The following is a 50472-nucleotide window of genomic DNA, read 5'->3' on the forward strand; positions in this document are numbered from 1 at the left end:
CGAACTTCATACAGAACCATACGAAGACCACAAATGCGATTAATTCACCTATTAGAGTGGCGTTTAAGTTCACGACCGCTCCTCCTTACTTGACAGTTGTTCGTTTCAGGTATTTTCTAAAAAATTAAAGAGCGAACAACATGTACATAGCGATACCTACACCGATCATTGCTACGGCATCGATAAGACCAGCTAGGATGAACATTTTAACTTGTAGTTGAGGCGCAAGCTCAGGCTGACGAGCACATGCTTCTAGGAACTTACCACCCATGTTACCGAAGCCTAGTGCAGTACCGATAGCACCAAAACCGATTAGTAGTGCAACAGCGATAAGTTTAATAGCAACTGCGATTTCCATTTTTATCTCCAAAGTTTTAATAGTAAATTAAAGTTAAAGTTTAAGTATAAAAAATCTTTATTATTCAGCTTATTAGTGGCCTTTCGAGCTGGCCATGCTGAGGTATACAATGGTAAGCATCATAAATACAAATGCTTGCAATACGATTACCATGATGTGGAATACGGCCCACACAAAGTGCAGTGGTAATTGCATTAGTCCAACTGCACCGATCAAGATGAAAATCATCTCACCAGCGTACAAGTTACCGAACAAACGCAGTGCTAGCGAGAATGGCTTAGCAACCAAAGCAATTGTTTCAAGTATCAAGTTACACGGGATCAACACTAACATCATTAGTTTATTTTTCGAGCTAAATGGATGAAGTGTTAATTCTGCGATGAAACCACCAACGCCTTTGATGCGGATTGAGTAACCGATCATCAAAATAAACACACCCAGCGCAAGCGCTGCAGTCATGTTCACGTCTGTGGTTGGTACGATTTTCATGTAGACATCGTGTGGGTCCATACCAAACGCTTGCTCACCAACGAAGCCGGCGAAAGCAGGTAGGAAATCTACTGGTACCAAGTCCATCAAGTTCATTAAGAACACCCAAACGAAAATCGTTAGGGCCAACGGCGCGATTAGCTTGCTGTTACCGTGATAAGTGTCGCGTACGTTGCTAGCAACGAGCTCAACAATCATCTCAATAAAGCACTGGAATTTACCAGGAACGCCGGTAGTGGATTTATTAGCGGCACTTCGGAAGATCCATAAGAAAATAAGACCTAAACCGATTGACCATGCGAGGGTATCTATATGCCATGTCCAGAAACCACTGTCCGCACATGCTTTGTTGAAGGCAAGACCGGTGTCGGTCGAGCACATCTTGGCATTGGTCAAGTGGTGCTGAATATGGCTCGATAGAGTAACTTCTTCTGCAGCCATGTTTTATCCCAAAAGTTAATGATTAAAAAAAATCAGGACTAACCATTGTGTCAGCATCACCAGCAAGTAAGTGCCAAAAAAAGGCCACATAACTACCGAAAAGTGCTTAAAAAACAGTGCAAATAGCACAACAGTTAGTAAAAATTTTAATCCGTTTCCTCGTTTTATCGAGGAATACACTTGATTTGCCTTGCTCGCGCCCATAAACCGAAACGCATAAGCGGCAAATACAAAATTAGGGAGTACCAATACCATTCCGCCAGCTAATGCTGAAACTCCGGCTTGTACTCCCCAACCTACAAAAACGATTACTGCAGCGACTAATGCTACGATACCCTGAATGAAAACACCTTTTAATGCGGCTCGGCGATATGGCTGAGCTAACGAATGAGTCACTTTATATTAACCTTAATGACGTTAAATTTTATCAGGGTATGAAAACTGGCGAAATTATACTTGTTTCTACTGATTTTGCAACTTGACGGCAAGAAATGTGACCCTTTTTAGACAGGATTTTTACCCCACCCAATACCATAGTCGAAGAGCGTTCCGAGCTGTGACCGCAAGAAAAAATATAAAATCAAATTAACTGCATATTTACCCAGAGTTGGGAAAGAGAAGAGGGTGATGTCATCACAACATCACCTTAGTAAGATTACTCTGGCGAGCCGTTCATTTCGGCATTAATGCGCCCTAAAATACCATCGAGCTCGTCAAGGTTTGCATAAGAAATCACCAACTTACCTTTGCCTTTTTGGTTATAGTTGATTTCCACTTTGGCGCCTAGGTTTTCTTGCAATTGTTGCTCTAACAACTGCACATCTGGGTCTTTTGCTTTGGGTTCTTTTTTCGCCACCGGCTCTAAAATACTGCGCACTAGCTTTTCTGTTTCACGCACCGTTAGGCCTTTCGCTACCGCGGTACGCGCGGCTTCTGATTGCGGCTCACCAGTAAGGGCTAGCAAACAACGGGCATGGCCCATCTCAATGTCGCCATGCTCCAACAATATTTTAACATCATCGTTAAGATTATTGAGGCGCAACAGGTTGGTCACTGTGGTGCGAGACTTGCCTACGGCATCTGCCACTTGTTGGTGAGTAAGCTCAAACTCATTAAGTAAACGGTCTAATGCGATGGCTTCTTCCATGGCATTGAGATCTTCACGCTGAATATTTTCGATAAGCGCAATGGCAACAGCGGCTTCATCCGGTACATCCTTGATAATACAAGGAACCGACTCTTGTTTTGCTAATTGCGCAGCACGCCAGCGTCTTTCACCAGCAATGATTTCATAACTTTGCCCTGCAACTTTGCGCACCACAATCGGCTGCAAAATGCCTTGCGAGCGAATGGAGCTAGCAAGCTCTTCGAGCGCTTGCTCTGACATATCTTTACGCGGCTGATAGCGACCAGGCTTAAGCCACTCAATCGCCAAGCGCTGTAATTCTTGTTCTGTATTAGTTGTGCTTGGGGTCGGTGCTGGGGTTGCGCCAGCATCTTGCTCAGGCTGCTCAGAAACTGCTTTAGGTGTCGTTGGGTCAGGTTTGGCAGAACTCAATAGGGCGTCCAATCCTCGGCCTAAACCGCGTTTTTTAACCGACATGTTTTTCTTATCCTCTTTGGCAACTTACGCTACAGCGGCTGCTTTTTTTTCTTTACGTCTTAGCATCTCTCCAGCTAACGCAAGGTAAGCTTTAGCGCCACTGGAAGCTCTATCATAATACATCGCAGGGGCACCGAAGCTCGGTGCTTCCGCCAACCGCACATTACGGGGGATCACGGTGCGGTACACTTTATCACCGAAGTGCTGCTTTAGCTGTTCAGAAACATCATTAGCCAGGCGGTTGCGCGGGTCATACATAGTGCGCAAAATGCCTTCAATTTGCAATCCTGGGTTAACCAGTTTGCCTAACTGAGTAATGGTGTCCATTAAAGCGGTTAACCCTTCCAGTGCATAATACTCACATTGCATCGGCACTAATACCGCATCGGCTGCCGCCATGGCATTAACGGTTAACATGTTCAAAGAAGGAGGGCAGTCAATAAAAATAAACTCGTATTTATCTTTTACTGCTTCAAGGGCGTTTCGCAACCTAACTTCTCGGGCAAACAGTTCCATTAACTTTACTTCGGCGGCCGTAACGTCACCATTGGCAGCAATAAGGTGATACTCACCACTGGTTTCAGTAGAGATCACCTCATCCATTGGTTTTTCATCGATCAAGAGATCGTAAATAGTGGCTACGTCGTCATACTTATCAACGCCACTGCCCATGGTAGCGTTGCCTTGCGGATCGAGATCGATCAATAACACTTTACGTTTAGTCGCCGCCATGGACGCGGCTAAATTCACCGCGGTGGTTGTTTTGCCCACACCACCTTTTTGGTTTGCGATTGCAATGATTCTTGCCACAATGTCCTCGACTATTAATCTTTAGAAAGAATGATTAAATGGCGCTCGCCTTCAAGTTCAGGCACTACCAAACTAATATCTTGCGCTAAACTGATGCCGCTAGGTAGTTGCTCTAGCTCGTCACTAGGATACTGTCCTTTCAGTGCTAAAAAGGCACCTTGGTTATCAATCAGGTGCGAACACCAGTCAATCATATCTTGTAGGGAAGCAAAAGCGCGACTTAGCACTCCGTCTAATTTAACACTTGGCTGATATTCTTCAACTCGAGACTGGACTGGGGTGACATTTTCGATGCCAAGGCCATGTTTTACCTGCATTAAAAAACGAATGCGTTTGCCTAAGCTATCGAGCAAAATAAAATTGATGTCCGGTCGAGCGATTGCTAACACCATGCCAGGGAGGCCTGGGCCAGTGCCAACATCGATATACTCTTTACCAGTTAAGTGTGGCGCCACCACCAGTGAATCCATGATGTGTTTTACCATCATTTCTTTGGGATCGCGCACAGAGGTTAGGTTGTAGGCCTTATTCCATTTGTCCAGCAGCTGGACATAATCAACCAGCTGCTGTTTCTGCTGTTCCGTCAGCTCAATGGTTGTTTTGCTTAATAAGTAATTCAGTTGTTCTAGTAACACAGCGTTCCACTGCTATTACGCCGACTTGCGCAATAGCCCTTGCTTTTTCAGATACACTAATAATAGCGAAATCGCAGCAGGGGTGATACCAGAAATACGTGAAGCTTGGCCAATTGTTTGTGGTTTAGCGTCCGTTAGCTTTGCCACCACCTCATTAGATAGGCCACTGACTTGGCTATAATCAAACTCGACTGGGATCAGGGTTTCTTCATGACGAAGTTGTTTATTGATCTCATCTTGTTGGCGGGCAATATACCCTGCGTATTTGGTTTGAACTTCAACCTGTTCCAGTGCCGCAATATTATCCGAATCCGCTGCAAAGCCCTCAATGGCCATCAGATCATGATAATTCACTTCTGGACGACGGATCAGATCTTCTAAACTGGCTTCACGGGTCAACGGCGATTTTAATAACGCGTTTACTTGCTCAAGGGCTGGATGATCTTTGTGGATCCAAGTGCTACGCAAACGTTGAGTCTCTTGTTCCATCACCTCTAATTTTTGGTTGTAAGCAGCCCAGCGTTCATCATCTACAAGGCCTAACTCACGGCCTTTTTCAGTAAGACGAAGATCAGCATTGTCTTCACGCAGTAATAAACGGTACTCAGCACGGGAAGTAAACATACGGTACGGTTCTTTTGTACCTAGCGTTGCTAGATCGTCAATCAATACGCCGGTATAAGCTTGATCACGACGTGGTGTCCAGGCCTCTTTACCTTGCACTTGCAATGCGGCATTGGTACCTGCGATTAAGCCTTGAGCTCCAGCTTCTTCATAGCCAGTAGTACCATTGATTTGTCCAGCAAAGAATAAGCCGTTAATAAACTTAGTTTCTAACGATTGTTTTAAATCTCTGGGGTCAAAAAAGTCGTATTCAATGGCATAGCCAGGACGACAAATATGCGCATTTTCAAAACCTTTGATCGAACGCACAATTTCTAGCTGGATATCAAATGGTAAGCTGGTGGAAATACCATTCGGATACAGCTCATACGAATTTAAGCCTTCCGGTTCAACAAAGATCTGATGCTTTTCTTTATCGGCAAAACGAACAATCTTATCTTCAATCGATGGACAATAGCGCGGCCCCACACCGTCAATCACACCTGCATACATAGGTGAACGATGCAGGTTTTCACGAATCACGTCGTGAGTTTGCTCATTAGTATAAGTGATGTAACACGGGATCTGAGTAGGGTGATCTGCTGTTTTTCCCATAAACGAGAATACCGGCGTTGGATTATCACCTGGCTGCTCTTGCATCACAGAGAAGTCTACCGTTCTGGCATCAATACGCGGTGGTGTACCGGTTTTTAGGCGATCCACTCGAAAAGGCATTTCTCTTAGTCGGTCAGCCAAGGCAATGGAAGGAGGATCGCCAGCACGACCGCCTTTGAAGTTTTCCAAACCAATATGAATTTGACCACCTAAGAAGGTGCCTACAGTGAGTACTACCGAAGGTGCGCTAAAACGCAGTCCCATTTGGGTTACTACGCCTTTTACTTGATCGCCTTCAACAATAAGATCATCACATGATTGTTGGAAGATCTTAAGGTTTTCTTGCTGTTGTAAAATGTCTTGGATCGCTGCTTTGTAGAGCGTTCGATCCGCCTGCGCTCGAGTAGCTCGTACCGCAGGGCCTTTAGACGAATTTAGCGTTCGAAATTGGATCCCACCTTTATCAATCGCTTTGGCCATGGCGCCACCAAGGGCATCAATTTCTTTTACCAAATGGCCTTTACCAATGCCACCGATGGCTGGATTACACGACATTTGGCCGAGTGTATCCATATTGTGGGTCAACAACAGGGTGTTCATACCCATGCGAGCTGCAGCAAGTGCTGCTTCAGTGCCTGCGTGTCCACCACCAACAACGATGACATCAAAATGTTCATGATAAATCATTTACGGGATCCTACTTAAAACAACCGAGCAAATTTAGAAAGGATGCGTATTCTACCTAGAATTAACCAGAAGTGAAATGGTTAAACTTTGTACAAAGCAAAAAAGAGATCTTTTAATATAAATAAGGATCTTTTAAAGATCTTTATTATTCTTACTACTACTGCAGCTTAGATCTGTGAATACTTTTATATTCCTCATTAGATCCAAAGGGTTAATCTAGATCAAATGATGTGAATTAGATCGGATCAAGTGGGGTTAAACCTCTGATCAACTTGCCTAGTTATACACATCTCATTGTTCATCGATTTTTATCCAATGGATAACTAGGGTTAGATCAGCAACTAGATCAAGGGTTATCCACATTCAGATCTTAAAAACCATAAATATGTGTATAACTTATGTGTATCTCCGATCGCGTTATTCAGCTGTGCTATCAACAAACGTTGGCAGCCAAGCTAAAGCGGTATCTTCTGGCAGTTCAGGCTCTAATACATCTATCTTTATTACCTCTAAGAGCTGAGTGGCCCCTTTATCTTGTAATAAAGAAGCAATATTGCTCGCGGCATGGTTAAAGGTATCGTAGCTGGAATCGCCAATACCAACCACTGCGAAACGCAATCCGGTTAGATCTGGTGCGGCTTGTAACGCCGCAACAAAGTTCAGCAAGTTATCGGGATAATCTCCTGCGCCATAAGTGGATGTGACCACCAGCCATAGTTTTTGTTGGCAATGACTCAGCTCTGGCTGTTCGTGAAGATTTATTGTAAAGCCTTGATCTTCCAGAGACTCCTGCAGCTGTTCTGCAACATACTCTGCGGATCCCATTTGGCTGCCAACAATTATGTCTAGCGCTTGCATGATGACCTAACCTCATTCTTAGATGCGCGCCATCTTAGCGTGTAACTTGTATAAGTAAAGAGGCGGAGAAACATTTTGGATAAAAAAGATAGGTTACTAATCCATCAAAATAAATGGTTTTAATATAAGTTTATGATTTATATGTGTTAAATAAATTATTCCAATGAGCAACTCGGTGCTAAAGTTGTGGATAATCTCTGGGATAGGTGCGTTTAAGTGTTGTGATCAAAAGCACTTTGTTTGCAATAATCGATCGAAATTAGGGCACTGCAATCATATCTTAGGTGGGTGTGGATGGATGATTGTGGATAAGGATCTAACTGCGATTATTCGATCCTGATTTATAGATCTATAGCATTAGATCCATATAACAAAAGAATCTAAAAATTAGGGTTTTTTCTTCACTGCCGAGCGTGTCGAGACTCTAGTTACACAGCTTACGCATACTAAATAAGCACAGTGATTCGCTATTGGGCATGATTATCAACAGTGAAATTAGCTAACCTAGCGCTTGGAATTGCTATTATGCTGAAACGAACAGTCGGGTTTTAGCATTATGCCAAGCGCAGTTGGGTTAATCCTGTGAAGCACATAGAGCATCAAACGAAGTTGGGATGAGTGTGAAACAAAAACAGGTGGCTAGTGCAGCGAGAAAAGCTTTGTTAGCAGTAAGACATGGGCCAAGTAAGGCCCATTTTATGGTGTTATTTGCCGATACAGAACGAGCTAAATATCTTGCCTAAGAGATCATCGGAGGTGAATTCACCGGTGATTTCATTAAGGTATTGCTGGGTAAGGCGCAGTTCTTCCGCTAAGATCTCTCCGGCTACATGCATTTCAAGTTGGGTTTGGCCTATCTCTAGGTGTTCAGCGGCGCGCTCTAATGCATCTAAGTGTCGACGTCGTGCCATAAAGCCGCCTTCACTAGCACCAGTGAAGCCAATACAGGCTTTAAGGTGCTCACGTAATATATCCACGCCTTTCGTGTCTTTTGCGCTTAAGCGGATCAGAGTATGCTCTGCGGTGGTATCGGTACCGACCGTTTCGCCGCTTAAATCGACTTTATTGCGGATCACCGTAATGTCCATTCCGCTCGGCAGTTGCTCGATAAAGTCTGGCCAGATCTTGGCTGGATCGGTTTCTGCGGTTTCTGTGCCGTCGACCATAAACAACACATGATCGGCACCACGGATTTCATCCCAGGCGCGCTCTATGCCGATTTGCTCAACTTTATCAGGGCTTTCACGCAGACCTGCGGTGTCAATAATATGCAGTGGCATACCGTCGATATGAATGTGTTCACTGAGTACATCACGAGTAGTGCCTGCAATATCAGTGACAATCGCCGCTTCACGGCCAGCTAAGGCATTAAGTAGTGATGATTTACCGGCATTAGGGCGCCCTGCAATCACCACGCGCATCCCTTCACGCATAATGCTGCCTTGTTTGGCTTGCTTACGTACTTCACTAAGCTGGCTGATGATGGCACCGAGATCGCCGGCGACTTTACCGTCAGATAAGAAATCAATTTCTTCATCGGGGAAGTCGATTGCGGCTTCAACATACATGCGTAAGTGAATGACCTTTTCCACCAGCGCGTTAATGTGTTTAGAGAAGTCACCTTGCAATGAGTGGAGGGCACTTTTGGCTGCTTGCTCACTGGTGGCATTAATTAAGTCAGCGATGGCTTCTGCTTGAGTGAGATCGAGCTTATCGTTCATAAAAGCCCGTTCAGAGAACTCGCCAGGCTTGGCTAATCGCACCTGTTCAATCTGACTAATTTCTTTGAGCAGCATGTCGAGTACCACCGGGCCGCCGTGACCTTGTAGTTCTAAAACGTCTTCACCGGTAAAGGAGTTGGGTCCTTGAAAATACAGTGCAATACCTTGATCAAGTTGCTCACCAGCTAATGTCTTGAATGGCAAATATTCGGCATAGCGCGTTTTTGGGCATTTGCCTAGGATCTTCTCGGCAACGTATTTTGCTCTACTACCTGATACGCGGATAATACCCACGCCACCACGACCTGGTGCGGTGGCCTGTGCTGCTATGGTGTCTTGTGTGAACATGATGACTCTATAACTAACCTTTAATGTGCTTAATTGTACAGCAATTTCGCCAGTCCAGTATAGTCGCTCAACTTAAGCCTATTTCTGAGACTACTAACCTTAGACAGCCTTTTCAGTGCCAATACCTAATGCGCTTTGAAGTGGCTCTAACAACTTTCTTCGCTGTCGCTAGTTCAGGTATAATAATAAGGCCATCTTAATAACGAGATCGAGCTCGAAAGGAAAAGGGAGCGCTTTGTTATATTTCCAGCAATTTCAATTTGATACAGCAAAATCTTGGTTGTTTTACCAGGAGCAAAAAGTAACGTTACGACCAAGAGTAACACAGCTACTTGAATACTTTTTAACCCATCCAAATCAGATTGTTACACGTGAAACATTGCTAAATACGTTGTGGCAACACGGTGAGTTTAGAGAAGCTGCACTAACACAAAGTATCACCGAGTTAAGACAAGCCCTTAATGACAACGCTCAGCACCCTACTTTTATTAAAACCATACCACAGCAGGGTTATCAGTGGATTTGTCCCATTGAGAGTCGCACGCTTGCCTCATTCAGACTTACAACAACCGTGAAAGCCATGTTGATTGTTGCTGCAACCGCATTAGGGGGAGTGGCAGCTAGCTTACATCTATTATCAGGCTCGGCAGCGATTACCAGCCAAGAACAAGCGGTACAAGAAACTTTAATGATCGCCCCCATGGTGAATGCAACGGGTGTGCAAGCCAATGCTTGGTGGGGCTATGCCCTTGAAGCAGCATTAAGAGAGTATTTACAGAGCAGCTATCAGTTAGTACCGCGCAGTCAGTATCCCGAGCTTTTAAATAATAATGCGGTGAACAAACTTACGCTTTCGTTAAAGCCTATCCAACAGCGCTTTATACTCAGCGTAGCTTATGGGGATAAACACACAGAGTTGATTGTTGAACAGCTAGATGAAAGCTTTGAAGCAATAGCGACACAGATCGTTACTCAATTAGCGCTAGGAGATAACGATAAAACGAATGAAAAGTCCGTATTAAATTTAGCAATGAATGATTATTACCGCGGTGTTCAAGCACTCAATGAACAAGGACCTCAACTGGCCAAGGCATATTTTGAGGCGGCGGTGGCACAAATGCCAGAGCATCTTGAAAGCCAGCTAGAGCTGGCACAAATTAGTTGGCAGCTTGGTAAGATTGATACAGCTAGCCATCAATTCCAGCAGCTTTCTCTAAATACGGCTACAATCACGGCTCGCACTCGTTACCACCTATATTATGGTGAGTTTTTCAAGGCTCAAGGCTTACATCAACGGGCATTGCAGCAAGCCCTTTTGGCGCTTGAGGCGGCAGAGCAAAGCCAGCAGGTGGAGTTAATTGCCATGGCCTATCAGCTCCAAGCCGATGCTTTTTGGGTGTTACAACGCTGGGATGAGTATCAACACGCGATGAACTCAGCGCATGCTTTGATAGGCAGTCGCTCTTTTGCCTACAGTGAAGCGCAGCGGAGTTTCTATCTCGCCAATCCACCAGCGGCCGGTCCTGCAGAGAAAACCTTACTGAATCTAGAGAAAAGTAAACCTGTCCTCGCGCAAGCCATTACTTATTATGAGCAGACTAATCAGATCATGAATCTTATTAAAGCCCTGTTTGCCTATGGACAAAATTACTTAGTGCCTGTGGTTAAAAGTGAACCCAGTTTATTAAGAGCCCTCGATTTGGCGCAAAAACATGGTTATCGCCACTTAGAAAAGCAAATACTCACTTACTTAGGGTTTTACTATATTCAGCTGCATCAGGGGGAAAAAGCACTAGACTATTTAAATCGCGTCAAGGTTGAACCGCGCTTTATTCCAAGCCATGAGCAACAGCAATTACTGATTGGCATGGCGCATATGGATATTGCGCTGCAAACGGGTGATACGAATGCTCTGCAAAGTGCAATTTCGCAATATCAAATGTTGTTAAACAGCGACTATATTTCTGCGGTGACGCGTGCCAATGTTAAATTGTTACTTAGTTGGACCTGGATCAAAGCGGGTAAGCTCGCATTGGCAAAGCAGTTGACGACTGAGGCAATGCAAGACTATCAAACGTTGCAGCTACAAGAAGTTGAGACCTATGCGCTTTACACGCAAATGTATATCCACTTGCTAAACAATGAGCCTCAACAAGCGCTTGAGATCATTACTGCACATCCGCATACCAATTCACATCTTTTGTTGCTTTACGGTGTTGTTGCGGCTGATATGTTAAAAGAAGAAGCGCTGCAAAAGCGCTTTTCAGATAAATTAGCCGGACTCGAAAACAGCCAATTATTACAGCAACAGTTGCTGCAAATACGCCAGCAAAGCAGCATCGATAAGCGCTTTATTGCTGAGCTTATCGATGCCCCTTACAGCGTCTATTGTCAGAGTAAATGGACGATGAATTAGGATCTAGTCTATGCTGGGTGGCTGATTACCGCGATAAATAACGTCACCGTGTTTGTCTTGTACCACCCAGTAAGGTAGCTCTCTAATCTCAAACTGGCTAAATACTTCGTTGTGGTGATCGAACACAATATCGTGTTCTATCTTAAAGCGGCGTTGATAGTCTCGAGCGTTTTGCTCTTCCACATAAAAGGGTTTGATCAGGGTAACGACCGGATACCTACTCGAGTCAACAAGTTGGTTGTTTTGCTTAATGCGTATTTCACAATCTGGGATATGTTGAAATGGGCATAAGCTATCGCTGAAGAATAAGACTCTGTATTCACTGTCTATGTTCGCTATTGAAAATGCTCTACCGGTGAGTGTTTGCAGCGGGCTCCGTGTTTGTTTCTCTTGCTTTGGTATACTGGTCGTCGTTAACACCTCTCGTTTAATAACCTTACCGCCTTTAACGATGATCCGAACAGGTGTTTGCCTCACTGCAAACCGTTGCATGAACTGGTTGTGTTTATCAATGGCTAGCTCAGCATAGCTTGGATAGGCCATTTTAAACTGCGCTAAGCTTGCCTCATCAATATTTATATCAGGCTGTAGCAATCTCCGTGGCGCTAGTGGTAATGGCAGAGCTGTAGGCTGTACATACTCATCCCAAATATTAATAAACACATACTCTTGCGTGTTGGCGTGGGCAATCAAGCTGAGAAATACTGCGATGTGTAGAAGTATGAGTTTGATTAGTGACATTAGTTTGCTCCTTGCAATGCGCTCAGGTGTTGCTGTAGCTCATCGGTAAACAATGCGCTGCGATAGAGTTCTTTGCCGTGTTCATCAATTAGAATATGCTGCGGCGTTCCTAGCACTTGAAACTGCTGGGTTATCTTGCCATTTCCATCAAATACCGTAGGGAACTGGTAATTATGTTTATCAAGGTAAGCTTGCACGCCTTTTTCTGACTGGTTGAAGCCAATGTTGACGGCGATAACCTGATAATGGTTATTGGCTTGTTGAAAGCTTTGCTCAAGCAGTGGCATTTCTTCTACACAGTAAGCGCACCAGGTTGCCCAAAATTTTAAGTAAGTGACCTTGCCTTGGCTAGTTACGGTATTGTTTGCCAGGGTGTTAGCGGTTAGTGCGGGGTAGTCCTGTGCAGCAGGTGCCGTGCTGAGTAAGATAAAAATTAAATAAAAAATGATATTTTTCATGGTGGTTCCTTTGCGTTTTATAGCCAACTTTTGCCAGCTTGAATAAGAAAATATTGCGCCATTGCAACCAAAATAAGGGCGGTTGCGGTAGTGATATGGTTAAGCCAAGCCCCGGATTTTGGTAACTGATGTAAAAAGCGTGTGCTAAGCCCCGCTATCAGCATTAAAGTGCTCATACCGAGTGCAAAACTAAATAGCAGGGCGGCTCCTAATAGTGGTTGTTGTGCATTAGCAACAAATAGCAATAAGCCGCCAAGTACTGGAGACGTACAAGGAGCCGCAACAAGGGCACTGGCCATGCCCATTAGCAGTGGCGCTGATGAGCCTGTTGCAATTGCATTTGGCAAGCGTGGTAGGGAGATTAAACCTTTTGATACCGCAGCAAAGTAGAGTAATAGATTGGCAAAAATTAGCAGCACCCAAGGGTTTGTTGCGACTTGACCAAAGAAGCTACCCGTTAGCGCAGCAATAAATCCAAGGGCGGCGTACACCGTAGCAAAACCTAGGGCATACAAAACTGGGGCCAGACGAATATGGCGCTGTTGGCTCAGGGTCGCAACAGTGATGGGCAGTATGGGGTATACACAAGGCGTAAAGCTGGTGAGTACGCCAACTAACAGAGTAAAAGGCACTAACCACCAGTTCGCTTCTGCAGCGGAAAGTGCTTGTAGTAAAGTGGATTCAAACATCGTCTTCTCTTTGCATTTTTTACTGCACAAGAGCATGACGGAGAGTCTAGATTTGACCTATCAAATCGTCATAAAATCCTTATCAAAATTTATCAAGTGTTTGTTTTAAAGGCATAAAAAAACGGCTCAAAGGAGAGCCGTTTTTTCATATGAGGTTCGCGTTAACCGCGTACTTTCATGCCTTTTTTCTCCATACCGCGGTAGATGATCAGCATCTGGGCGATAGAGATAAGGTTTGAAACCAACCAGTAAAGTACTAGACCAGACGGGAACCAGATAAAGAAGATTGAGAATACTACTGGCATGTAGGTCATTAGCTTTTGCTGCATTGGATCTGTTACTGTCATTGGTTGCAGCTTTTGAGTCAGGAACATACTGGCACCAAACAGTACTGGCAATACGTAGTATGGGTCCATGGCCGATAGATCGGTTAGCCACAACATAAACTCAGCATGACGCAGTTCGGTTGATTCTAAAAATACATAGAATAAAGCAAGGAAGATTGGCATTTGTAACAACAGTGGGAAACAGCCACCCATCGGGTTCACTTTTTCTTTGCGGTACATTTCCATCATCGCTTGACCAAACTTCTGGCGGTCGTCGCCATAACGCTCTTTAAGCGCCTGCATTTTTGGCTGTAACATGCGCATTTTCGCCATCGAGGTGTATTGCGCTTTGGTCAGAGGGTACAGTGCCGTTTTAACAATAACGGTAATGGCGATAATAGCCAGACCCCAGTTGCCTAAAATACCGTAAAGGAACTTCAATAACGTCAGCAGCGGCTGTGACAAGAACCACAACCAACCATAGTCTACGGTCAGATCCAGGTCTTCTTGAATGGCTTCTAGCGCTTCAGTGTCTTTTGGACCCATGTAGTAAATCGCATGGATTTGAGCACTGCTGTTGCCTTGAATGGTGGTTGGCTCACCCTTCATGCCAATAAGGCCATTACCATTTCTTAGCGCAGTATAAATATTATTGGTGTCTTGTTGATCGGCGACCCAAGCACTAACAAAATACTTTTGTAAGAAGGCAACATAGCCACCTTGAGTATTTTTATTGAGGTTTCTGTCAGCCATATCTGAGAAGCTATACTTTTCGTATGGCTCTTCATCGGTACCATAAGCTGGACCTAGGTACGTCTGATCGACCATGCTGCCTTTTTCTTGGCGGGTGCGTTTGATTTGCGTGTACAGTTGCACTTGAATTGGGTCGGCAGTGGTGTTGTTTACCTGATACTTGAGGTCAACATCGTATTTCCCGGCTTTAAACACGAAGGTTTTAGTGAACTGCACGCCTTTTTCATCGGTGTAAGTTAAAGGAACACGTAGGGTGTCGCCATTTAACTCATACTGTTGTTGCGCAACCTCGTAAACTGGGCGACCTTTTTGGTTGGCGTCTGGACCATTAAGACCAATTAAGCCACTTTGCGATACGTACTGCTTGCCATCGAATTGGCCTAACAATAGATATGGCTCTTCGCTGCCATGGGTTTCTGCGTGTTGTAGCAACTTAGCTTCAACGATGTCACCGCCTTTAGTATCAATTTTTACCGCGAATACGTCGGTTTTGACACTAATGGTTGAGCGGCTTGCCTGCGTTGCCAAGGCTGGCACATCTGACTGGCTTGATGCCGGAACATCCATTTGCTCTTCTGTTGGGGTTGAGTTCGCCACTTGTTGTGTGGCGGCACTGGTATCAGCAAGTGGTTGGTTTTGTTCTTGTGTCCACTCTTGGAACAAAAGGAACGAAACCAGCAACAGGCCGATAAATAAAAACGTGCGTTGCGATTCCATAACAGCTCTTATTTCTCGTGTTGTTTAACTTTAGTTGACTTCACAGGTACAGGATCATCTCCACCTGCGCTCAAAGGGTGACATTTTAATATGCGTTTAACCGCTAACCAACTCCCTTTTGCAATTCCATGTAAATTAATTGCTTGAATTGCATAGCTAGAACAGGTTGGGTTAAATCGACAGTGCGGACCAAGTAGAGGACTAATCCATTTTTGGTAGCCACGGATCAATAAAATAAGTAAGCGCTTGGGTAACGATAGCACTTCCTTAACCCGATCTTTTTTCTTGCTATGCCCTGAAGTTGTTTTCATGGCACTTCGATATCAATTTCCTCAACCAAATGCCAAGTTCTAACCGTACTTGCACAGGCGGTTTTTCTATTGATATAGCTGATTAAAAGGTGAGCTAACCTTACCTTAATTGGCGTAAAAATACTATGCCAGTGGTCCTGAAAAGGCTGAGAAAGGGCGGTTATCTAAGTTATTGTGGCTTCTTTTTTGAGGCCTGTTGGTTTTTTGCGCGTCTTGGGTTATTTCTTGGTTTACGAGGTGGTTTTGGGGCACCAGGCTTGCAACGTTCATTGACTTTGCGCCACATTTTTGTGAGCTGCTTGCTGATTTCTGTATTGGATTGCTCATCTACACCGGTTTTCACCATTAATACAATGTCGATGTTATCGAGTTTATGGCGATTGAGGCGAAAACTTTCTCTGGCGAGTCGCTTAATGCGATTACGTTGACAAGCTTTTTTACAACGTTTTTTAGCAACGGTTAAACCAAGGCGTGGGTGACCAACATCATTGGGCTTTGCAAGAAGAGTAAAATAAGGTGTCGCAGCGCGAGCTGGTTCTTGAAATATGCGGGAGTAATGCGAGGGAGTTAACAGACGTAACTCCCTGCCAAAGCTAAAGTCTTCCACTTATATTAAGCAGAAAGTACTTTACGGCCTTTAGCACGACGACGTGCTATTAGCTTACGACCATTTTTAGTGGCCATGCGAGCACGGAAACCGTGAGTACGCTTGCGCTTTAATACGCTAGGTTGAAAAGTTCTTTTCATAACAATTCCATCCGATCGGTTAAAAGTTAAAACATCCTATGCAGGTCGCGATCCTGGCACAGGTGCCATTGCGAGCGCGAGATATTACTGCTGAGGGGCGTTAAAGTCAATCAAAATCTATCCTGAATGACTAAATAATCTACTACAGCGGTCATATTAAGCGGCTTTTGCACTCAACTCACAGCTCACACTGACTAACGCTACCTTTATAGAGGAAGCATCAAGGTGTGAAAAAGATCTGCTACGGATCTGATCATAGTGTTGGTAATTATAACATTTAGTAATAATAGGAAAAGCTCTGGAAAACTAAAATTGATCATTAATAAAGGGTGAGATCGGTGCTTTTTTTTGCTATGATCCTACTTGTGGGTAAAAAATAAAATTGTTTTTGAAACAGTAACTTACCTTTTTGTGTTGGTGAGATCTTACTTTTTCAAAATGTCAATATTGAACTTGTGGATAAGATCACTTCATAATAGCCCGCTTCCACCAGTAATTTTGTAATAATAAATAAGTATTTCCGGCGATCCCATACATTCTGATCCAGTCATTGGATCTCATGTTGCATTTATATTCCCGGGAATCAAAACTAATTGGAGTTCAGTGTGTATCTGTCAGTTTGGCAAAGTTGTTTATATGTTTTGCAAGATGAGTTGCCATCCCAGCAATTTAGTATGTGGGTGAGACCATTACAGGCTGAAAGTACAGATGATACGCTGACCATTTACGCACCTAATCGTTTTGTGTTGGATTGGGTCCGTGAAAAGTATTTGCACCGTATTAATGAATTACTGGTGGAAATTTGTGGTGATGAAGCGCCAGAGTTGCGTTTTGATGTTGGAAGTAAGCCTGTGTTGGCAACGCAAAACAGTGCCGTAAGCAACGATAAGTTGGCCTCTGTGGCTACGCCTGAGCAGGTTACAGCGACAGCCAACAGTCAGCCAAAAGTTGCCGAGAAGGTCGAGCCTGCCCCTAAGTCTGCGCATAAATCCAATATTAAAGAAAACTATACCTTTGATAACTTTGTCGAGGGTAAATCAAACCAATTAGCAAAAGCCGCTGCTACCCAGGTGGCCGATAATCCAGGTTCGGCGTTTAACCCCGTGTTTATCTATGGCGGCACAGGTTTAGGTAAAACGCACCTATTGCATGCCGTAGGCAATGGCATCATCGAGCAAAAGCCAGATGCTAAGATTGTCTATATGCATTCGGAACGATTTGTTCAAGATATGGTAAAGGCACTGCAAAATAATGCCATTGAAGAATTCAAGCGCTATTATCGTAGTGTTGATGCCTTAATGATCGATGACATCCAGTTTTTTGCCAACAAAGAACGCTCTCAAGAAGAATTCTTCCATACCTTTAATGCTTTGTTGGAAGGCAATCAGCAAATCATACTGACTTCAGATCGCTATCCAAAGGAAATTGAAGGGGTAGAAGATCGTTTAAAGTCGCGTTTTGGTTGGGGATTAACCATTGCCATTGAACCCCCAGAGCTAGAAACTCGCGTGGCTATTTTGATGAAAAAAGCGCAGCAGAGTAAAATTAATCTACCGCACGAGGTGGCTTTCTTTATTGCCAAGAAATTACGTTCCAATGTGAGAGAGCTGGAAGGGGCGTTAAACCGGGTAATTGCCAATGCTAATTTTACCGGTCGACCTATTTCTATCGACTTCGTTAAAGAAGCATTACGTGATTTATTAGCGCTACAAGATAAATTGGTGACCATCGATAATATTCAACGCACGGTGGCTGAATATTATCGCATTCGGGTATCTGATTTATTATCTAAGCGACGTAGCCGCTCTGTGGCTCGGCCAAGACAAGTTGCTATGGCGCTGTCAAAAGAGCTAACCAATCATAGTTTGCCAGAAATTGGCGATGCTTTTGGTGGGCGAGATCACACCACTGTTTTGCATGCATGCAGAAAAGTGAAAGAGTTACGTGACGAGAGTCATGAAGTGAAAGAAGATTATCAAAACTTAATTAGAACGCTGTCTTCTTAAGGGTTAAATGATGCAAATAACAATTCCAAGAGAACTATTTTTAAAACCACTTGTTCAGGTCTCAGGTGCCATAGAGCGCAAACACACATTACCGATCTTATCCAATGTGCTGCTTGAAGTGAAAGACGGCAGCTTATATATGACGGGGACTGATTTAGAAATAGAATTAGTTGCATCGGTAGCGTTAGAAAGCAGCACGCCAGATGGCAAAATTACTTTACCGGCAAAAAAGCTTTTGGATATTTGTAAAAGCTTACCGGACAGCTCAGACTTAGTACTCAGTTCTCAAGAGCATCAATTACTCCTTACCAGTGGTCAAAGCCGTTTTTCGTTAACCACACTAGCAGCGGAAGATTTTCCTAACCTAGAGCAGTGGGATGGCGAAGTTGAGTTCACCATTACGCGGCTAGAGTTACGTAAGTTATTGGAAGCGACTCATTTCTCGATGGCTAATCAGGATGTCCGTTATTACCTTAACGGTATGTCTTTTGAAGTCGATAATAATGACATTAAAACGGTTGCTACCGATGGCCACCGCCTGGCAATTGCCCAGCAAACTTTGCCAGACTCACTTAATACGCAAAGACAGCTGATTATTCCTCGTAAGGGCGTACAGGAAATCATGCGGTTATTACCAGCGGACGATGAAGCCGTGACAATTCAGTTCGGTGCTAATCATATTCGTATTATCGATACTGAATTTACTTTTACCAGTAAGCTGGTGGATGGCCGTTTCCCTGATTACCGTCGTGTGTTACCTCGTGGCGGTGATAAATTAGTTACGGCCAACCGCGAATGGTTACGCAGTGCTTTTCAGCGAGTATCTATATTATCTAATGAAAAGTTTCGTGGTGTTCGACTCAACCTCAGCAGTGGCGTGTTAAAAATTAGTGCCAACAACCCTGAGCAAGAGCAAGCAGAAGAAACCGTCGAAGTGGGTTATCAAGGAGATGACTTAGAAGTGGGCTTTAATGTGTCATACTTACTCGATGTGCTTAACACCATAAAATCTGAGGATGTGCAATTTACCTTGTCTGACTCTAACAGCAGTGCGCTTATCGAAGCGGCTGGTGATGAGCATGCAATGTACGTAGTTATGCCGATGCGTCTATAGATTTATGAGTTTAACTCACCTCAGCCTTAATACATTTCGTAATATTGAGGCAATGGCGCTCTCTCCCTGTAATGATGTTAATGTCATTTTGGGAGAGAATGGCAGCGGTAAAACCAGTTTGCTTGAAGCCATTTACTTCCTTTCTAGCGGCAAGTCTTTTCGTACCAATCTGCAAAAGTTGATGATTAAGCATGACACCTCGCATTGCCTGGTTCATGCAAAAAAACAACTGCATAACTTGTCTATACCGCTTGGTATCAGTAAGCACACAAGTGGTGAAACAAAACTAAGAATCCAAGGGCAAGCGAGCCGAAAAGTGGCCGAGCTAGCCCAAATCCTTCCGGTCCAAGTTATTACCCCAGAAAGTTACGAACTGTTTTTCGGTGGGCCTAAAGAGCGCCGAAAATTTTTAGATTTAGGCGTGTTCCACGTGGAACATCAATTTTATCCCGTATGGAAAACATTTAACCAAGTTCTAAAACAGCGGAACGCATTGCTTAAATCACGCCCCGCGGATATTAAGTCGCAGCTGAACTACTGGGATAAGGAGTTTGTTCGCTTAGCCGAACAAATAAAAATGTTTCGAGAAGCGTATATAAGTAGGTTTCAGGCGCATTTTTTTGATAAGATAGGGGATATAAGCCCTTTGCTAAAAAGCCTTGAAATACGCTTTCAAGCAGGCTGGAAGGGTGAGCTAGCTGATGTGCTTGAAAAACAGTTAGAACGTGACATAAAACTTGGCTATACAACCAAAGGTCCTCACAAGGCGGACTTTAACTTTTTTACCCAAGGTCACAGTGTCGAGCAAGTTTTTTCTCGGGGGCAATTAAAGCTACTTTTATATGCATTAAAGGTAATGCAAAATAGCTTAATTGACCAAGAGAGCGATAAGCAATCGATATTGCTTATTGATGATTTACCTTCGGAGTTAAGTGATGACACCAAAGAGGCGGTATCGCGTTTATTAATGCAATGCCAGTCGCAATTGTTCATCACCGCTATCACTCCCGAAAGTATAGCAGCGGTCATCGGCCCTATGGAACGAGAAGTAAAAATGTTCCACGTGGAACATGGCAGCTTAATAACAAAATAATTGGAAGAAACCATGTCGGAAAATTACGATTCGTCGAGTATTAAAGTACTTAAAGGATTGGATGCGGTAAGAAAGCGTCCAGGAATGTATATCGGTGACACAGACGATGGTACTGGTTTACATCACATGGTGTTTGAGGTCGTTGATAACTCAATCGATGAAGCACTAGCAGGATATTGTGACGATATTTTCGTTACCATTCACACCGATGGTTCGGTATCGGTTCGCGATAATGGCCGTGGAATCCCAACTTCAATCCATGAAGAAGAAGGGGTTTCAGCGGCTGAGGTTATCATGACGGTACTGCACGCAGGCGGTAAATTCGATGATAACTCCTATAAAGTTTCAGGCGGTCTCCACGGTGTTGGTGTATCGGTTGTAAATGCACTTTCTGAAAAACTACAATTAACAATTCGCCGTGATGGCAAAGTGCATCAACAAAAATACTCAATGGGTGTGCCTGATGCGCCATTGGCTGTTATTGGTGAAGCCGATACAACAGGTACTGAGCTAAGATTTTGGCCAAGCGGTGAAACCTTTTCTGACATCAACTTTCACTATGACATTTTAGCTAAGCGTTTACGTGAACTGTCATTCCTTAACTCAGGCGTTAGCATTATTCTGACGGATGAGCGTGAAGAGAATAAGCGTGATCACTTCAAGTACGAAGGCGGTATTCAAGCGTTTGTTGAATACTTAAACCGTAAAAAGAACCCATGCCACCAAAATGTCTTTCACTTTACTCATGAGCGTGAAGAAGATGGCATTAGTGTAGAAGTGTCTATGCAGTGGAACGATGGCTTCCAAGAAAATATTTACTGCTTTACTAACAATATCCCACAGCGTGATGGTGGTACTCACTTAGCCGGTTTCCGTGCAGCGTTAACTCGTACGCTAAACAACTACATGGAAAAAGAAGGCTTTAATAAAAAGCAGAAAACCAGCGCCACAGGCGATGACGCTCGTGAAGGCTTAACGGCCGTTGTGAGTGTTAAAGTACCAGATCCAAAATTCTCATCACAAACGAAAGACAAGCTAGTATCAAGCGAAGTAAAGAGTGCGGTTGAACAGGCAATGTCTGAAAAGCTTTCTGAGTTTTTACTTGAGAATCCAAATGACGCCAAGACCGTCGTCAACAAAATTGTCGATGCCGCCCGAGCCCGCGAAGCTGCTCGTAAAGCCAGAGAGATGACTCGTCGTAAAGGTGCCATGGATCTCGCTGGCTTACCGGGTAAATTAGCCGATTGCCAAGAGCGCGACCCAGCGCAATCCGAACTCTATATAGTGGAGGGTGACTCAGCAGGTGGATCGGCGAAGCAAGGCCGTAACCGTAAGAATCAGGCAATCCTACCACTGAAAGGTAAAATCCTGAATGTTGAAAAAGCACGGTTTGATAAGATGCTTTCTTCACAAGAGGTGGCAACACTGATCACCGCGCTAGGCTGTGGCATTGGCCGTGACGAATATGACCCAGAAAAGCTACGTTATCACCGTATCATTGTTATGACCGATGCTGACGTCGATGGCTCGCATATTCGTACTCTGTTGCTAACGTTCTTCTATCGTCAAATGCCAGAAATCATTGAACGAGGCTATGTCTACATTGCTCAGCCACCACTTTATAAAGTGAAAAAAGGCAAACAAGAGCGTTATATTAAAGACGATAACGCCTTAACGGCGTATTTGACCTCTTTGGCACTAAATGACGCGGCGTTATATCCAGCCGAAGGCGCTGAGCCAATCACTGGAAATAAACTAGAAAACCTAGTTCATGACTATCAAAAAACCATCGACACCATTGAGCGCTTAAAGCGTAAATACCCGTCATCGATTATGAATCGCTTGCTATATCACCCAGAGCTAACCGAAGAGAGCTTAGGCAATAAAGAGAAAGTGACGGAGTGGACAGAGGCGCTAGTGGCAGACTTAGTCGCCAAAGATGAAGACGCGACTATCTTTAATGCTGAGGTGGCGTTTGATGATGAGCGCAATCTGTATTACCCAGTAATCAATATCCGTCAACACGGTGTCGATAAAGCGCATACACTTAACTACGACTTTATCTCTTCGAAAGATTATGTCCGCATTGCCAACACTGGACGCCAGATTGGTAATTTGGTCACTGATGGCGGCTATGTCCAGCGTGGCGAAAAAGTCCATAATATTGACTACTTCGAAGAAGGCCTTGAATGGCTGATTTCAGAATCAAAGCGTGGCTTGTATACACAACGTTATAAAGGACTCGGTGAGATGAACCCTGACCAGCTTTGGGAGACCACCATGGACCCTGAAGCACGTCGTATGCTCCGTGTAACCATTGAGGATGCCATTGCCGCAGACCAACTGTTTGCCACCTTAATGGGAGACCAGGTTGAGCCTCGCCGTGACTTCATCGAACAAAACGCCTTGCGTGTGGTTAACCTAGATATTTAAAAAAGTATCTAATTAATAAAAAGGAGGGATTTTCCCTCCTTTTTTTATGTTTAAAAGCTTAAAACAGATTAGCGCACGCGGTATACTGAGCGTAATTTTCAATCATTTGAATTCAGAGTGAGTGCCTATTTAATAGGGTGCTGACACATGATGAGTAGCAGATAAAATAAGCCAACTATGCAAAAATACGATATCAAAACCTTTCAAGGTTTGATCCTGGCTTTACAGGATTACTGGGCGCAGCAAGGCTGTGTTGTTGCTCAACCTCTCGATATGGAAGTAGGTGCGGGTACCTTTCACCCCATGACTTTCTTGAAGTCCATTGGTCCAGAGCCAATGTCAAGTGCTTACGTACAACCATGTCGCCGTCCTACAGATGGCCGCTATGGTGAAAACCCGAACCGACTACAACACTACTATCAATTCCAAGTGGTCTTGAAGCCATCACCAGAGAACATTCAAGAGTTGTACTTAGGCTCTCTTGAGGCTCTGGGTATCGACACCCTTACTCATGAAGTTCGCTTTGTCGAAGACAACTGGGAATCACCTACATTAGGAGCGTGGGGCTTAGGTTGGGAAGTGTGGCTCAACGGTATGGAAGTCACGCAGTTTACTTACTTCCAGCAAGTAGGTGGGATTGAATGTGCTCCAGTCACCGGTGAAATCACCTATGGCTTAGAGCGACTTGCAATGTATATACAAGGCGTCGATAGCATTTATGACTTAGTCTGGACTGACGGGCCTATGGGTCGCGTAACCTATGGCGATGTCTTCATGCAAAATGAAATAGAGCAGTCGACCTATAACTTTGAACATGCTGATGTTGAGGCGTTATTCAAGCAGTTTGATCAGTGCGAAAAAGAAAGTGAAAAGCTGATTGCCGCAGGCTTACCATTGCCCGCTTACGAGCAGGTAATGAAAGCATCCCATGCATTCAATTTACTTGATGCTCGTCACGCTATCTCAGTAACTGAACGTCAACGCTATATATTAAGAGTGCGTGCGTTATCAAAGGCGTGTGCCCAAGCCTATTATGATGCCCGTGAAGCACTTGGCTTCCCGCTTTGTAAGGATCAATAATGTCGACTGAAAATCTATTAGTAGAAATTGGTACGGAAGAGTTACCGCCAAAAGCACTAAGAAAACTCGCTGAATCTTTTGCAGAGAACACTCAACAAGAGCTAGAGGCACTAGAGCTCGAACACCAAGGTGTAAGCTGGTATGCCTCTCCAAGACGCTTAGGCGTTAAAGTGAAAGCGCTGCAAACGAAACAAGCGGATAAGGTGGTTGAAAAGCGTGGTCCAGCTATAAAAGCAGCATTTGATGCTGATGGTAATGCCACAAAAGCAGCGCTAGGCTGGGCTCGTGGTTGTGGTATCGATATTGCTGATGCTGAGCGCCTAGAGACCGAAAAAGGGGTTTGGTTACTGCATAAAGCGAAAGTCGAAGGACAACAAACGTTGGCTTTGCTGAATGACGTTATCAACAAAGCGCTGGCTAAACTGCCAATTCCAAAGCCCATGCGTTGGGGTGCCAATAAAACACAATTTATTCGTCCCGTACATACTGTGGCTGCATTGCTTGGTGACCAGCAGGTGTCAGGTGAAGTATTAGGCAAGGCGATCAGCAATGAGTTACAAGGGCATCGTTTTCATCACCCAGAGCGCGTTCGTGTGAACCATGCTGATGATAGCTTTGCGGTATTAAAAGACGCCTACGTCATGGCTGACTATGAAGCACGTAAAGCGCTTATTCGCAGTCAAATTGAAGCTGAAGCACAAAAGCTAGATGCTCAAGTGGCCATGGACGAAGACTTGCTTGAAGAAGTCACTTCATTGGTTGAGTGGCCAGTGACATTGGTTGCATCGTTTGAAGAGGCGTTCTTAGAAGTGCCGGACGAAGCACTGATTTATACCATGAAAGACGACCAGAAATATTTCCCACTGCTGGATAAGCAGGGAAATCTGATCAACAAATTCTTATTCGTTTCAAACATCGAAAGTAAAGATCCTAGCGTGGTGATCTCTGGTAATGAGAAAGTCGTGCGTCCACGTTTAGCTGATGCGCAATTTTTCTTTGAAGCCGACAAAAAGAAAACCTTAGAAAGTCGTTTAGAGTCCTTAGGCTCGGTGCTGTTCCAAAAGCAGTTAGGTACGCTAAAAGATAAGTCAGAGCGGATCTCCGCCTTAGCCGGCTACATTGCCGAGCAGCTTGGTGCTGATAAAGCCATGGCTGAGCGTGCCGGCTTACTAAGCAAAACCGACTTAATGACCGAAATGGTCATGGAGTTTACCGACGTGCAAGGGGTAATGGGTATGCATTATGCCCGCATTGATGGCGAAGCAGAAGAAGTTGCACTGGCACAAAACGAGCAATATATGCCTCGTTTTGCTGGCGACGACTTGCCGTCAAACCCAATTAGCTTTGCAGTGGCGCTGGCTGATAAGTTCGACACCCTAGTAGGGATCTTTGGTATTGGCCAGACTCCTAAAGGGGATAAAGATCCATTTGCACTTCGTCGTGCTGCCATTGGTGCATTGCGCATCATGGTGGAGAAAGCGTTACCGCTGGACATTAAAGATATCGTGGCGAAAGCAATGACACTCTTTGCAGACAAGCTAAGCAACGATAATGTCGCGGAAGATGTATTCGAGTTTATGCTAGGTCGTTTCCGTGCCTGGTACCAAGAAGAAGGCTTCAGCGTTGATGTGATCCAAGCTGTATTGGCACGTCGACCCACCAGCCCAGTTGACTTTGATCGTCGAGTGAAAGCCGTTAGTCACTTCAGAACACTGGCCGAGGCAGAAGCGTTGGCCGCTGCCAATAAACGTGTAAACAATATCTTAGCGAAGAATAATGTTTCAAGCGACTCTGCCGTTGACCAAGCGCTATTGCAAGAGGCTGCGGAGCAGCAGCTAGCACAACAGGTTGCAGCACTGACCACGGAACTGCAGCCGGTGTATGCCGCTGGTGACTATCAGCAAGCGTTAACACGTTTAGCGAGCTTGCGCGCTGCCGTTGATGACTTCTTCGATAATGTGATGGTGATGGCTGAAGACCAAGCGGTGAAACAAAACCGTTTAGCATTATTAAGCCAATTAAGCCGATTATTCCTTAATACTGCTGATATTTCTGTATTACAAAAATAATCGAGCATTTCAAAGCCAGCGCTAGCTGGCTTTTGTTTAATATTAAAAAGGCTATGAACTATGATCACAAAGCAAAGTTTTATTGCACTGCTTGTTGTTGCTGTTTCTGGTTGTAGTAGTAACTTTCAATTGCCAGTAGAGGTCGAAAGCGGACAGTCCAGTACCATTGCTCAACTTGATAGGACGCTATATCTGCGCGGTGATTTCACTTTATGGGATGCCGAACCACAATATAGGTTGATACAAACGCAGCCTGGAGTCTATGCAGCAAAAGCTAATTTTCCTATTCCTGGTAAGGTGTATGAATTTAAAATTGCTGATAACAAGTGGAGCGAAGGGTATAACTGCGGTTATAAAAGTGAAGGGCAGCTAACATTGGGGGTGCCACTCAATGCCGATTGCAATACGGTGTATAACTACTTTAGTTTTAAGCCAAGCCGTAAAGGTTGGTATGAAGTTCAATTTGATTACCGTAATCCACAACAACCGAAAGTACTGCTAGTGAAACTGTAATATCGATTTACTTGGTTGCAATAGGTGAGTATAAAAGAGCGGCTTAAGCCGCTTTTTTATTGCCCCTTTTTAATGACATAGCGGTAGGGGGAATCGCTAACCGCTTTGGCCACTAGCGTGTGGTCCATAAATTCGCAAAAGCTGGGAATATCGCGAGCTGTTGAAGGGTCGTCGGCAATCACTAATAAGGTCTCACCCAAATTCATTTTTCTTACCATACCTCGGATCATCATGACCGGCTCAGGGCAGCGTAAGCCTAAGGCATCTAGGGTGTGATCGGTATTGTCAAAACTCATTTCAATGGCCTCACGATAGTAAAGCCGCTATTTTAAACGTTTGTGCTATTGAATAGCAATTTTACACAATAAAAAAGGCAAAACAGCGAGGCCGTTTTGCCTTGGTCACCAAGTTGAAACTATATTGCCGGAACTAAAGCCTTAAGCCTTAGTCCCAGCGGGTTGGAACGAGTTAGCTATCAACACGCTCAAATACAGTGGCAATGCCTTGGCCTAAGCCAATACACATGGTTGCTAAACCATATTTTGCGTCTTTTTCTTCCATCAGGTTAATCAGCGTGGTGCTAATACGTGAACCTGAACAGCCTAATGGGTGGCCCAGTGCAATGGCACCACCATTAAGGTTTACCTTTTCGTCCACTTTATCTAGCAAGCCGAGGTCTTTTAGTACTGGCAGCGATTGTGCCGCAAAGGCTTCGTTAAGCTCGGCAACGCCAATATCATCAATGCTGATACCAGCTTGTTTCAATGCTTTTTGCGATGCCGGTACCGGACCATAACCCATGATAGAGGGATCGCAGCCTGCAACAGCCATTGACTTAACTCGAGCACGGATGGTTAACCCTAACTCTTTGGCCTTCGACTCACTCATTACTAGCATGGCCGATGCGCCGTCAGATAGTGCTGATGAAGTACCAGCAGTGACGGTTCCCGATGCTGGGTTGAATACTGGGCGCAGTTGGCTTAATCCTTCCACACTGGTTTCAGGGCGAATAACTTCGTCATTCTCAACCAAAACCGGTGCACCATCAGCATCGTGGCCTTCCATCGGTAGGATTTCTTTGGCAAAGCGACCTTCAACCGTGGCGGCATGCGCACGCTGATGCGAACGAGCTGCAAACTCGTCTTGTTGCTCACGGCTAATACCGTGTAGTGTTGCTAGGTATTCCGCCGTAAGACCCATTACGCCAGCCGCTTGGGCAACTGAGGTGGAAAGTCCAGGGTGGAAATCATTGCCATGGGTCATAGGCACATGGCCCATGTGCTCAACACCACCAATTAAGTAAGTATCACCAGCGCCGGTCATGATCGCTCGTGCAGCATCGTGCAGCGCTTGCATTGAAGAGCCACATAAACGGTTTACTGTTACCGCTGGCACTGTATGAGGAATGCCTGCTAGTAGCGCAGCATTACGGCCAACGTTAAAGCCTTGCTCTAAAGTCTGTTGCACACAGCCCCAGTAAATATCATCAATGGAGTCTGGTGCGACTTGTGGATTACGCTCAAGCAAACCTTTCATCAAGTGAGCACTTAAATCTTCGGCACGTTTATTTTTAAATACACCGCCTTTTGAGCGGCCCATTGGGGTACGAATACAATCTACGATTACCGCGTTTTCCATGTTACTGGCCCTCCACTTGATAAAACACTTTACCTTCATCTGCCCACTGCCTAGTTTGTTCTGACACTTGGTAGATTTCGCCTAGATGCGCATACTTGTCAGCCATAGCAACAAAATTGCTCAAGCCAATTTGGTCTAGGTAACGGAACGCACCGCCTCTAAATGGTGGGAAGCCGATGCCATAGATAAGCGCCATGTCAGCTTCTTGTGGCGATGCCACGATGCCTTCTTGTAGGCACAGTAGTACTTCGTTAATCATTGGCACCATACAGCGCTCAATGATGGTTTGCTTATCGAACTCTTGGGTTGGCTCGCAGATTTCACTTAATAGCGATAGCGCAGCTTCATCTTTGCTCTTCTTCAAGCGACCTTTACGGTCTGGCGCATACTGATAGAAGCCTTTTTGGTTCTTTTGACCAAAGCGCTCTGCATTGGCTAGGAGTGCAACTGGGTCTTTATCTTTGCGTGCCATACGCGTAGGGAAGCCATCTGCCATTACCCCAGTGCAGTGGTTCGCGGTATCAATACCAACGACATCCAGTAGATAAGCTGGGCCCATTGGCCAGCCAAAGACGTTCTCCATCACTTTATCCACTTTAGCGAAGTCCGCGCCTTCAACCACTAACTGACTAAAGCCGGCAAAGTAAGGAAAGAGTACACGGTTAACAAAGAAGCCCGGGCAGTCGTTAACCACAATCGGTGATTTACCTAGCTTCAAGGCATAATCCACAACCGCTGCAACGGTTTCATCCGAGGTTTTTTCGCCGCGAATGATTTCAACCAGTGGCATTTTTGGTACTGGGTTGAAAAAGTGCATACCACAGAAGTTTTCTGGCTTGTCCAAAGCGGTTGCAAGCTCATCAATGCGGATAGTCGACGTATTAGACGTCAGAATGGTCCCTTCTGGCAATTGCGACTCAAGGCTCGCCAATACCGTCTTCTTCACGTTCGGGTTTTCGACAACCGCTTCTACGATAATGTCTGAGCCCGTCAGGTCATGATCGTTTAAGGTTGGTTTAATCTTACCTAGGGTGGCAATCATTTTGTCCATTGCCATATGGCCACGTTCAACTTTTTTGCCCAGTAGTTTCGCCGCTTCACCCATACCTAGATCCAAGGCATCCTGCTGGATGTCTTTCATCACGATAGGTGTGCCTTTATAGGCTGATTGATAGGCGATACCACCACCCATAATACCAGCACCTAGTACGGCGGCTTGTTTAATGTCGGTATTGCTTTGCTTAGCTTGTTTTTTGGCAACCGTTTTAATGTATTGATCCGCCAAGAAAATACCCGTTTGCGCAGCGGCTTCTGATGTTTTCGCCAGCTTAGCAAAGTTCTGGTTTTCGATGGCCATGGCTTCAGTGCGACCAAGTCCCGCGGCTGCTTTTAGGGTTTTCACTGCCATCATTGGCGCCGGGTAGTGGCCTTTGGTTTTCGCCATCACCATGCCTTCAGCCATACCAAAGCTCATGCCTTGCTCAACACGGTTTAGTTTTAATGGCTCAAGCTTCACTTGACGCTTAGCGCGCCAGTCTAGCTTACCTGCAATGGCTTGTTCTAGAGTGCGAACGGCAGCGTCCATCAGCTTATCTGCTGCAACCACAGCATCCACAGCGCCCACTTTTAGGGCATCTGCTGCGCGGTTCTCTTTACCTGTGGTGATCCAAGTCATGGCGTTGTCGGCGCCAATAATGCGTGGTAAACGCACTGTGCCGCCAAAGCCTGGCATGATACCAAGTTTGACTTCCGGTAAACCAATCTTCGCGGCATCAGTAGCAATACGATAATCGGTAGCTAGTAACCACTCACAACCGCCACCAAGCGCTAAACCATTGACAGCAGAAACGGTTGGGAAAGGTAGGTCTTCGATGGCATCAAATACGTCAGTGGCGTTTTTGATCCAACCAACTAGCTCTTCTTCAGGGCGTTGGAAGGTGGGAAGGAATTCATAGATATCAGCACCAACAATAAAGTGATCTTTGTCGCTGGTAAATACTAAGCCTTCGATATCATCACGTTGACTTAGCTCGATAAGGGCCTCATGGCTTTCCTTAAGTACTTGCTGAGATAATTTATTTACTGAGCCCGATAGGCAAAATTTAAACTCAGCGATCTTGCCTTTGCAAAAATCGACTACAAAGGACTCGCGTTTGATTAACATACATGTTCTCCCGTGCGTTACACTGGTACGATGAGTTGCTATTTCAATCAGTGTGGATCTTTCGGCGGCAAATTGCAATGAAAAATTTACCGCACATTTACTGAAATACCGCGGTCGGTTTGCTATGGTGGCTTGGCACACCTGGTTTTTTAAGCACTCAGCGATAGCCATCGCTGTTTACAAGCCGAGCGTCTGTTCTTCAGCGCCATCTTTAGAAAAGCACAAATCGGCTTTATTTCAATTTCGGTGTGTACTTTCTTTGGCAGATTGAGAAGGCTTTACATGACACATTGGTTACGTCGTGTTGTAGTGGGCAGCTTATGCGCAGTAAGCAGCTTGTGCACTGCAGCCAGCACACTTGACGATTTTAAACAGGCTGAGCGGATAGCTTGGTCTGGCAATTATAGTAATTTTAAAGCGGCCATTGCGCAGCTCGACCATCCGTTAAAACCCTATGTTGAAATGGCGTTTTATAAACGTCACCCGCGATTACGCTACCAACAAGAAATAGAACACTTTCTGACAGTCTATGAGCATACGCCGTTGGAGTGGCCGGTGCGCTCCGCATGGCTAGAATACTTACAGCGGCATGAGAAAAAAGCCCGTTACATCGAATTTTATCGAGAGACCAGTGATGCCGAAAAGCAGTGTACGTATTTGCAGTATCAGCTGGATTTAGGCGCACTACAAAAACCTATTCTGGATCAGGTTGCTGATATATGGACCGTCGGTAAGTCGCAGCCACGAGCCTGTGATGAACTTTTCTCGAAATGGCAACAAGCCGGTTATCGTACCCCGGAAATAGTGTGGCAGCGGGTAACCAATGCGGCACAACATGGCCAGACTTCCTTATTGCGTTATTTAGCGACCTTGCTGCCAGCAGAGCAGGCCTACTTAGCCACCCTGTATAAAAAGGTGCGCCAAGACCCCAGTGCCGCTGCTGGTTTATACCGCTTCAAAAAACGCTCAGCGAAAGAAGCCGAAATCGCGGTGTATGGCGTGCGGCGGCTGATTTGGCGTGATCCTGACTTAGCATTAAGAGCATGGCAAAAAATGCAAGGCATGTTTCGCTTTACCCAGTCGCAAAAAGACAGTGTTGCGTATCGCTTTGCTTTAGCTTTGGCATCAAAGGGTCATGAGGATGCTAAGTTCTGGCTCAATAAGGTGCCCAAGCAAATGCAGGATAAAACCCTGCTACAGTGGTTGATGAGTAACATGCTCAAAGAGCAGGATTGGGCGGGGATCTCAGCCTTGTTCGTTGGCCGTGAACAATTAAGCAATGGTCAACAGTATTGGCTGGCCTTTAGTTTGGCGCAGCGGCAACAGCTCAGCGAGGCCAATGCTATTTGGCAACGCCTTGCGAAAGAGCGCGATTATTACGGCTTTTTAGCGGCAGCACGCTTGGGGCAACCAATATCGCTGAATGCTGAGCCGTTGAATGTTGACTCTGGGTTATTACGTCAGGTGTCGAATGCCCCTGGGTTTAAGCGAGCTCGGGCATTGTACGAATTAGAACGCTACACTCAAGCGCGCAGAGAGTGGAACTACTTAACCAATACATCAAGCAAAGAAGAGAAGCTGGCCGCCTCCATCTTAGCGGCGAAGTTTGACTGGTACGACAGCACGATTTTTACCTTAGCCCAGATCAAGGCATGGAATTACGTCGATCTACGTTTCCCGCTGGCATTCAAAGAGTTGTTCGATAAATACAGTAAACGTAATCGCGTCGATATGGCTTGGAGTATCGCCATTGCAAGGCGTGAAAGCTCATTTGCACCAGATGCCCGTTCGCGCGCTGATGCCCATGGGTTAATGCAGTTACTCCCTAGCACAGCGAAGTATATTAATAACCGCAAAGGGGTTTCGAAACGGCGCTTATATCAACCCGCAACCAATATTCGATTAGGCACTAACTATTTAGAGTATCTCAAGCGTAAAAATGCCGGCAATGAGATCCTCGCTACGGCTTCATACAATGCCGGTTATCATCGCATTAAGCGTTGGTTACCGTCAGAGGCTATGCCCGCTGAATTATGGATTGAGCTGATCCCATACCGCGAGACACGAGACTACGTCAAGAATGTTATGGCCTACCGTCAGGTTTACCATACTAAGCTGGGTCGAGAGGGTAATATTTTAGCTAGCATATTGGATATGAAAATTGTCAAATAACCATCAAAGGGGCAGCTTAAGCGCATCGCGTCGTTTTTAGTTAGCAGCTATGATAGACTTTATAATATGTGAATTTTTGAAAATGGGTACACCATGGATAAGTTAGCAAATTTATACGCTGAGCATATTTCTACTTTGCAACAGCGTACTCGAACCATAGTAGAACGCGAAGGGCTCGATGGCCTAGTGATCCACTCAGGGCAGGCAAAACGCCAGTTCTTGGATGACATGTACTATCCGTTCAAAGTGAACCCGCAATTTAAAGCGTGGTTGCCTGTTATCGATAATCCACATTGCTGGCTGGTGGTGAATGGCAACGATAAGCCTAAGCTTATCTTCTATCGCCCCGTTGACTTCTGGCATAAGGTGCCTGATGAACCGCGCGACTTCTGGGCCGAGTATTTCGATATTGAGCTCTTGGTTAAGCCGGATCAGGTTGAGCAATTATTGCCATACGACAAAGCCAGCTATGCTTACATTGGTGAGTATTTAGAGGTGGCTCAGGCACTTGGGTTTACGCAAATGAATCCAGAACCGGTGATGAATTATCTTCATTTCCATCGTGCTTACAAAACTCAATACGAGCTTGAGTGCATGCGTGAAGCAAGCCGTTTAGGGGTGTTAGGTCATCAAGCGGCTCGCGATGCATTTTACGCTGGTCGCTCTGAGTTTGAGATCCAACAAGCGTATTTGAATGCCACTCACCATATGGAAAGTGACACACCGTATGGCAATATTGTGGCGTTAAATGAAAACTGCGCTATTTTGCATTACACCCACTTTGAACGCAAAACGCCGAATCAGCACTTATCGTTTTTGATTGATGCCGGAGCAAACTTCCATGGTTATGCATCAGACATCACGCGTACTTACGATTTCGCGCAAAAAGGCGAGTTCGCTGAGTTAATCAAGGTGATGAATGCCCACCAAATCGAATTGGGCCAAGCGCTGCAGCCTGGCAAGCTTTATGGTGAGCTGCACATTGACTGCCATAACCGCGTAGCTCAGGTGCTGAGCGACTTTGGTATTGTAAAATTACCAGCTCAAGACATTGTCGCAAAAGGCATTACCTCAACCTTCTTCCCACATGGTTTAGGCCATCATATTGGTTTGCAAGTGCACGATATGGGTGGCTTCATGGCCGATGAGACCGGGGCACACCAAGCACCACCAGAAGGTCACCCATTCTTGCGTTGTACGCGTAAGATTGAAGCGAATCAGGTGTTCACCATTGAACCTGGGTTATACTTTATTGATTCGCTATTAGAAGATTTAGCGCAAACAGACAATAAACAATACATCAACTGGGATAAGGTTGATCAATTTAAGCCATATGGTGGTATTCGCATCGAGGATGACATCATTGTGCATGAAGATCGCCTAGAAAACATGACGCGAGATTTAGGTCTCGAGTAACCTTTAAGATGTTATGTTTATTGCCGCGCAACTGATGCGTATTGGGAGCCTGTCGGCTCCCTTTTAGTTTGGAAGAGTTATGTCAGAGTATTTAATTCCTAATGAAAGCATTAGCCATCACGAGGAAATCAAAAAAAGTACCTTTATCGTGCATCTGGCGCATACCCCCACCTTGGCCGATGCCAAGGCGTTTATTAAGCAAGTTAATGAGGACTATCCAGATGCTCGCCATAATTGTTGGGCGCATATTGCTGGCGCCCCGGGTGGCAGTCATGTGTTGGGTTTTTCCGATGATGGTGAGCCCAATGGCACAGCCGGAAAACCCATGCTGAATGTGCTAATGGGCTCTGGCATAGGTGAAGTTACGGCAGTCACCACCCGTTACTTTGGTGGGATAAAGCTAGGTACTGGCGGCTTGGTTCGGGCCTATGGCGGGACGCTCAATAATGCTCTGGCGCAGTTGCAGACCGTCAAAAAAATCCCCGCCACGACCTTGGTTGGGCAGTCGGACTATGCCATGCAAGGCAATATTGAGCAGTTATTAAGTAGTCAGTTCACGCTCTTAGACCTACATAAGGATTATGGTGCTAACATTGATTGGCAGCTATCGGTGGACAGTCGTGAAGTGCAAGAAATCATCGATGCTGTTTATGAATTGACGAATGGTGTTGTATTATTGAAAAAACAGGAGAAATAACAGGTCATGACTTGTTATTTTCGCTCTCTTAATGACTAAAAGCGCAGCATAGACATGCAATTTCGTACCATAATAAAAATACTTGGGCAGTTAGTAGCTTTATTCAGTATCACTATGGTGCCACCGGCCATTGTGTCTTTGATCTACAAAGATGGTGGTGGTGTGCCCTTTGTGTTGGCCTTTATTTTCAGTGTGTTGATGGGGTTGTTTGCCTATTATCCCAATCGCAAGCAGCGCGGCGACTTAAAAGCCAGAGAGGGCTTCCTTATCGTGGTGTTGTTTTGGCTGGTGCTAGGGAGCTTTGCTTCTTTGCCGCTGATATTTTTAGACAAGCCTAGCCTGTCTTTTGCTGATGCCGTGTTTGAAGCCTTCTCGGGGCTGACCACCACTGGGGCAACGGTGTTAACCGGTATCGAACACCTGCCTAAGTCGGTGCTGTTCTATCGCCAACAGCTGCAGTGGCTCGGTGGTATGGGGATCATTGTTTTAGCGGTAGCGGTGTTGCCGATGCTAGGGGTGGGTGGTATGCAGCTCTATCGGGCTGAAACCCCGGGGCCTGTAAAAGACTCTAAAATGACACCACGCATAGCCGATACCGCTAAGCACCTGTGGTATATCTATGTGTCGCTAACGGCCGCCTGTACGCTTGCTTATTGGTTTGCTGGCATGAACTGGTTTGATGCTATCTGTCATGCCTTTGCCACCATTGCGATTGGTGGTTTCTCTACTTATGATGCCTCTATCGGGCACTTTGATAATCCGTTGATCAATATTATCTGTGTGTTCTTCCTGCTCATTGCTGCGATAAACTTTTCTCTGCATTACGCTGCGGTGTCGAGTCGCAGTATTCGTGCGTATCTACGAGATCCTGAGTTCAAAGCGTTTTTGTTTATTCAATTGGCGCTGGTGGTTATCTGCTTTGCCGTGCTGTCGTCTAATAATGTCTATGAGACCGGCGATGAAACCTTAGATCAGGCTATGTTCCAAGCGGTGTCTATTAGTACTACTGCGGGATTTGCTACCGACAGCTTTGCCAGCTGGCCGTTGTTCTTACCAATACTGTTAATCTTTTCTAGTTTTATTGGTGGCTGCGCGGGCTCCACTGGCGGTGGTATGAAGGTGGTGCGGGTGTTCTTACTTTATCTGCAAGGGATCCGTGAGCTTAATCGCTTGGTTCACCCAAGAGCGATTTATTCCATTAAGTTGGGCCGCAAAGCGTTACCCGACAAGGTCGTTGAAGCGGTGTGGGGATTTTTCTCCGCTTATGCTCTGGTGTTTGTCATCATTATGATCGCATTATTAGGCACTGGGTTAGACAACATTACTGCGTTTTCAGCAACTGCGGCTTGTCTTAACAACTTAGGCCCGGGACTCGGTCAGGTGGCCTCTCACTATGGTGACATCAGTGACTCGGCAAAGTGGATACTCACCTTGGCGATGGTATTTGGACGATTAGAGATTTTTACCTTATTGGTGTTGTTCACTCCTACCTTTTGGCGCGGCTAGCGTTTCTTACTGGGCTGCTCGCTGGCAGCCCAACACCTATCTAGACTCAGCCTATGGCAACAAACAATTGCTATCCCTGACGGTTTAACAAAGCGTAGTAGGCGGTTTAGCGCAAAAATCCGTGCTTTTATCTCACTTGGTTTTAACTAATCTCTATTTTTATTAATAAAAATTTTAAAAACTCGGATTTTCGGGGTTTTCAAATGTCAATATTTTTACAAGGATTTAACTTGGAGGCGAAAACATTGCTTGCCACACGCTTTTCAGATAAAGGGTTTAAAGTGATTAAAGGATTTGCAGCGAGCCAGGAGCCAAGCTCTGGCATGCAGCTTATTGAGCGAAGCGTATTACAACTTAACAACTTAATTGATGAAGTCGGTTACTTGCACAGTAACGAAGTAGAACTGAGTAACGCTAAGACCTATGACTTATTTCATCAAATTGGTTGTGAGAGTGGTGCACGTTTCGTGGTACAAGTTATCTCAGAAAATGAGCTATGGCAGAAGCGTCAAATCCCAGCTATTGCCGACTACCAAGAGCTTGAAGGCTCTGGCTGCCTATATCGCCATGATGTTTCTGGTATTTTGTTTGTTGCTAAGCGCAATAGCGAACCCATGATGCTGTTTGTTGCGGGTGAGGAGCTGGCGATGCCACTTAGCTCACTTGAAATTCAAAGCCGCATGATGACATTACGTGATGGCGCTTTACTGCTGCGCAGCCATTTCCTAATTAAGTAAAGGTCTTTTTCTAGGAAATGGGCTGTTGTATTCGAGATAGAATCGGTTTTTAATACTCTTCTAATAGAACCGCTGCAAGGCCATTGTAGCGTCGTACTCAGGAAGGGTCGCAGCCATGTTAAAAACTCAGGAAGTAGGGCAAGATACCCTGCTCACTGCCATCAATGCAGGCAGTATTATTGATTTAGAAATTTGCTTGCCGGCAAACAGTAAAAGAATAAAAACAGAATACGTCGGCATGCTAAAAGATGCTTACCTAATTCTCAACCACCCAAACCCTAAGCGATTAGGCGCGGCGCTGGACTATGTTACGGAAGGCACGACAGTGATTGTTAGAGCATTGCTCGAAAACGGTGACGGTCAAGTTATTGCCTTTAAATCGCAAATTAAAGCGGTTTCAGTCCATCCCGCGCGGCTTATTTTCCTCTACTTACCGGAAAAAATACAAACCTATAAGTTACGCTCAGAAAACCGAGTACCTACGTTAATTCCAGCTCAGTTTCACTGTGAAGGTGTGAATGATGTTGGTGTCATTAAGGACATCTCTTTAACTGGTTTGCAACTGGACTTGAATTCAGTGGCCCCGGAAAAGGTGGCTGAAGGCACAACTTGTGAGGTGTTAATTGCCGGCAAAGAGGGCAATGAAATTGCCCTAGAGGGAAGTGTTCGGCGGATTAAATCTCATGATGATATTTTGGCCCTGGGTATTCGTCTTAATTCCAAGCCCGACACCATTCGCGGTGTTTTAAAAGACTACCTTATCGACTTATCTATTTTGCAAGATCAACAAAACTAATGAAGGCCAGCTAGACAAACAGGGCGCTGACCTGGAATAGCTTTTCTACCACACCAATTTGTTTTTTATCGATCAGGAACATAATAACGTGGTCGCCAGATAAAATAACCGTGTCATCATGAGCAATAAGCACGTCTTCATCGCGCACGATGGCGCCAATGGTGGTGCCCACCGGTAGTTTGATGTCTCTGATGGCGCGGCCAACTACCTTGGAGGTGTTTTCGTCGCCGTGTGCCACCGCCTCTATAGCTTCAGCAGCGCCTTTTCGCAGCGAGTAAACGTTAACAATGTCACCACGGCGCACATGGGTTAGTAACGCTGAAATGGTGGCCTGCTGCGGTGAAATGGCAATATCAATGTCACCGCCTTGAACTAAATCTACATACGCACCGCGTTGGATCAGTGCCATGGTTTTTTGCACGCCCATGCGTTTCGCTAGCATGGCGGCCATGATGTTGGCTTCGTCATCGTTGGTGACGGCAATAAAGACATCAACCTGTTCAATATGTTCTTCAGAAAGGAGCTCTTGATCTGAAGCGTCGCCACTAAAGACCACGGTATTGTCAAGCATTTCTGATAGCTGTGCGGCTCGGGACTGGTTACGCTCAATCAGTTTAACACTGTGGTTTTTATCCAACGAGCTGGCCAATCCGGCGCCGATATTACCGCCACCGGCAATCATGATTTTTTTATACGAGCGTTCCAGCTTTTGCAGCTCGTTCATTACTGCGCGAATATGCTTAGTGGCGGCGATAAAAAACACTTCATCATCGGCTTCAATGACCGTGGTGCCAAGTGGCTTAATAGCTTTACCTTGGCGGTAAATGGCTGCCACTCGAGTATCGACATTGGGAATGTGCTCTTTTAATGCCGATAAAGCATAACCGACCAACAGCCCGCCATAATAGGCTTTTACCGCGACCAAAGAGAGCATGCCCTCGGCAAACTGCAGTACTTGTAAGGCGCCTGGATAGTCAATCAAGCGGCGAATATATTGCGTCACCAGTTGTTCAGGAGCGATGTAGTGATCTACCGGCAAATCGTCATTATGAAACAACTTTTCCCGATACTTTAAATATTGCTCGGAGCGTATCCGAGCAATTTTGGTTGGGGTATTGAAAATACTGTAGGCCACCTGGCAGGCAACCATATTGACTTCATCGGAGCTGGTTACTGCGATGATCATATCGGCATCTTCAGCACCTGCCTGGCGTAGAATATCCGGGTGTGCGCTGTGGCCTGTTACGCCTTGCAAGTCATACTTATCTTGCAGCTCTCTTAAGCGCTCGCCATCGATGTCGACGACGGTTATTTCGTTTTCTTCACCAACCAAGTTTTCAGCGAGTGTGCCGCCGACTTGGCCGGCGCCTAAGATAATGATCTTCATAGTGATTGCAGTCGATTTCTATTGTTGTTTTGTCAACTTGGCGTAGTAAAAGCCATCGTTTCGTCCTGGTAACAGTTGCAGTCCCGGCTCGCTTTGTTCACCCAGTGGCATTAACTCAGCATCGGGTGTCGCGGCTAAGAACTGCGCAACTTGTTGCTGGTTTTCCTCAGGAAGTACCGAGCAAGTAGCATAGACCAGTGTGCCACCTGGCTTTAGCAATGGCCAGATATTCTGCATGATCTGGGCTTGCAAATGCGCCAAATTGGCAATATCGCTGGCGCGTCGTAGCCACTTGATGTCGGGATGACGACGGATCACACCGGTCGCTGAGCAGGGCACATCCAATAAGATGCGGTCAAATTGCTGACCGTCCCACCAACTATCAGGATCGGCGGCATCGCCCTGTTGGCAGGTGGCGCGCAAACCAATACGTGAAAGGTTTTGTTGTACCCGCTGCAATCGCTCGGGGTCAGCATCAATGGCAGTGACTTCGGCATCGGCTAGCTCTAAAATATGGCAAGTCTTACCGCCTGGGGCGGCACAGGCATCAAGAATGTGTTCACCCTTTTGCGGTGCCAATAGTCGTGCTGCTTTTTGCGCCGCGGCATCTTGCACCGAGCAAGCTCCCGAGGCGAACTCTGGCAGGTTATACACGTCTTGTGGGGTGAGCAATAAAATGCCATCAGGGTAGTCTTCATCGAGCTCGTATTCGATGCCAGCGTCCGTCAACAGTTGGGCGTACTGCGAGGTGCTATATTGTGATTGATTTACTCGCAACCACATTGGGGCTTGTTGTTGGTTTGCCTCGAGGATGGCTCGCCAGTGCTGCGGGTACGCCGCTTTTAACTTATTAATAAACCAGCCAGGGTGGTTGTATAAACAAGCTGGAATAGCCGCTGCGCTGGACTCAAGTGTCTCTTGTTGGCGTTGAAAGTTGCGTAAAATAGCATTGACTAGGCCTTTCATTCCCGGCGCTCTTAGCGTGCTTAGGGCATTCACGGTTTCTGCCACAGCTGCGTGTGCAGGCACTCGCATGTGTTGAAGTTGGTAAATACCCACATACAGTAAAAACTGGAATACGCGGCGCTTACCTTTCAGCGGTTGCTCTAGAAGCTGTTGGCAATAATGCTCTAACGAAGGTAAGTAGCGTAAAACGCCATAGCAGATCTGCTGTAGTAGCGCTTTGTCTTTGCCATCAAGCTGGCTTGCTGCTAGTGGCAGTTGGGTGCTCAGTGAAGCGCCTTTATCAACCACTTGAAATAGAGTTTGCGCCGCTAGGGCGCGAACATTGCTCACGCGTCACCTACCACAGAGCCCATAGCAACCCAATCGGCGCGGCCATTGAGAAAATCTTGTGCTGTCATCGGCTTTTTGCCTTGCGGTTGCAGTGATTGAATGGCGAGGGCTTGCTCAGCACAGGCGATCACAATACCGTGTTTATCGGCACGCAACACTTCACCGGGTTGGCCTGACTCATTCACCACTTCGGCTTGCCAAATTTTAACACTGTGGCCCGCCATTGAAGTAAAGCAAACTGGCCAAGGGTTAAATGCGCGAATGTTACGCTCTATTTGTGCGGCGCTTTGCTGCCAATTGATATTGGCTTCTTCTTTACTGAGCTTTTTAGCGTAGTTAGCGAGGTTATCGTCTTGTTTTTGCGCCTGGGCGTCACCATTTGCAAGCGCTGTAAGGGTATCGAGTAAGGCTGTTGGGCCTAACTCGGCTAACTTATTATACAAATCGGCACTGGTGTCTTGATTGGTAATCGGGCATCGCGCAATATGGAGCATGTCGCCGGTGTCTAACCCTTCATCCATTTGCATAATGGTGACGCCCGTTTCTGTATCTCCAGCCCAGAGTGCACGTTGGATTGGGGCAGCACCACGCCAGCGCGGCAGTATCGAGCCGTGGACATTTAAGCAACCTAATTTAGGCGTCTCTAAAATCGCTTTTGGTAATAATACCCCATAAGCGACAACCACCATTACATCGGCATTGAGTGCGGCAAGCTCGGCTTGGGCTTCCGTCGTTTTTAATGATTGCGGCTGCAGTACTGGGAGGTCATGTGCTTGTGCCAGTTGTTTAACTTCGCAGGCTTTTAGCTTTTTTCCGCGCCCAGCAGGGCGGTCTGGCGGACAGTAAACGGCAACGACTTGATGTTGTGATTGAATAAGCGCGTCTAAGTGGCGGGCAGCAAAATCAGGCGTGCCAGCGAAAACGATGCGTAAAGGATTACTCACGAAATACCCTAAAAATCAGTTAGTGGTGATTAAGCCAGCTTGGCGGCAAGCTTAGCTTCTTTTTCAATTTTTTTGCGAATGCGTTGGCGCTTCAGCGGCGATAGGTAGTCGATAAACAGTTTACCCATCAGGTGGTCCAATTCATGCTGGATGCACACGGCTAACAAACCTTCAGCGTCAAGCTGGTACTCTTCACCGTGTTCGTTCAGCGCTTTTACGGTCACCGTTTCTGCGCGGTCGACTTTGGCGTATGAGTGAGGCACTGATAAACAGCCTTCTTCGCTGATGGTTGAGCCGTCACGCTTAGTGATCTCAGGATTAATAAGTACCCGAGGCTCGTTGCGCTCTTCTGATACGTCGATCACCACAATACGCTGATGAATATCAACTTGTGTCGCTGCCAGACCAATGCCGTTTTCATCATACATGGTTTCCAGCATGTCTTTGACTATCTGGCGGGTGTCGTCATTTATTTCTGTAACTGGATTTGCGACGGTGCGCAAACGCTCATCTGGGAATCTTAAAACTTCTAGTTTGGCCATAATTTCTCTAACTCAATTTATGGTGTAAGCTGTTGTAAGCGAGTGTATGGTCTTATTTTAGCCATTCAAGTTCCCCTTTAACAGGTTTTGGTGGATAATAAACAAAAATAACCTCAAGGAAGCCATCATGAAATATCCTTTTGCTGCATTAATGATCGCTAGCTGTACTATTTTCTCCACTCAAGCGGATACCTTGGCGCTGAATGCTCAGGCACCAAAAAGTTATGTGGTGAAAAAAGGGGATACATTATGGGATATTTCTAAAATGTATTTACGCTCTCCTTGGAAGTGGAAGCAGTTGTGGCAATGGAATCCAGAAATTAAAAACCCCCATCTGATTTACCCAGGTGATAACCTCAAACTTCGTTATGACAGTGAGGGGAATCCAATACTGATGGTGGAAAAACGGTTTAAAAAGCTCAGCCCGCAAGCGCGAGTGGTATCGCAAAAAAGTACCGCCATTCCTACCTTGCCACTGCCGCTTATGGAACCTTTCTTACGCTTTGAGCAAACGCTGAGCGAGGAGCAGTTTGATGCTCACCCCATTGTCTTGGGGGCGAATAAAAACGTCAAAATGAAAACCGAAGGGCACTTACTTTACATTAAGGCCGATTTGGTTCTAGGCGGGCACTATGCCATTTATCGTAAAGGTGAGGTTTACACCGATCCTGACAGTAATGAAAAGCTGGGCATTGAAGCGGTATTGGTGGGCTCTGGACGCGTTGTAGAGCAAGGCAACCTGGCTAATGGCAGACCCGCCAGATTGTTACTGGATAGCGTTAAGCAAGAAGTAAAAGCAGGTGACATTGTGATGCCGATAGCCGCGGGTCAGAGTTTTCCTGCCCAGTTTGCTATGACTCGGCCTGAGCAAGCAACGGCGGGCAAAATTATAGCCAGTGATAATAAACTGCGTGAGTTTAGTACCATGAGTGTGGTGGTACTCAATGTTGGTCGTAATGAACAGCTGCAAGAGGGGCACATTCTTGATATCTGGAAGCAATCGCCTACAGTGATAGAAGGGCAGCATGGACCACGTTACATCGAAGATGCTTCTAGCCTAGAAAAACTGATGACCGAAGTGGGGTCATGGTTTGGCGAAGAGAACGACGATGACAGCGTGGTTTGGCATATGCCCAAGGAAAAAGTAGGCGAGGTCATGGTGTTTAAGGTTTACGACAAGCTTAGTTACGCCATGGTAGTCAGAACCTCGGAGCCAGTTAGGATTGGTGATAGCGTACAGGTAATGGGCCGCGAGTAGGCTCCTTAGAGTGATATCGCTCCTGTCGCTGCGACCACCGACAAGGAGCGAATATGGAGCATTCAAATTTAGCGCGTTCACTGGCGCTGATGCTGTGTCCGGGTATGGGCATCAAAACCATCACAGCATTGTTACAGCAGATTGAACTCGACAAGTTATTTAGTCTTTCTGAGGCGCAGCTTAAAGCGCTGGGTCTTAGCGCAGCCTGCGCCAAGGGAATTGCTAAATGCAATTGGCACCAGGTTGAACAAATCATCTCGCGCTGCCAGCAGCAAAACATCATCACTATCAGTTATTTTGATACCCGTTACCCGCAACTGTTGCGAGAAATCGCCAGCCCGCCATTAGTGCTATTTTGTTACGGTGATACTGCATTATTACAGCAACCGCAAATCGCTATTGTCGGTAGCCGCAGCTCTACTCAATCTGGCACACAATTAGCGCACGAGTTTGCCCACGGGTTATGCCGCAGTGGTTTAGTTGTGACCTCAGGTATGGCTCGCGGTATCGATGGCGCGGCTCATCAAGGGGCATTAGCGGCGCAAGGGAAAACCATTGCGGTATTAGGCACTGGAGTGGACAAAGTGTATCCCAAACGCCATCAAGAACTGTATCAAAATATCGCAGAGCAGGGGTTGCTGGTGAGTGAGTTTTTACCAGGTACCACCGCAACGAGTCATAACTTCCCCAGAAGAAACCGCATTATATCGGGCTTATCTTTAGGGGTTTTATTGGTAGAGGCGGAGATTAAAAGTGGCTCTTTGATCACCGCCCGGTATGCATTGGAGCAAAATAAAGAGGTCTTTGCCATTCCAGGGTCTATTCGTAATAGGTTGGCAGCAGGGTGTCATTATTTAATTAAACAAGGCGCAAAACTAACCGAAAACGTCGAGGATATTTTAGAGGAGGTGAGCTTTTTTTGTGAAAACAGTCTATATAATATAGAAAGTGTTGTGCAAAACGAGGAGGACTGCCCGGTATTAGAAAACCTTGGTTTTGAGGTGACATCGGTAGACACCTTAACGCAAAGGACCCAGTGGCCAGTTGAGCAAGTAGTAGCAAGATTACTGGACCTAGAACTCGAAGATAAAGTAGAGCGTGTCTTAGACGGCTACATAAAACTCGCGAGGGGTTAAGAAGATGTTTGATATTCTAATGTATTTATTTGAAAACTATATTCATAGTGAGTCAGAAATTTTTGTTGAACAGAACGAGCTCACCGATGAACTCCTCCGCGCCGGCTTCAGTCAGGGTGAAATTTACAAAGCACTAGACTGGCTTGAGCAACTCGCTGATCTTCAGCACAGCGATGAGTATCCTTACCTTAATGCCAAGCCCGATCACGCAACGCGAATTTACACGGAATCTGAGTGCAATATGTTAGATGTGCAAAGCCGCGGATTCTTGATGTTTGTGGAGCAAATTGGCGTGATCGATGGCACTACAAGAGAAATGGTTATGGATAGATTATTTGCGTTAGATAAAACCTACATTAGCTTAGATGACTTAAAATGGGTGATTTTAATGGTGCTATTCAACGTGCCCGGCAAAGAACATGCCTACGCGCAAATGGAAGACTTAATTTTTACTGAGCCTGCCACCGTGGTGCACTAAGCAGCAGAATATAGATAATTGCTGAATTAATTGGCAATTTCCTTGACCCACTAGACTAGGCGATTATATTAGGCGCTGAAAAGTACCTAGGGTGGGAGGACCAATGAGCAAAATTGATCATGCTCTATTTAATGCTGACAAACATGCACTTGAAAAAGAGTATGAAGTTTGTCCGCAATGTGGCTCTGAGCTAGTGATAAAAAACAGTAAAAGCGGACCGTTTATTGGCTGTGCCAGTTACCCCCAGTGCGACTACACCCGTGCTATTGCCCATCATGATAGTCATGTGATCAAAGTGCTTGAGGACGTGGCATGCCCTGAGTGTGGTAAGGACTTAGTCATAAAAAATGGTCGCTACGGCATGTTTATTGGCTGCACTGGCTACCCTGAGTGTCATTATATTGGTCATGAGGAAGAACCTGAGCCCGAGGCTTTGCCTGATTGCCCGAAATGCCAAACAGGGCAACTGACACAGCGCAAGAATAAGTTTGGTAAGCACTTTTACAGCTGCGATAAGTACCCTAGCTGCAAATACACACTCAATTACCCGCCCGTTGCGCAAACTTGTGAGCAATGCGGTTGGCCAGTGCTGGTGGAGAAGACCCGAGCTGGCAAGGCTGTGCTACAATGTCCGCAAAAATCATGTCAAAAGGTCGTGGACAAAGCGTGAGTACTACTGCAAATGGCGACTCGCTCGAAGTTGCTAATCAACTCAGCGTCGAACAGGCATTAACTGAAGGGGCTGTGATTTGCTACCCCACAGAAGCTATATTTGGCTTAGGGTGCGACCCTGATAACCAAGCCGCCGTTGCGCAACTGTTGCAGCTAAAAGGGCGGCCGCTAAGTAAAGGTTTGATCCTAATTGCTGATAATTACTCTCAGTGTTTGCCTTACGTTGCAGATGAAAATATTCCTTTGCACAAACGCGCTGAGATATTTTCTAGTTGGCCTGGTGCCGTAACTTGGTTGCTTCCTGCTAAGGCTTCAGCGCCGCGTTGGCTTACCGGTGGTCGCCAGACGATTGCCATTCGAGTAACCGCGCACCCGTTGGTGAAGCGCATATGCCAAGCATTTGCAAAACCCATTGTCTCTACTAGCGCCAATTTCAGCGGTGAGATGCCTGTGACGTCACTCTCCCAAGCCAAAGCCCTATTTGCCGATCAAGTTGACTACTATGTTGACGGCCCTTTAGGCTGTCATTCGAGCCCCAGCGTAATCAAGGACGCCATGACAGGCAAAGTGATCCGAGGAACATAATTACTATGAGTCAAGTAAATTTAGAAACAGTAAAAAGCTTTTTATTACAGCTGCAAGACCATATTTGCCAAGGTCTTGAGCAAGCTGACGGTGGCGCCAAGTTCGTTGAAGATGCTTGGCAAAGAGAAGAAGGTGGGGGCGGTCGTACCCGCGTTATCCGCGATGGTAATGTGATTGAGCAAGGGGGAGTGAACTACTCCCATGTTTTTGGTGCCTCAATGCCCGCTTCAGCCACGGCTCACCGACCGGAATTAGCAGGACGTAGCTTTCATGCTTGTGGTGTGTCCTTGGTGATCCATCCTAAAAATCCCCATATTCCTACCAGCCATGCCAATGTGCGGTTTTTTATTGCCGAAAAAGAAGGTGAAGCACCGATTTGGTGGTTTGGTGGCGGCTTTGATTTAACCCCATTTTATCCGCAAATGGAGGACGTTCAACATTGGCACCAAGTTGCAGCGGATTTGTGCGCGCCATTTGGTGAGCAGGTGTATGATGACTATAAAAAATGGTGTGATGATTATTTCTATTTGAAACACCGCAAGGAAACCCGAGGCGTAGGTGGTTTATTCTTCGATGATTTAAATCAGTGGGGCTTTGATAAGAGTTTTGCCTTTATGCAGGCGGTAGGGAATGGCTTTCTGGACGCCTACTTACCTATTATCGCTAAGCGCAAAGACACGCCCTATGGTGAACAAGAGCGACAGTTCCAGTTGTACCGCCGAGGTCGTTACGTCGAATTTAATCTGGTTTGGGATCGTGGCACCTTATTTGGTTTGCAAACAGGCGGGCGCACTGAGTCTATTTTGATGTCGATGCCACCGCTTGCGCGTTGGGAATATGACTTCCAGCCTGAGCCTGGATCGGCAGAGGCAAGGTTAAACGAGTTTTTAACTCCCAGAGACTGGTTAAATAAATAAGGAGCCTTTTGGCTCCTTATTTATTACCTGTTAGTTGAGTTTAAATCCTCTTACCTGTTCATCCAGATCTCTGGCCAATGTTAGTAGCTCTTCACTGATCTGTTTCGAGCCATGGGCATCAACGAGCGAGGTTTCAGCATTATCACTGATGGCAACAACGCTGCGATTAATTTCTTCTGCTGCAAGGTTCTGCTGCTCAGTGGCATCGGCTATTTGTAAGTTTAAAGCATTTATTTCATGCATTTGCGTTGATATGTCTTTTAGTGCTTGAGCGACTTTTTTCACTTGTCCTGCGCGTTCATCGGCTTCTTCACAAGAGGCACTCATGGCCGCAACGGTTTGCTCTGCCTCGGTTTGTAACTTATCAATGGTTCTTTTAATTTCATCCGTCGAGTCATGGGTTCTGGTGGCCAGAGTTCTCACTTCATCGGCGACCACAGCAAAACCTCGGCCCGCTTCACCGGCCCGCGCAGCTTCAATGGCGGCATTGAGCGCCAGTAAATTGGTCTGCTCGGCGATAGCACTGATCACCTCAAGCACTTTGCCCACCTCCAATGTTTGCGCTTGTAACTGGGATACTTGCTCGGCTGCTTGGCGGACATCTTGCGCGAGTTGATTAATGCTTTGCTCTGTATGATTAGCAACCGCCATACTCTCTTCTGCCAGGTGGTTACTGCTGTCTGACTTCTCTGATGCAAAGTGGGTGGTGTTTTTCACTTCACTGGAAGAGCTTTCCAGCTCATTAATAGCCGCGGCTACCGAGTCAGTTCCTTGCTTTTGTTCTTGGATAGCCAACTCAGTGGTCTCTGCTGAGGCATAGATAGATTCAGCTGAACTAATTAATACCTTCGAAGAGTGAGACAGCTGCGAGATATTTTCTTTGAAGCTGTCCATCATTTTATTGTAGTTATTGGCCAGTCTTCCGAGCTCGTCATCCACGTCGTCGTCAATTCGTAAAGACAGATCCTTATTGCTGGTGGCCAGCCGCATAGTGCGACCCAAGGTTTTTAGGCGCACAATAAAGAGTTTGCGAAATAACACCCCTAAGAGCACAAAGGTGGTGATAAAAATAGCTGACAACAAGGCGGTACTTACCCAAGTGTTGTTATGCACGGTGCTGTCTATTTCTGCTAGGGAGTAACTAATTCTTACTACGCCCAGCACATCGCCTTCTTGGGCCTGATGGCAACCGAGGCAATTGGTTCCTTTATAATCTTCCAATGCCACCATCGGCTTTAAGAAGGTCATGATCCGATTACCATCGCGTTGCTCTATCACGAGGGTTTCTTTGCCGTTTAATGCGGCATATTCAGCATCTGAGCTAGGTGATTGGTTGGCATTGCCGGGGCCATACAGTTTATTCACTAACTCTGAGCGAATAATATGAGCATCTTCGATATTCGGGTGATTACGGATTTTTTCACTGAGTATCTCTCGGTTGGCCATGGTGCCGGTCAGCATCATGGTGTTGATAGAGTCAAAGTAGTTATCCGCAAGTAATTTGATGTTGCTCTCGACGGTTTCTTCGGCCAACGTTTTTTGTTGACTACTACTGCTAAGAATACTTGCAATCAGCACCAGTATACCGGTCACCGCCAGTAGGGCATATATTTTATGTTGGATAGACTTCACACGCATCGCACCTGTTCACTATAAGAACAAACATTATGCTGCTCTAGTGTAGGTGGTGATTTGACCTAGCGCAAAACAGTGCTGTAATCCTTACTATCTAATAGTTTTATACTACTCTTGATTGATCATATGGGTGGCCAATTGGGCTAGTGACTTTCTTAGGCCTTCTCTTAATAACGGGTTATCCACTTCTTCATCTAGCGCTTTGTTCATGCAGTGCATCCATTGGTCGCGCAAATCTTGGTCGATGGCAAAGGGCATATGGCGCATTCTTAATCTAGGGTGACCATACTTTTCAGCAAATAAGTCAGGACCGCCGAGCCAGCCGGATAGGAACTCGAAAAACACTAAGCGGATCCGATCCAATGGTTGTGGATGCATTTCGTATAGCGGCTTAGCATAAGGGTCTGTTGCCATAATGTCATAGAAGCGGTTGGCTAAATTGCGAGTCCCTTGTTCTCCACCAATAATTTCGTAAGGCGTTTTTTGTGGTGATGGGGCACTATTTGTTGCTTCTGAGGTTGCATCTTTATTGAAGATGCGTTTTATTAACTGCTTCATAATGACTCTTTATAAGGCGCTCTTTAACTATGGATAAATATGCGGTTTTCGGCAATCCGATAAAGCATTCTAAATCTCCTGCGATCCATGCGCAATTCGCACAACAATGTCGACAGCAATTAAGCTATGAGGCAATACTTACTCCACTAGAGCAGTTTCTGCAAACGGTAACCGCGTTTTTTGCTCAAGGTGGTCGTGGAGCGAATGTAACTGTGCCTTTTAAAGAGCAAGCTTATCAGTTTGCCGATAGCTTAAGTGAGCGTGCTGCGTTAGCTGGAGCTGTGAACACCCTTATTAAAGAGGACAATGGCACAATTAGTGGTGATAACACGGATGGTGAGGGTTTAGTTCAAGACCTCCTAAATCACCAAGTGACGCTTTCAGGAGCAAGCATATTGCTAGTTGGTGCCGGTGGCGCTGCCAGAGGGTGTATATATCCACTCTTTCAAGCTGGAGTGAAACAGATCTGGGTGACAAATCGCACAGAAGAGAGAGCACAGCAACTGGCAACGCAATTCCAGGGCTTTGGCAATATTTTAGCCAGCAGCTTAGAAGCAGTATCGAATAGCGATTTTGATATCATTATTAATTCCACCTCTTCGAGCTTAAATGGTGAGGTGCCGGCATTAGACGCTAATGTAGTTGCAGGTTGTAAGGTGGCTTATGATATGTTTTACAGCACGCAGCAGACCAGTTTTCTTCAGTGGGTGGCACAACATAACCGCCAAGCCCAACTGATTGACGGCATTGGCATGTTGGTAGAGCAAGCTGCAGAAGCCTTCTATCTATGGCGTGGGGTACGCCCTGATACCACTGCCAGTGTGCAACTGCTTAGAGGTGCATAATGAATCAAGCCATCTTATTTAATGATGATGTCAGTTATCACCAAGGGGAGCTACGCTTTACCGCGATGGCGAGTGGTCAGCTTATTATTTGTAAGGTAAGCACTAAGCTGCCACAACAACAGGCTTTAGAACATTTTGCTCAGCACCAGTTTGACTATGAAATGCAGGCTGAGCAATTTATTGAGGACGAAATGATTAGCTCTGAAGGCGAGGTAATCCTAGACTTCCTCTAGATAATCTTGTTTAAGTTCAACATAGTTTTGTGCTGATACTTTGAGAAAGTTGAGCTCCTGTTCGCTCAGCGGTCTGGCTTGTTTGACAGGGCTGCCGACATATAAGTAGCCTGATTCTAAGGTTTTGTTCGGTGGCACTAGAGCGCCGCCGGCGATGATGACATCATCTTCGACAGTCGCATTGTCCATAACAATAGCACCCATGCCTACTAATATACGGTTACCT

Annotated in this window: 49 protein-coding genes (2 of these 49 cut by a window edge); 22 read left to right on the top strand and 27 right to left on the bottom strand. The window is 45.7% G+C overall.

Features of this window, described 5'->3' with window-relative positions; genetic code table 11:
* The 10 genes from atpF to mnmE all read right to left on the bottom strand — a co-directional run.
* A protein-coding gene (gene atpF, locus R3P39_RS13540) for a F0F1 ATP synthase subunit B (protein WP_336568091.1) crosses the window boundary here: on the bottom strand, positions 1-73 show its 5' end (the start). It extends 398 nt beyond the left edge of the window; the window shows 73 of its 471 coding nt (coding positions 1-73); it begins with the start codon at positions 71-73; the stop codon falls past the left edge of the window.
* A gap of 51 nt (positions 74-124) precedes the next feature.
* Complete coding sequence (gene atpE / locus R3P39_RS13545; RefSeq protein ID WP_008222392.1) at positions 125-358, bottom strand: F0F1 ATP synthase subunit C; 234 nt, start codon at positions 356-358, stop codon at positions 125-127.
* Between the two features lie 72 nt (positions 359-430).
* Positions 431-1288 carry a F0F1 ATP synthase subunit A gene (gene atpB / locus R3P39_RS13550; RefSeq protein WP_336568097.1) on the bottom strand — a complete coding sequence of 286 codons (858 nt, stop codon included), beginning with the start codon at positions 1286-1288 and terminating at the stop codon, positions 431-433.
* A gap of 15 nt (positions 1289-1303) precedes the next feature.
* Positions 1304-1684 (bottom strand): ATP synthase subunit I, encoded by a 381-nt coding sequence (locus R3P39_RS13555; RefSeq protein WP_336568098.1) that lies wholly within the window; start codon positions 1682-1684, stop codon positions 1304-1306.
* Between the two features lie 259 nt (positions 1685-1943).
* Positions 1944-2891, bottom strand: a complete 948-nt coding sequence (locus R3P39_RS13560) for a ParB/RepB/Spo0J family partition protein (RefSeq protein ID WP_336568100.1) — start codon at positions 2889-2891, stop codon at positions 1944-1946.
* Between the two features lie 24 nt (positions 2892-2915).
* A complete protein-coding gene (locus tag R3P39_RS13565; protein WP_336568102.1) occupies positions 2916-3701 on the bottom strand; it encodes a ParA family protein in 786 nt (261 codons plus the stop codon).
* 14 nt (positions 3702-3715) lie between these two features.
* A complete protein-coding gene (gene rsmG / locus R3P39_RS13570) occupies positions 3716-4336 on the bottom strand; it encodes a 16S rRNA (guanine(527)-N(7))-methyltransferase RsmG (protein ID WP_336568104.1) in 621 nt (206 codons plus the stop codon).
* A 15-nt stretch (positions 4337-4351) separates the two neighbouring features.
* A complete protein-coding gene (mnmG, locus tag R3P39_RS13575) occupies positions 4352-6241 on the bottom strand; it encodes a tRNA uridine-5-carboxymethylaminomethyl(34) synthesis enzyme MnmG (RefSeq protein WP_336568105.1) in 1890 nt (629 codons plus the stop codon).
* 417 nt (positions 6242-6658) lie between these two features.
* Entirely contained in the window at positions 6659-7099 is a 441-nt protein-coding gene (mioC, locus tag R3P39_RS13580) for an FMN-binding protein MioC (protein ID WP_336568106.1), read from the bottom strand.
* A gap of 704 nt (positions 7100-7803) precedes the next feature.
* On the bottom strand, positions 7804-9168 hold the full coding sequence (gene mnmE, locus R3P39_RS13585) for a tRNA uridine-5-carboxymethylaminomethyl(34) synthesis GTPase MnmE (protein ID WP_336568107.1): 1365 nt from the start codon (positions 9166-9168) through the stop codon (positions 7804-7806).
* Between the two features lie 235 nt (positions 9169-9403).
* Between mnmE and R3P39_RS13590 the strand changes: the two genes are divergently transcribed.
* Positions 9404-11584, top strand: coding sequence for a winged helix-turn-helix domain-containing protein (locus R3P39_RS13590; protein WP_336568109.1), 2181 nt, complete (start codon positions 9404-9406; stop codon positions 11582-11584).
* Between the two features lie 3 nt (positions 11585-11587).
* Here the strand turns inward: R3P39_RS13590 and R3P39_RS13595 are convergent, their stop codons facing one another.
* The 7 genes from R3P39_RS13595 to rpmH all read right to left on the bottom strand — a co-directional run bounded on the left by R3P39_RS13595 (position 11588) and on the right by rpmH (position 16326).
* Entirely contained in the window at positions 11588-12325 is a 738-nt protein-coding gene (locus R3P39_RS13595; RefSeq protein WP_336568110.1) for a TlpA family protein disulfide reductase, read from the bottom strand.
* Complete coding sequence (locus R3P39_RS13600) at positions 12325-12783, bottom strand: TlpA family protein disulfide reductase (RefSeq protein ID WP_336568111.1); 459 nt, start codon at positions 12781-12783, stop codon at positions 12325-12327. Before R3P39_RS13600 ends, R3P39_RS13595 begins: the two co-directional genes overlap by 1 nt.
* A 17-nt stretch (positions 12784-12800) precedes the next feature.
* Positions 12801-13472 (bottom strand): cytochrome c biogenesis protein CcdA, encoded by a 672-nt coding sequence (locus R3P39_RS13605; protein WP_336568112.1) that lies wholly within the window; start codon positions 13470-13472, stop codon positions 12801-12803.
* A 161-nt stretch (positions 13473-13633) separates the two neighbouring features.
* Positions 13634-15268 (bottom strand): membrane protein insertase YidC, encoded by a 1635-nt coding sequence (yidC, locus tag R3P39_RS13610; RefSeq protein ID WP_336568113.1) that lies wholly within the window; start codon positions 15266-15268, stop codon positions 13634-13636.
* A gap of 8 nt (positions 15269-15276) precedes the next feature.
* Positions 15277-15579, bottom strand: a complete 303-nt coding sequence (yidD, locus tag R3P39_RS13615; RefSeq protein ID WP_336568114.1) for a membrane protein insertion efficiency factor YidD — start codon at positions 15577-15579, stop codon at positions 15277-15279.
* A 169-nt stretch (positions 15580-15748) separates the two neighbouring features.
* Positions 15749-16186, bottom strand: coding sequence for a ribonuclease P protein component (rnpA, locus tag R3P39_RS13620; RefSeq protein ID WP_336568115.1), 438 nt, complete (start codon positions 16184-16186; stop codon positions 15749-15751).
* Between the two features lie 5 nt (positions 16187-16191).
* Complete coding sequence (rpmH, locus tag R3P39_RS13625) at positions 16192-16326, bottom strand: 50S ribosomal protein L34 (RefSeq protein WP_336568117.1); 135 nt, start codon at positions 16324-16326, stop codon at positions 16192-16194.
* A 605-nt stretch (positions 16327-16931) separates the two neighbouring features.
* Here rpmH and dnaA point away from each other — a divergent pair.
* From dnaA to R3P39_RS13660, 7 genes are all read left to right on the top strand, one after another.
* On the top strand, positions 16932-18332 hold the full coding sequence (gene dnaA / locus R3P39_RS13630; RefSeq protein ID WP_336568118.1) for a chromosomal replication initiator protein DnaA: 1401 nt from the start codon (positions 16932-16934) through the stop codon (positions 18330-18332).
* A 10-nt stretch (positions 18333-18342) separates the two neighbouring features.
* The gene (gene dnaN, locus R3P39_RS13635) at positions 18343-19446 is read left to right on the top strand and encodes a DNA polymerase III subunit beta (protein ID WP_336569319.1); all 1104 of its coding nucleotides are present in this window, start codon (positions 18343-18345) and stop codon (positions 19444-19446) included.
* Between the two features lie 4 nt (positions 19447-19450).
* Complete coding sequence (recF, locus tag R3P39_RS13640; RefSeq protein WP_336568119.1) at positions 19451-20539, top strand: DNA replication/repair protein RecF; 1089 nt, start codon at positions 19451-19453, stop codon at positions 20537-20539.
* Between the two features lie 12 nt (positions 20540-20551).
* A complete protein-coding gene (gene gyrB, locus R3P39_RS13645) occupies positions 20552-22972 on the top strand; it encodes a DNA topoisomerase (ATP-hydrolyzing) subunit B (protein ID WP_336568121.1) in 2421 nt (806 codons plus the stop codon).
* Between the two features lie 177 nt (positions 22973-23149).
* Positions 23150-24052, top strand: a complete 903-nt coding sequence (gene glyQ, locus R3P39_RS13650) for a glycine--tRNA ligase subunit alpha (RefSeq protein ID WP_336568122.1) — start codon at positions 23150-23152, stop codon at positions 24050-24052.
* The gene (gene glyS, locus R3P39_RS13655) at positions 24052-26121 is read left to right on the top strand and encodes a glycine--tRNA ligase subunit beta (RefSeq protein WP_336568123.1); all 2070 of its coding nucleotides are present in this window, start codon (positions 24052-24054) and stop codon (positions 26119-26121) included. The genes glyQ and glyS overlap by 1 nt, the downstream gene beginning before the upstream one ends.
* 60 nt (positions 26122-26181) lie before the next feature.
* Entirely contained in the window at positions 26182-26634 is a 453-nt protein-coding gene (locus tag R3P39_RS13660; RefSeq protein WP_336568124.1) for a hypothetical protein, read from the top strand.
* 56 nt (positions 26635-26690) lie between these two features.
* Here R3P39_RS13660 and tusA read toward each other — a convergent pair whose 3' ends face one another.
* The 3 genes from tusA to fadB all read right to left on the bottom strand — a co-directional run bounded on the left by tusA (position 26691) and on the right by fadB (position 30436).
* Positions 26691-26930, bottom strand: a complete 240-nt coding sequence (tusA, locus tag R3P39_RS13665; RefSeq protein ID WP_336568125.1) for a sulfurtransferase TusA — start codon at positions 26928-26930, stop codon at positions 26691-26693.
* A gap of 172 nt (positions 26931-27102) precedes the next feature.
* Complete coding sequence (gene fadA, locus R3P39_RS13670; protein ID WP_336568126.1) at positions 27103-28272, bottom strand: acetyl-CoA C-acyltransferase FadA; 1170 nt, start codon at positions 28270-28272, stop codon at positions 27103-27105.
* A gap of 1 nt (position 28273) precedes the next feature.
* Positions 28274-30436, bottom strand: a complete 2163-nt coding sequence (fadB, locus tag R3P39_RS13675; protein ID WP_336568127.1) for a fatty acid oxidation complex subunit alpha FadB — start codon at positions 30434-30436, stop codon at positions 28274-28276.
* Positions 30437-30718: 282 nt separating this feature from the next.
* On the opposite strand from fadB, the gene R3P39_RS13680 reads away from it, so the two are divergent.
* The 6 genes from R3P39_RS13680 (at position 30719) to R3P39_RS13705 (ending at position 37760) form a co-directional block, all read left to right on the top strand.
* The gene (locus R3P39_RS13680; protein WP_336568128.1) at positions 30719-32608 is read left to right on the top strand and encodes a transglycosylase SLT domain-containing protein; all 1890 of its coding nucleotides are present in this window, start codon (positions 30719-30721) and stop codon (positions 32606-32608) included.
* Between the two features lie 93 nt (positions 32609-32701).
* Complete coding sequence (pepQ, locus tag R3P39_RS13685; RefSeq protein ID WP_336568129.1) at positions 32702-34024, top strand: Xaa-Pro dipeptidase; 1323 nt, start codon at positions 32702-32704, stop codon at positions 34022-34024.
* A gap of 79 nt (positions 34025-34103) precedes the next feature.
* Positions 34104-34721: a YigZ family protein gene (locus R3P39_RS13690; protein WP_336568130.1), complete on the top strand. Its 618-nt coding sequence runs from the start codon at positions 34104-34106 to the stop codon at positions 34719-34721.
* Positions 34722-34775: 54 nt separating this feature from the next.
* Positions 34776-36227: a TrkH family potassium uptake protein gene (locus R3P39_RS13695; protein WP_336568131.1), complete on the top strand. Its 1452-nt coding sequence runs from the start codon at positions 34776-34778 to the stop codon at positions 36225-36227.
* Between the two features lie 203 nt (positions 36228-36430).
* Entirely contained in the window at positions 36431-36964 is a 534-nt protein-coding gene (locus R3P39_RS13700) for a hypothetical protein (protein ID WP_336568132.1), read from the top strand.
* A gap of 115 nt (positions 36965-37079) precedes the next feature.
* Positions 37080-37760: a flagellar brake protein gene (locus tag R3P39_RS13705; RefSeq protein ID WP_336568133.1), complete on the top strand. Its 681-nt coding sequence runs from the start codon at positions 37080-37082 to the stop codon at positions 37758-37760.
* Between the two features lie 10 nt (positions 37761-37770).
* On the opposite strand, the gene trkA is transcribed toward R3P39_RS13705, so the two are convergent.
* From trkA to def, 4 genes are read right to left on the bottom strand one after another with little or no spacing between them, the layout of a single operon-like run.
* On the bottom strand, positions 37771-39147 hold the full coding sequence (gene trkA / locus R3P39_RS13710; RefSeq protein ID WP_336568135.1) for a Trk system potassium transporter TrkA: 1377 nt from the start codon (positions 39145-39147) through the stop codon (positions 37771-37773).
* Between the two features lie 18 nt (positions 39148-39165).
* Entirely contained in the window at positions 39166-40443 is a 1278-nt protein-coding gene (gene rsmB / locus R3P39_RS13715; protein ID WP_336568137.1) for a 16S rRNA (cytosine(967)-C(5))-methyltransferase RsmB, read from the bottom strand.
* On the bottom strand, positions 40440-41387 hold the full coding sequence (gene fmt / locus R3P39_RS13720) for a methionyl-tRNA formyltransferase (RefSeq protein WP_336568139.1): 948 nt from the start codon (positions 41385-41387) through the stop codon (positions 40440-40442). The genes rsmB and fmt overlap by 4 nt, the downstream gene beginning before the upstream one ends.
* Before the next feature lie 29 nt (positions 41388-41416).
* Complete coding sequence (def, locus tag R3P39_RS13725; RefSeq protein WP_336568140.1) at positions 41417-41929, bottom strand: peptide deformylase; 513 nt, start codon at positions 41927-41929, stop codon at positions 41417-41419.
* A gap of 127 nt (positions 41930-42056) precedes the next feature.
* Here def and R3P39_RS13730 point away from each other — a divergent pair, with 127 nt between their 5' ends.
* The 6 genes from R3P39_RS13730 (at position 42057) to hemF (ending at position 46975) form a co-directional block, all read left to right on the top strand.
* Positions 42057-43187 (top strand): LysM peptidoglycan-binding domain-containing protein, encoded by a 1131-nt coding sequence (locus R3P39_RS13730; RefSeq protein WP_336568141.1) that lies wholly within the window; start codon positions 42057-42059, stop codon positions 43185-43187.
* 53 nt (positions 43188-43240) lie between these two features.
* Complete coding sequence (gene dprA / locus R3P39_RS13735; RefSeq protein ID WP_336568142.1) at positions 43241-44323, top strand: DNA-processing protein DprA; 1083 nt, start codon at positions 43241-43243, stop codon at positions 44321-44323.
* Between the two features lie 4 nt (positions 44324-44327).
* Positions 44328-44801, top strand: coding sequence for a DUF494 family protein (locus R3P39_RS13740; RefSeq protein ID WP_336568143.1), 474 nt, complete (start codon positions 44328-44330; stop codon positions 44799-44801).
* A 103-nt stretch (positions 44802-44904) separates the two neighbouring features.
* Positions 44905-45471 (top strand): DNA topoisomerase family protein, encoded by a 567-nt coding sequence (locus R3P39_RS13745; protein WP_336568145.1) that lies wholly within the window; start codon positions 44905-44907, stop codon positions 45469-45471.
* Positions 45468-46058: a Sua5/YciO/YrdC/YwlC family protein gene (locus R3P39_RS13750; protein WP_336568146.1), complete on the top strand. Its 591-nt coding sequence runs from the start codon at positions 45468-45470 to the stop codon at positions 46056-46058. Before R3P39_RS13745 ends, R3P39_RS13750 begins: the two co-directional genes overlap by 4 nt.
* 5 nt (positions 46059-46063) lie before the next feature.
* Complete coding sequence (hemF, locus tag R3P39_RS13755; RefSeq protein WP_336568148.1) at positions 46064-46975, top strand: oxygen-dependent coproporphyrinogen oxidase; 912 nt, start codon at positions 46064-46066, stop codon at positions 46973-46975.
* Positions 46976-47005: 30 nt separating this feature from the next.
* Here the strand turns inward: hemF and R3P39_RS13760 are convergent, their stop codons facing one another.
* Both R3P39_RS13760 and R3P39_RS13765 read right to left on the bottom strand, forming a co-directional pair.
* Positions 47006-48613 (bottom strand): methyl-accepting chemotaxis protein, encoded by a 1608-nt coding sequence (locus R3P39_RS13760; RefSeq protein ID WP_336568149.1) that lies wholly within the window; start codon positions 48611-48613, stop codon positions 47006-47008.
* 105 nt (positions 48614-48718) lie between these two features.
* Positions 48719-49168, bottom strand: a complete 450-nt coding sequence (locus R3P39_RS13765) for a group II truncated hemoglobin (RefSeq protein WP_336568150.1) — start codon at positions 49166-49168, stop codon at positions 48719-48721.
* 29 nt (positions 49169-49197) lie between these two features.
* Between R3P39_RS13765 and aroE the strand changes: the two genes are divergently transcribed.
* Both aroE and R3P39_RS13775 read left to right on the top strand, forming a co-directional pair.
* Positions 49198-50013: a shikimate dehydrogenase gene (gene aroE / locus R3P39_RS13770; protein ID WP_336568151.1), complete on the top strand. Its 816-nt coding sequence runs from the start codon at positions 49198-49200 to the stop codon at positions 50011-50013.
* Entirely contained in the window at positions 50013-50246 is a 234-nt protein-coding gene (locus R3P39_RS13775; protein WP_336568153.1) for a DUF1488 family protein, read from the top strand. Before aroE ends, R3P39_RS13775 begins: the two co-directional genes overlap by 1 nt.
* On the opposite strand, the gene R3P39_RS13780 is transcribed toward R3P39_RS13775, so the two are convergent.
* Positions 50232-50472, bottom strand: the 3' portion of a protein-coding gene (locus R3P39_RS13780) for a gamma carbonic anhydrase family protein (protein WP_442962050.1). The gene runs 293 nt beyond the window's last position; only the last 241 of its 534 coding nucleotides appear in the window; its start codon lies off the right edge, out of view — the gene reads right to left on this strand; it ends in the stop codon at positions 50232-50234. The two genes, R3P39_RS13775 and R3P39_RS13780, sit on opposite strands and share 15 nt — an antisense overlap.

The organism is Pseudoalteromonas sp. UG3-2 (genome assembly GCF_037120705.1).
GTDB lineage: Bacteria > Pseudomonadota > Gammaproteobacteria > Enterobacterales > Alteromonadaceae > Pseudoalteromonas.

Excerpts from the sequence above, each read along its gene's own strand:
- R3P39_RS13595 (WP_336568110.1), bottom strand. The coding sequence starts at position 12,325 with ATGTCACTAATCAAACTCATACTTCTACACATCGCAGTATTTCTCAGC.
- mioC (WP_336568106.1), bottom strand. The coding sequence starts at position 7,099 with ATGCAAGCGCTAGACATAATTGTTGGCAGCCAAATGGGATCCGCAGAG.
- dprA (WP_336568142.1), top strand. The coding sequence starts at position 43,241 with ATGGAGCATTCAAATTTAGCGCGTTCACTGGCGCTGATGCTGTGTCCG.
- R3P39_RS13760 (WP_336568149.1), bottom strand. The coding sequence starts at position 48,613 with ATGCGTGTGAAGTCTATCCAACATAAAATATATGCCCTACTGGCGGTG.
- R3P39_RS13600 (WP_336568111.1), bottom strand. The coding sequence starts at position 12,783 with ATGAAAAATATCATTTTTTATTTAATTTTTATCTTACTCAGCACGGCA.
- R3P39_RS13700 (WP_336568132.1), top strand. The coding sequence starts at position 36,431 with ATGTCAATATTTTTACAAGGATTTAACTTGGAGGCGAAAACATTGCTT.
- R3P39_RS13680 (WP_336568128.1), top strand. The coding sequence starts at position 30,719 with ATGACACATTGGTTACGTCGTGTTGTAGTGGGCAGCTTATGCGCAGTA.
- R3P39_RS13745 (WP_336568145.1), top strand. The coding sequence starts at position 44,905 with ATGAGCAAAATTGATCATGCTCTATTTAATGCTGACAAACATGCACTT.
- atpE (WP_008222392.1), bottom strand. The coding sequence starts at position 358 with ATGGAAATCGCAGTTGCTATTAAACTTATCGCTGTTGCACTACTAATC.
- rpmH (WP_336568117.1), bottom strand. The coding sequence starts at position 16,326 with ATGAAAAGAACTTTTCAACCTAGCGTATTAAAGCGCAAGCGTACTCAC.
- glyS (WP_336568123.1), top strand. The coding sequence starts at position 24,052 with ATGTCGACTGAAAATCTATTAGTAGAAATTGGTACGGAAGAGTTACCG.
- atpB (WP_336568097.1), bottom strand. The coding sequence starts at position 1,288 with ATGGCTGCAGAAGAAGTTACTCTATCGAGCCATATTCAGCACCACTTG.
- def (WP_336568140.1), bottom strand. The coding sequence starts at position 41,929 with ATGGCCAAACTAGAAGTTTTAAGATTCCCAGATGAGCGTTTGCGCACC.
- R3P39_RS13695 (WP_336568131.1), top strand. The coding sequence starts at position 34,776 with ATGCAATTTCGTACCATAATAAAAATACTTGGGCAGTTAGTAGCTTTA.
- trkA (WP_336568135.1), bottom strand. The coding sequence starts at position 39,147 with ATGAAGATCATTATCTTAGGCGCCGGCCAAGTCGGCGGCACACTCGCT.
- yidC (WP_336568113.1), bottom strand. The coding sequence starts at position 15,268 with ATGGAATCGCAACGCACGTTTTTATTTATCGGCCTGTTGCTGGTTTCG.
- dnaN (WP_336569319.1), top strand. The coding sequence starts at position 18,343 with ATGCAAATAACAATTCCAAGAGAACTATTTTTAAAACCACTTGTTCAG.
- gyrB (WP_336568121.1), top strand. The coding sequence starts at position 20,552 with ATGTCGGAAAATTACGATTCGTCGAGTATTAAAGTACTTAAAGGATTG.
- R3P39_RS13560 (WP_336568100.1), bottom strand. The coding sequence starts at position 2,891 with ATGTCGGTTAAAAAACGCGGTTTAGGCCGAGGATTGGACGCCCTATTG.
- pepQ (WP_336568129.1), top strand. The coding sequence starts at position 32,702 with ATGGATAAGTTAGCAAATTTATACGCTGAGCATATTTCTACTTTGCAA.
- yidD (WP_336568114.1), bottom strand. The coding sequence starts at position 15,579 with ATGAAAACAACTTCAGGGCATAGCAAGAAAAAAGATCGGGTTAAGGAA.
- glyQ (WP_336568122.1), top strand. The coding sequence starts at position 23,150 with ATGCAAAAATACGATATCAAAACCTTTCAAGGTTTGATCCTGGCTTTA.
- fadB (WP_336568127.1), bottom strand. The coding sequence starts at position 30,436 with ATGTTAATCAAACGCGAGTCCTTTGTAGTCGATTTTTGCAAAGGCAAG.
- R3P39_RS13775 (WP_336568153.1), top strand. The coding sequence starts at position 50,013 with ATGAATCAAGCCATCTTATTTAATGATGATGTCAGTTATCACCAAGGG.
- R3P39_RS13740 (WP_336568143.1), top strand. The coding sequence starts at position 44,328 with ATGTTTGATATTCTAATGTATTTATTTGAAAACTATATTCATAGTGAG.
- aroE (WP_336568151.1), top strand. The coding sequence starts at position 49,198 with ATGGATAAATATGCGGTTTTCGGCAATCCGATAAAGCATTCTAAATCT.
- tusA (WP_336568125.1), bottom strand. The coding sequence starts at position 26,930 with ATGAGTTTTGACAATACCGATCACACCCTAGATGCCTTAGGCTTACGC.
- R3P39_RS13690 (WP_336568130.1), top strand. The coding sequence starts at position 34,104 with ATGTCAGAGTATTTAATTCCTAATGAAAGCATTAGCCATCACGAGGAA.
- R3P39_RS13660 (WP_336568124.1), top strand. The coding sequence starts at position 26,182 with ATGATCACAAAGCAAAGTTTTATTGCACTGCTTGTTGTTGCTGTTTCT.
- mnmE (WP_336568107.1), bottom strand. The coding sequence starts at position 9,168 with ATGTTCACACAAGACACCATAGCAGCACAGGCCACCGCACCAGGTCGT.
- R3P39_RS13730 (WP_336568141.1), top strand. The coding sequence starts at position 42,057 with ATGAAATATCCTTTTGCTGCATTAATGATCGCTAGCTGTACTATTTTC.
- mnmG (WP_336568105.1), bottom strand. The coding sequence starts at position 6,241 with ATGATTTATCATGAACATTTTGATGTCATCGTTGTTGGTGGTGGACAC.
- R3P39_RS13705 (WP_336568133.1), top strand. The coding sequence starts at position 37,080 with ATGTTAAAAACTCAGGAAGTAGGGCAAGATACCCTGCTCACTGCCATC.
- hemF (WP_336568148.1), top strand. The coding sequence starts at position 46,064 with ATGAGTCAAGTAAATTTAGAAACAGTAAAAAGCTTTTTATTACAGCTG.
- fadA (WP_336568126.1), bottom strand. The coding sequence starts at position 28,272 with ATGGAAAACGCGGTAATCGTAGATTGTATTCGTACCCCAATGGGCCGC.
- R3P39_RS13605 (WP_336568112.1), bottom strand. The coding sequence starts at position 13,472 with ATGTTTGAATCCACTTTACTACAAGCACTTTCCGCTGCAGAAGCGAAC.
- R3P39_RS13765 (WP_336568150.1), bottom strand. The coding sequence starts at position 49,168 with ATGAAGCAGTTAATAAAACGCATCTTCAATAAAGATGCAACCTCAGAA.
- recF (WP_336568119.1), top strand. The coding sequence starts at position 19,451 with ATGAGTTTAACTCACCTCAGCCTTAATACATTTCGTAATATTGAGGCA.